The sequence below is a fragment of the Thermocoleostomius sinensis A174 genome (assembly GCF_026802175.1).
Taxonomy (GTDB): domain Bacteria; phylum Cyanobacteriota; class Cyanobacteriia; order Elainellales; family Elainellaceae; genus Thermocoleostomius; species Thermocoleostomius sinensis.
Genome location: NZ_CP113797.1, coordinates 5,705,395 through 5,763,065 on the forward strand (window position 1 = coordinate 5,705,395; position 57,671 = coordinate 5,763,065).

The following is a 57,671-nucleotide window of genomic DNA, read 5'->3' on the forward strand; positions in this document are numbered from 1 at the left end:
GATCGCAGTGATTGGAGTGATTGGAATGATGAGTCGCGAATGAAAAGGTTGCTGAGGCCGATCGCTTGGCTATTGATTGCAAGCGTTTCTTTCTGGATAGGGGGGGGTGCCGTGACGATAGAAAATTTTGCTGACTATCCACAGCAGGTACAGGTTGGAACCGCGCCGATCTATACCTATGTGCAGCAACCGGGCTATTATGCAGTACACTACGCGGCGATGCCAGAGTTATTGCCGGAAAGGGTGACGTCAGATGCCGTAGCGGTGATGGAGGAAGAGGCGATCGCGGTATTTGCAGGTAGTCCCACTGCACGCAAGGCTGCCACAAATGGGATAGTGACTCCGGTGTATGCGCTAAAATCAGGTGGCTCGATCGCAGTTCCCACTGGACAAGTCTTCATCCGGTTTGCAGAGGCGATCCCGGCCGCATCCCGCCAAGATGCCATTCAAACGGCTGGCTATGAGATTGTTGAGATTCCTGAGTATGCTCCTCACACCGCGTGGGTACGATCACGATCGGGGAAGGTTGCCGAGGCGCTGGAGGGTTTGTCGCGATTGAGTGCCATCGCGGATGTAGAACACATAGAACCGCAGATGTTGACGCAACGACAGTTTAAGTAAGGGGCGTTTGCATTAGCTTTCTAACATTTGTAGGCGATACAAGCTGGCATAGAGACCATTTTGCTCTAGTAGTTCTTCGTGGCTTCCAGATTCTACTAATGTTCCCTGTCGCAAGACCAAAATGCGATCGACGCTGCGAATGGTAGATAAACGGTGCGCAATAATAATCGCGGTGCGATCCTCTAACAGGGTTTCCAAAGCTTCCTGAATCAATGACTCAGTACGCACATCTAAATTAGCAGTCGCTTCATCCAGCACCAAAATCCCCGGATTGCGAATGGCCGCCCGAGCAAAGGCCAATAATTGCTTTTCGCCGCCCGATAGATTCGTGCCCCGCTGTCGCAGTTCGGTGTCGTATCCCTGCGGCAATCGTTCAATAAATTGCGCAACGTTGGTGCGTTCCGCCGCCGATCGAATCTCGTCGATCGAATACGGTTCACCAAGGGCAATGTTGCTCTTGACATCCCCAGCAAACAAAAACCCATCCTGCAAAATCACCGCCATCCGTTGCCGTAACTCCGCTTGCGGCAAATTGCGAATATCTTCCCCATCTAGCAGAATTCGTCCTCTGGTGACTTCATACAAGCGGCACAGCAGGCGAATGATCGAGCTTTTCCCAGCCCCAGTCGGACCCACCAACGCCACCTTTTCACCCGGTCGAATCGTGAAATCCAAATCACGCAGCACAAACTCATCCGACTTATAGCCAAACCAGACATGTTCAAAGCGGATTTCGCTAGGGATTGGGGGGCGCAGATTGCGGGTTGGGGAATGTGAGGTGAGGACTGCGAACTTATTCTCCCGGATTCCCGATTCCTGATTTCCTCCTTCCCGCAATTCTGGATCGCGAATTTCGATCGGTTCATTCAAAATATCGCTGACCCGTTCCAGGGCAGTCAGTCCGGCTTGAATAGCGGTAAACCGTTCGGCAAATTGCCGCAGGGGATCAAATAAGCGCTGGGCAAACAGAATGAAGGAGGTCAAAATTCCAAAATCCAACACTCTTCCCATGACGAGTAAGCTGCCCAACCAGAGCACTCCGCCGATCGCCGCCAGTGCCACCCATTCCAAGGTTGCCGAAACGGCCGAGTCATAAAAAATTGTGCGATCGACTTCTTTGACATAGCGCTGATTAATTTTGCGAAACAGTTCAGCATTGAACGATTCACGCCGGAATAACTGCACCACGTTAATGCCAACAATGTTCTCCTGCAACGTGGAATTAAGGGCAGATAGTTCTTCCCGCGCCCGATAATTGGACTGGCGATACTGTTGTTGAAAGTAGACAATCACACCAGTTACGGGCAGCAGCAAGGCCAACAGCAACAGGGCCAACTGCCACTGAATTGAGAACATCACCACAATCAGCACCAGCATGGTCAGCAGATCGCTGAATACGCCGATTGCCCCTGTGGAAAACACATCACCCAAGGCATCCACATCGCTGGTGAGACGAGTGATTAAGCGGCCAACGGGCGTGCGATCGAAAAACCGGGTGGCCAACGATGTCACATGCACAAACAAGTCATCGCGAATGTTAGCCGTAATGCGTTGTCCTACCTTTTGAATCAAATAGCCCTGAACACCACTTAAGGCTAATTGCACAGCCAGGGTTAACATCAGCAGCAAAATCAACAGCCTGGCTCCACTGGTTAGCGTTTGTCCTTCTAGGAAGAACATGACAGGTTCGTTCTTCGCTAGGGCAACGGCCTGACCAATAATGATCGGTTGGGCAGAATTCGCTAATGCGAGAGGAACTAATAAGATTAGGGCAAGAGCCAAAAGCTGCCAGTTGCGTCGGGCGTAGGGAAATAGAATCGTAAACAGTCGCCAATCGGTGGAGCGGGGTTGTCGAGGGCTAGGGTTGGAGGGAGAGGCAGGAGTCATGAAGAGGACAGGTGATCGAATGCACGTTATCCACTTTAACGCAGCCTGCCTACTTCACTTGCCGCAAAGCTTGAAATGATCGATCGCGCCAGTCCGTGGGTAACAGCGATAAACTCATGCCCGCCCATGCTTTGAGAGGAGCCGCCATTTGCCCATTCCATACCAGCTTACGACCTGCCTGTATTTCACCTACGTTGATTAAACGTAATCCTAACAGTAGCTTTGTTTCAGCCAAACGTTGTTGCCGAATTTGTTCCAATCGAGGTGATGTAAATTGATAGTTTTCCAAGTAAGCAATCTTGTCTTTGAGATAGGAAATGGCGCGATGAATGCCCTGCTGTTCGGCATGACAGCGATATTCCATCAAGCGATCGTTCAAATAGTAAGCTTGCTTGCCTTGTAAAGCTAAGCGAACAAATAAATCATTGTCTTCACAATTTTGCAGATTAGGACGCATAAATCCGACCGCTTGTAGGGCACTACGACGAAACAAAGTTGCTCCAATTTGTAAGCTTTGTTGTACAAACACAGTTTCTAATAGATTTTTGATCGGTCCTTCGGGTAATTGAGTGCGTCCCCATCGCCAAGAATTTAATTCAGTAGCTTGGTAGTTTGGCCGGTTCTGGCTATCAATAATCCAGTGATCGGTTCCGACAAAATCAATATAGGAATGCGTGTCTAAAATGGCGCTAGTACGAGCTAAAAACTCTGGCCTGAGCCGATCGTCATCATCAAACTTAACAAAATACTCGCCCGTTGCCGCGGCAAACCCCGATCGCATATTGTTACTTTTGCCAATGTTTTGCGCGTGGCGAATGTAATACACTCTTGGATCAGTCAAGGTAGCCATGATGGTAGGTGTATTATCTGTAGAGCCATCGTCACAAACAATCACTTCAATATCTGGCTCGGTTTGATTTAACGCACTTTCGATCGCAAAGGGCAGCAAGTTGGCTCGATTATAAGTAGGAATACAAACGCTAATTTTAGGCATAGAAATGGGCGAAAAATACTGTTAGTAAAAATCAATTTTGGTGCAACCTAAATCAGAATTCGATCGATATTTGTACTGAATCATTCCTCCTTAAACTGCCCAATTTTTTGGTGCTGCTATCACTCTTGTTGTTTTTACCTAATCCCTGAGCCGTGATGAACATTTTGATGATTTCGGCGACATTTCCCTATCCGCCTACGCGCGGCGGCACACAAGTTAGAACCTTTCACTTGCTGCAATACCTGCAACAGCGCCACTCTGTGACGCTGCTAACGCTGCGATCGCCCGATGTTACAGACGCCGAAATTGCTGCTCTGCGCTCAAAAGTCGATCAACTGGTGGTATTTTCGCGTCCGCAACCAGTTAATCAAACATGGTCTAAACTGCAACGGTTTGGGGAGTTTGTATTGACAGGCACACCACCTAACGTGCGATCGAGCCATTCCGCCAAAGCACAACACTGGCTCGATCGGGCGGTGACAGATGGCAAGTTTGATGTGATTACCTGCGAACATTGTGTCAACGAACAATACATTCGTCCTCAGTGGCGGCACCAACTCCGCACGATTGTCAACATTCACAGTTCGGTCTATGGCACGTGCAAAAACCAGCTACAAACTGGTGTATCCGAGCATGTATGGCGCGATCGGCTTAATCTACCGTTACTAAAGCGCTACGAGCAAACCTACTGTACGAAGTTTTCCGGCATCGTTGTCACCACTTCCGAAGACGAACAGCAAATTCGCGCCTTTTGCCCGCACACTGCGATCGCTGTCATCCCCAACGGCGTTGATTTCTCACACTTTCCCTATCGATCGACTGATCCGGGGGGGCAGCGCTTGATTTTCATTGGAGCGATGGATAATCTTGCCAACATTGACGCTGTGCGCTTCTTCAGCCTAGAGATATTCCCCACGCTCAAACAACAGTATCCTGCCATCACGCTAGATCTGGTCGGAGCACGTCCGGGGTCTGAGGTGATGGAATTGGCTCAACTTCCGGGCATTAGCGTCACAGGACAGGTTCCCTCAATGGCAGAGTACTTGCATCGATCGACCATTTGTGTGGTGCCCATGCGCACCGGATTTGGCATCAAAAATAAAACCCTAGAAGCGATGGCCGCGGGTGTACCTGTGGTAGGCAGCGATCGAGGTTTAGAAGGCTTAGCCGTTGATCATCCAGATTTGCCACTGCGGGCCCTACGAGCTAATCATCCAGCAGAATACATCAGCGCCATCGATCGGTTGTTTCAAAACCCTGCCCTGCGGGTTGAACTTTCCCAAGCAGCCCGTCACTTCGTTGAACAAACCTACACCTGGCAGCGAGCCGGCAAGCAGTACGAAGCCCTATTGGAAGGCTAAAAAGGAAGGCTAAAAAGAAAGACTAAGACTCTGCCCGACTCCCGACTTTAGCTTTCGGTAGCCTTTCACTGTCTCTAAGAGAGATACTAGAAGATCGATAGACTTATTTCAGTTTGACCTCCATGTTCATCATTGACGTAACGTTGAAAAATACCCCTGTGGCGTTGTCAGTACAGCGCAAAAGTGCAGACGACGCTAAGGCGCTATATCGGCAAATTTTAGATGCAATGCAGGCAGGCTCTCCCAAAATTCTAGAACTCACCTGCGAGCAGCAAGTAGGCAAGACTGTAGGAATTTTGGTCGGCGAAATTTCCGCTGTTCAAATGTCGGAGAAGTCGAGCACGGCGGCTGCATCGGGTCGTCCACCTGGATTCTTTGCATTAGCAGAATAATAACCAGGTGGATGGATAGATGGGTGGATGAGTATCCGCCCTCTACTAGCTCTGTATGTTTTGACTCGTATCGGTTCATTTCTTTATCAACTTTGCTGAATGACCAAACCTGCGATCGTCGTTGATGAGGTGTGTTTTCAGTGGTCGCCAACTGCCCCGGTTTTGCAATCCTGCTCGCTGGAAGTGCCCAAAGGCGAGTTTTGGATGCTACTAGGAACGAATGGCAGTGGTAAATCAACACTCCTGCGGGTGTTGGCAGGCTTGCTGACGCCCCAGTCTGGGCAAGTAGATGTGATGCCCCCTGTGGGGTTTGTGTTTCAAAACCCTGATCATCAACTGGTGATGCCAACAGTGGGAGCCGATGTTGCATTTGGCTTAGTAGAAGAAAAGCTTTCAATTCCGCAAATTCGCCAACGTGTGGATGAGGCGCTTACAGCCGTTAACCTCTCCCATTTACAGCGCCGTCCGATCTATGCCCTCAGCGGGGGACAAAAACAGCGAATTGCCATTGCGGGGGCGATCGCTCGTCATTGTGAGGTCTTGCTGCTCGATGAGCCAACGGCGCTGTTAGATCCAGACAGCCAGCTTGATCTGGTTTCGCAAGTACAAAAGCTGATCAAGCATCGCGGTATGACGGCCTTGTGGGTGACGCATCGGCTAGATGAATTGGAGTATTGCGATGGTGCATTTTTGCTAGAGCAAGGGCAGGTAATCGATCGGGGTGATCCACAGCGGCTACGGCGGCGATTGATGCAGATGGAAGGACGGCAAGAAGAATAAAGGATTAGAGGTTAGGAATTGTCGAGCAGAAAAGATAATTCAACCCATCCATTTTCTTCTTTCTCAACAAATGGTTTACACATCTCAACAACTAGCGGCATCATAGAAGCAGATAAGTTTAAGCTTTTCTCTACATTGTTTTGATTTCTGCGATGTCATTTAGCGGATGATTTGAACCATGCTCTCCTCCACTCCTCAGGCGATCCTTTTGGTTGATGGCTACAACATGATTGGGGCTTGGCACAGCTTGCAGCAGGTTCGCGATCGCTACGGGTTAGAGGAAGCACGGCGAGAGTTAGTCACATTTTTAGTTGACTACAGCGCCTATCAAAACTTTGATACCCATATCGTATTTGACTCGCAGTACCAGGATGCGCCAGGTAGCCGTGAGGTAGTGACCGGCAACCTCACGGTGTGTTACACCGATTACAAGCAAACCGCAGATACCTATATTGAAAAACTGTGTGCGCAATTTCGGAAAGACATTCGCAAATTTGACCAACGCTTGATTGTGGCTACGTCCGATCGCGCACAACAGCTAACGGTAGTGGGCTATGGAGCAGAGTGTATGTCTGCACAACAGCTTCGAGCGGAAGTCGAGTTGGCAATGATGCGGGTACGACGCAAACAACAAGCGGTTCGCAAGCAGCGATCGCCGCGTCGGTTTTTGGCCAGTTCTCTTGATCCGATCGCTCGTCAGCAACTCGCTCAACTCCGTTTGGGAAATGAGCTAAGCACCGAAGAATAGATTGATGCTGGAAAGTACAAGGTTTTGAAGCAATCCTAGAGAAAAATCTAGAAAAACGTATTTCCCCCTTGTCAAATGGTTTCCTATCTCGCTAAGATTAATAATCGCAATCCTCAGTAGCTCAGTGGTAGAGCGGTCGGCTGTTAACCGATTGGTCGCTGGTTCGAATCCAGCCTGGGGAGTTTTCCCAAGAGGGACTAGGAACAAGGGAGTCAGGCTTAGAGATTTTAGAAAGCTCTAAGCGTACCTACCTCTCAAACGCAGTAGACTGCATTCGATGACTAGCCATCCTTTTCCTATCCCTCAACCCCCAACTCCCAATTTCTACCGATCGCTCTGGTCTCTCGATCCAAGCGTGGTTTTTCTGAATCACGGGTCGTTTGGAGCCTGCCCAATTGCGGTGTTGGAGAAACAAAGCCAACTGCGATCGCAAATGGAAGCTGAACCCTTGCGGTTTTTTGAAGATCAGTTAGAGCCTTTATGGGATGTGGCTCGGCAAACCTTAGCAAACTTGATTGGGGCAGAGTCCGCCCAACTAGCATTTGTACCCAATGCCACCACCGGCGTCAATACTGTTCTACAATCCTTGCTGTTTCGTCCGGGAGACGAACTGCTGACCACTAATCATGAATACAACGCTTCCCGTAATGCCCTCAATGTAGCGGCACAGCGCCACGGCGCGACAGTCGTAGTTGCAGAAATACCTTTTCCGATCAAGTCTGCTGATGTGGTGCTCGACGCGGTTCTCCGCCGTGTTACTCCACAGACGCGATTAGTGCTGATTGATCATGTCACTAGCCAAACGGGTCTAGTCTTGCCGATCGAGCCACTCATTGCAGAATTGAACGCTCGCAACATCGATAGTCTCATTGATGGTGCCCATGCTCCGGGAATGGTGTCATTGAACTTGAAGAAGGTGGGTGTAACATATTACACTGGCAACTGTCATAAATGGTTATGTTCGCCAAAGGGTGCAGCGTTTCTTTATGTTCGAGAGGATCGACAGGCGCTCGTTCGACCACTGGTGATCAGTCATGGGGCGAATTCCTCGCGCCGCGATCGCTCTCGATTTCATCTAGAGTTTGATTGGACAGGCACTGCTGATCCAACACCTTATCTGTGTGTTCCAACGGCTATCCAATTCATGGGTTCGCTGTTGCCGCAGGGCTGGACTGGGTTGATGACCCACAATCGAGCCATGGTCTTGGCGGCACGGCAGCGGTTGTGTCAGGGGCTGGGTGTATTACCAGCTTGTCCAGAGGACATGGTGGGTTCTATGGCAGTGATTCCGCTGCCAGACTACTGGTTAAATCAACCGATGGAGTTGCAAGCTACTTTATTTCATCGTTTTCGGATTGAGGTTCCCGTGATACCCTGGCAATCTGCCTGCGAGCAGCTAGCTGATCAATCTGCTCATGCAGTCCAACCTACTAGCCCTCGTCAATTGCTGCGAATTTCAGCGCAACTCTACAATGCTCCAGCAGAGTATGAGGCGTTGATGACAGCGCTTAAAACACTGGACTCAGCCTATTCCTCTTAATTCCCCGGCTTTAGTTAATAAGGATGCAGTAGCTCTAGTTCAGTGCCTCTAGTCTCTCTCCTCTAGTCTCTCTAATGTATTTTTCCCCCATTTGCTCTGACTAGTGCAGGCTTAACTTGCGTCGCAAAATGATGATTAGTCTGTTTCAGAAAATCCTTTTAATTTGCTTGGATCTCAAAGTCGGTGATTTGCTCCATTTCACCCGTTGCCGCAATGGGTAACGATTGTTTTGGAGGCAGGAAACGATGAGAAGTCCATTCGCCCATCCTTGGCTGCATCTGTGGCTCTTATTACTATGGACGCTGCTAGGATTGGGGTTGCGTTTAGTTAATTTAACCGGGAAGCCACTGTGGACAGATGAATTTTCTACGATCGTCTTCAGCTTGGGTAATAGCTTCCTCACGATTCCATTAGATCAACTCTTGACCACAGAGCAACTATTGCAGCCGCTGCAACCTAGTTCTAGTGCCAGCATGAGGGATGTACTACGGCATTTGCTGAGCGAAAGTAACCATCCGCCACTCTATTTTTTGCTCACTCATGTATGGTTGAAACTATTTCCGGCTCCGAACGGTTGGGTGTCAGTGTGGGGAGCACGATCGCTAGCTGCCGTCTTGGGCGCACTTGCTGTTCCAGCGTCCTTTGGTTTGGGATGGTTTGCGTTTCGATCGCGTCTGGTAGGACATTTGGCGGCAGTGCTAATGGCAGTTTCTCCGTTTGGGATTTATCTATCGCAAGAAGCTCGTCACTATACGCTACCGCTATTGTGGATTATCGTTTCTCTGGGGTGTTTAGTTACCGCCACTCGGACCATTCGCCACCGCGATCCGTTACCGATGTCGATAGGCTTGTTGTGGGTTGTAGTGAACACGTTAGCCCTTGCCACCCACTATCTGACCCTATTAACTCTGCTGGCAGAACTGATGGTGATGATGGTGATGGGGCTGATTCAAAGCTGGCGAGAACAAGGGCAATGGTATCCGTCTGCTCATTGGTGGCGCATCGTAGCAGTTGTAGCTGGAACCATGGCAGGTGGACTGGTTTGGCTACCTTTTTTGCAGGATGTTCCTGATAGCCAACTCACCGCATGGATTCAGCAAGATGTGCGCACAGGGTTGCAATGGCTTGACCCGATCGCCCAACTGTTGGCCGCTGCTATCTCCATGCTGTATCTATTACCGATTCAAGCACCTAGCTCGCCGATCGTTCTGGTGTCGGTTGTGCTGCTGGTGTGGGTGGTGCTATGGACGCTACCCAAGCTTTATTGCGGTCTCATCCTACAAGCGACCAATCCCAATTCTCGGTTGCCCTTGATGACGTTGGGTGGCTTTGTTAGCAGTGCGATACTGCTGTTTTTTGCCATCACGTATATCTTTGAGCGCGATCTAACCAGTGCCCTTCGTTATAACTTTGTCTATTTTCCAGGGGCGATCGTTCTAATGGCTGCTAGTTTGGCAACCATCTGGGCAGGAACAAAACTCCCCTCAGAACCTAAATCAGTTTGGTTAAAACATATCTATCAAGGTAATCGGCGCACGGTAATTTTCATAATTCTGCTGGGGTTGGTTGGCAGCCTCACTGTTGCTTGGAATTGGGGCTATCAAAAAATTCATCGCCCAGATGTGGTAGCTGAAGCCATTCGATCGTACTCTCAAGGGGATGTGCTGATTGCAATTCCGCATCAAACCCACGGGCAAACAGGTAGGCTTATGGGCATTGCTTGGGCATTGCAACATCCTAGTCCTACTAGTCCTAGTTCATTGGCTCCTACTCTATCAGCAAATCCACCCTTGGCTGGAGCGGCTTCAAAGTCGCTCATCCCCCACTTTTTGCTGGCGCGTCGCAGTTACGACTCTGGCAGTATGGTGCGATCGCTGAGGCAAGCCTTTGGCCAGTTACCCCGTCCTCTTGATGTCTGGTTGATCAATTTTCGCAATACTCCCGAAAGACCAGTAAGCCAGTTTTTAGAGCGACGGCAGTGTGAAGCACAGACGGATTCATTTTCAACGGACGGCTATCAGTACCGGCTGTATCGATGTCCACGGTAGAGCGAACTAAGAACCGTGAGAAGTACAGGAGTTACGACTTGAAAAATTATTCTATACAAGCCTGTTTAGATTGAGTGAAATGGACTGATAGCTACAGCACAAACGAAACGCGACAATGATGTACGAAATTTGGTTAATTGGCGGTATGTCCCTGGTGACGTTTCTAGTTCGCTATCCTGTCATTGCTATGAGTGGTCGCCTTAACTTGTCACCACAATTTTTACAACTATTGCGCTATGTACCACCAACGGTCTTAACGGCGATCGTCTTTCCATCCGTTTTGATGCCAGACGCAACGCTGGCAATCACTCCAACCAATGCTCGGCTCATGGGTGCTATAGCTGCCTTGCTTGTGGGACTGTGGCAGAAGAATTTACTGGTAACGATCGTAGTTGGAATGGCAGTATTTTTTGCGTGGCAAGGGCTATTGACAACAATAGGGATTGCTTAAGGCAAAAAATCCTCCCCCGGTCAACAAGACCAAAGGAGGAAAGGATAGAGAACTCGTCCGTTTTAAGTTTCAGCGACTCAAGGTTGCCGCAACTGACTCATTCGTCGCCATGCGCTCTACTCTTCATCATCCATATCGGGTTCATCATCAAAATCATCATCGATGATGGCTGAAGAATAGGTATCCTCCTCTTCGTCCTCCCGCATCATGCCATAGCTACGACCATAGTCGCCCGTTTCAGGGGCACGCATTCCAGGAGTGGGGAAGACATCAAAGCCACCCTCGCGCTCATAATTGCGGGCTGTGCGATCGTCCAGCACAACATCACTGAGATCGAGATCGTCCTCAAAGACCGTACCTTCATAGATAGGATCGATTTCGACACTCGCTGTATTGTCCTCATAGGCATTGAAGCCCGTTCCGGCGGGAATCAAACGACCGATAATCACGTTCTCCTTCAGACCCCGTAGCCAGTCAGACTTACCTTCGATCGCCGCTTCGGTGAGTACACGAGTTGTCTCTTGGAAACTGGCGGCTGAAATAAAGCTGTCGGTATTCAGCGAGGCCTTGGTAATCCCCAGCAACACAGGTACATATTGGGCTGGCGCGCCGCCCGTAATTGACATGGCTTCGTTAACCTGCTCAATCTGCCGCAGTTCCACAAGTTCACCCGGTAGCATTGTGGTATCACCACCATCTTCAATCCGTCCCTTCGAGGTCATCTGCCGCACAATCACTTCAATATGTTTGTCTGAGATATCGATGCCCTGAGATTGATACACAGACTGCACCTCGTTCACCAAGAAGGTTTGTACGGCTTCTAGGCTCTTAAGGGAAGCTTCATGAATGCCCTCCGATTCCCGGTGGTACTCAAAGAACACCTCTAGAATTTCATGGGGGTTGGCCGGTCCATCGGTGAGGGCTTCCCCTACCCGCACTTCTTGACCATCGATCACCATGACGTTTTGTCCTGGCAGAATTTGATACTCCGTTGTGACGCCATCAGCTTCGACAACCTTCACTTCCACAGTTTCATCATCGCCATAGACTACTTGGGCGATGCCTGGACGCTTAGCCAGCACACAGGCTTCTTTGGGTTTGCGAGCTTCCAACAGTTCTTCAATGCGAGGAAGCCCCTGGATGATATCACCCGTTTTTGCCCGTTCAAACACCAACAGCACCAAATTGTCGCCTCGCTGCACCAAATCGCCATCGTCAATGTGCAACACTGCACCCGCCGACACGCGATAAGGGCGAGCAATGCGTAAAACCACCTCATTGCTGCTGACTTCTACCACCTGGCCAGAATCCGTACAAGCAACACCGGGCGCAACATCCATACCCGCTACCAAGAGATCGCCATCTTTCACGTTTGGAGTTTTACCTTGGGTGTCAATGCGGACCACGTCAGCATCTCGCATGACCAGTACCCGACGAATTGCTTCAACCCCCTCGCGAATGCCGCGTACCACGCCTGCTTCCTTACACTGAATTTCAGTGCGAGCTACTACGGCTCCTGGTGCAATTTGATCGCCATCTTGCACCAGCAAGCGGGTTTGGGTGCTGCCTTGGGTTTGATCTGCCGTGACATCCCGACGAATCACCAACGATTCCAAGATCACTAACTGAAGCCGCAAGACTTCTGGATCGGTTTCATCGGGAATCAACTCAATATCGGCAGCCAGTTGAGGGGCATCCTTATCAATGTCTAAAACAAGCTGAGTGCGAAGTAACTCTAAGCCTTCTACCGACTTGACTCGCTCTCCATCTTTATAAGGGATGCGCTGCACGGCCCGTAGTCGGATCGATCGCCCCGCTTCTTCGCTAGTGGATTCTTGACTAGGGACAGATGGCTCGTCTGGCACATGGAATTCTGTCACCGGACGCAGTAACAGGGCTGGACCTTCTGGTGTTTCCACATACTCCACATAGCGCAATTCCTCGGAGACTAGGCCTGGCATGACTTCTTGTCCAGGGCTGACGATCGTTTCATGCTTCGACATGACAGCTTCAGGATTGTCCGCCAAATGTAGCTCACCTGGCTTGATCACAATTTCCCGCAAAATGTCATTCTTCTGCGTCACCTCTACCACCCCGTTGCTTTGGCAGAAAATATCTTTCACCACTTCTGTGCCAGCTTCCACGAACTGACCATCCTCCACTAGCAGTAGTGAAATGTCTTTATTGACTTCATGCGCTTCTTCAGGAATCCAGAGGAGGGTGCCGCCTTGCACCACTTCATAGCCCAGTTTTGCCTTCCCTTTCTTGGAAACTTCAACACCAGAGTAACGGAGAATACCGCCAGTTTGGGTGTGATACCGATTGTCAATTAGCTCAGCCACTACTTGACCGTTGGTGACTTTGGTTCCAGGGGTAGCAATCAGCGAGAACCGTTGATTATTCTGAGTTTCAATCAAATAATGTTCTCGCCCCTGCTGGCTTTCGGCAATCACACGGGCTTGATGCAGCAGCACCGAAGCGGTGATGATTTCAATTTCCCGACCGCTTTTGGTTTCACTTTCTTGTGGAATCCGCACAACGCCGCCATTTTCAGTTACCAGCTTCGTTTCAGCCAGAATGCTATTCGATTCAACGCGATCGCCATTCTTAACTACGGGTTCTGCTCCGGGTGGCAAGTTATAAACCTCACCAGACAGTACCCAGATCAGACCGCCCCGCTGAGCAATGCGAGTTGTGTTGCCCTGACGGTCTTTCTTTTCTTCTGGGATGACATCGGCAAATTTGACTTCACCTGCCAGGTCGGAGGCTACATCTTTGGTGGCTTTTTCGGTAACTTTGCGTACTCGTCCTGTTGTGGGTAGCTCCACTAGGATTTTTCCCAATTTCACGGATTGTCCGTCTCGGGTAAATACCACAGAACCCGGCGGAATCATGGAGGTTTCTTTGCGATCGCCGGACTCCACCGTTAGTTCCACATTGACCTCGGTAATTAAGGCATCTTCCCCGTGGCGAGTACGGAACACACGAGAGCGGAACTGCTTGGGTTTGGTATGAACCACGCCATCAAAGGTAGCTCGAATTTGTGGGGCCACATCTCCGGTAAAGGTGCCTCCAGTGTGGAACGTCCGCATCGTCAACTGCGTTCCCGGTTCTCCGATTGACTGCGCGGCAATAATGCCAACTGCTTCGCCTAGATCCACCATAGAGGCATGGGCAAGGCTCCAGCCATAGCACAATTGACAAACCGATCGCGTGGCTTCACAGGTCAATGCCGATCGCACCATTACCTCTTCTACGCCAGCTTTCGCAATCCGTTTAGCCATATCATCGGAGATTGGCTCATTGCGGGACACCATTACCTCTCCTGTTTCAGGATGAATGACATCCTGTGCCGCTACTCGTCCTAGCAGTTTATCGCTGAGGGGAATCAACACGCGATCGCCATCGGTCATGCTGCGCAGCGTGACACCACGCTCGGTGTTACAGTCCAACTCGCGGATGATGACATCTTGCGAGACATCTACTAGCCGCCGTGTCAGATAGCCAGAGTCGGCGGTTCGCAGCGCTGTATCTACCAACCCTTTGCGAGCACCATAAGACGAAATAATATATTCCGTCACGGTTAATCCTTCCCGGAAGTTGGTTTTAATGGGCAGGTCAATAATTTCCCCTTGAGGATTGGCCATTAGCCCCCGCATTCCGACCAACTGGCGCACCTGGGAAATGTTTCCCCGTGCCCCGGAGTTCATCATCATGTAGACCGAGTTGAGGGGATTGTAGGTGCGGAAGTGACGCACCATTTCATTCTTCAATTCCTCGTTCGTGCCGTGCCATGTGTCAATTACCTTCTGGAACCGCTCAACTTCGGTGATTTCACCGCGCGTGTAGCGATCTTCCGTTTCTCGAATTTGTTCTTCGGCCGCTTGCAACAGTTCCCGTTTACTGGGGGGTACTTGCAAGTCATCGACACTGATGGAAACCCCTGCTTTAGTGGCAAATCGGAACCCCATGTCCTTGAGTTCGTCTGCCATCTGTGCCGTTCTGGCAGTGCCATAGTGCGTGAATGCCCAAGCAATTAGCCGCTGCAATCCCTTTTTTCCAACGACCTGGTTGCGGAAAAGCATGGTCTGCTCGGACTTCTGATTTGACTTTTGCTCTGCTGTCATGTCCTATGCCCTTCAATAATTCGCTATGTTCGATTTGCCTGGTTTCCACATCAGATTTCTAAGGGAGAGGCGACTGATGGTTCGCTGCTTCTGCACGCAATCACATCCAAGCAGGAAGCCACCAGCCCTCACTCGTTGGTGTGTCTAAGTCATCAAGGCATCGTAAACGGTCCGGTTGTAAATGATGCGACCGGGTGTTGTTTTGATGTATTGGGAGATAAGGTTGCCGTTGGCATCTTCCCGCACTCGACGATATTTGTAGAGCTTTGTCACCATACCATCGTCGAAGGTTTGCACTTCGATCGGCTCGTTATCTGGTTCATCGCTTTCCACCTCGCCGTCAAATCGCACCCAAATAAAGGAATGAATATCTACTTGCCCTTGGTCATAGGCAATGATGGCGTCTTCTAGGTTGGCAAAATAGCGCCCGGCTCCCTTCGTCGCATCAGGATTTTCGGCTGTAAGATAATAACAGCCCAACACCATGTCTTGACTCGGAGTGATGATGGGGCGTCCAGTAGCGGGAGACAGGACATTGTTTGATGCCAGCATCAGCAAGCGGGCCTCGGCTTGGGCTTCCAACGACAGCGGCACATGCACCGCCATCTGATCACCGTCAAAATCGGCGTTGAATGCGGTACACACCAATGGGTGAATTTGGATGGCGCGACCTTCTACTAGAATCGGTTCAAAGGCCTGAATGCCCAAGCGGTGTAGGGTTGGTGCTCGGTTCAACATCACCGGGTGTCCGTCAATCACCTCCTCTAATACATCCCAAATTTGGGCATCGTTGCGTTGAATCATTTTTTTAGCGGCCTTGATGTTATTCACCAAGCCCTGCTTGATCAAACGATGGATGACGAAGGGTTGAAACAGTTCGATCGCCATTTCCTTGGGCAGACCGCACTGGTGGATCTTTAAGGGAGGTCCCACCACAATCACCGAACGACCGGAATAGTCTACCCGCTTACCCAGTAGGTTTTGCCGGAATCGACCTTGCTTGCCTTCAATAATGTCCGACAAGGATTTCAGCGGGCGATTGTTAGCTCCAACCACAGTCCGACCCCGACGACCGTTATCAATCAAGGCATCTACCGCTTCTTGCAGCATCCGCTTCTCATTCCGGACAATGATTTCTGGGGCCAGAATTTCTTGCAGTCGTGCCAAGCGATTGTTACGGTTGATCACGCGCCGATAGAGATCGTTGAGATCCGAGGTAGCAAAGCGACCCCCATCTAGCTGCACCATTGGGCGCAAATCTGGTGGAATCACGGGGATCACTTCCAGAATCATCCAATCTGGCTTTGACTGTGTGGCAATGAAGTTATCAATCACCCGCAGTCGCTTAATCAACTTCGCTCGCTTCTGTCCTTTAGAGTTAGCAATGTCTTCCCGCAGAACTTCGGCTTCTTTTTCTAAATCGAGATCTTGCAAAAGTTGTTGCAGCGCTTCAGCACCGATGCCAACTTCAACCCCAATGAGTTGCGAATCCTCGCTGTATAGCTGATCTTCAATCTCAATCCACTGATCTTCGGTCAGCAGTTGTTTATAGCTAAGATTCTCGGCATTACCCGGATTAAGCACTACATAGGAGTTGAAATAGACAATCTGTTCCACATCCCTTAATGGCATGTCCAATAGAATGGACATATAACTGGGAATGCCTTTTAGATACCAAACATGGGCAACGGGAGCCGCTAGCTTGATATAACCCATGCGATGGCGGCGCACGCGAGACTCAGTGACTTCCACGCCACAGCGTTCGCAAACAATGCCCCGATGGCGTACCCGCTTATACTTACCACAGTGACATTCCCAATCCTTGGCTGGGCCAAAAATACGCTCACAAAATAACCCATCCATTTCCGGCTTCAATGTCCGGTAGTTAATGGTTTCAGGTTTGGTGACTTCACCCACCACCATGCCATTTGGCAACGTCCGCTCTCCCCACTGACGAATGCGATCGGGAGAGGCCAGACCAATCTTGACATAGTCAAATCGCTGTTCTAGCTTTGGCATCGCTATTATTTCCTTTTCCTGGCAGTTTTTAAATGGGGATCAGGGATCAGGGGTTAGGGGTCAGGGATTCATTAACCCCTTAATTTGCCAAAATCCCCAATTCCCAATCCCCAACACCTAATCCCTGTTACTCCTCAATCTCTTCCATCTCTTCACGAGAGATAGATTCGTAGGTGGGGCGAGATGGCGTGCGTCGCGTTCCAACATCGGCCATCAGATCTACTTCCACATCGCGGCTAGTGCCGTCTTCTTGGGTTTGCAACTTGTGGGCAGCAATATCCAAACAGAGAGACTGCAATTCACGCATCAGCACCTTAAAGGATTCAGGCGTTCCTGGACGGGGAATAGCCTTACCCTTAACGATCGCATTGAGAGCCTCATTGCGCCCTTGCATATCGTCAGACTTCACCGTTAAGAGTTCTTGCAGAATATAGGCAGCCCCAAAGGCCTCCAAAGCCCACACCTCCATTTCACCGAAGCGCTGACCGCCTTGCTGGGCCTTACCCCCCAAGGGCTGTTGCGTTACCAGCGAGTACGGGCCAGTCGAACGAGCATGAATCTTGTCATCCACGAGATGCACCAGCTTCAGCATATATGCCTTGCCAATCGTCACTGGACGATCGAACGGTTCCCCCGTGCGACCATCATAAACCTGGATTTTGCCTGGGTTCTCTGGATTGAACAGCCAAGGTTGAGCCGTTTTCTCACTGGCTTCTTGCAGCTTAGCGTGGGTTGTGAGGCGGGAAGCTTCCTCGCCGTACATTTCATCAAACGGTATCATTTTGAAGCGGCTGCCCAGATTGTGACCCGCCCAACCCAGCAAACACTCGAATACCTGACCCACGTTCATCCGAGAGGGAACTCCCAACGGATTCAGCACGATGTCTACCGGGGTTCCATCCGGCAGGTAGGGCATATCTTCACGCGGCAAAATTCGGGAGATAATCCCCTTATTGCCGTGGCGACCTGCCATCTTGTCACCCACCTGAATCTTGCGCTTTTGGGCTACATACACCCGCACCACCATGTTGGCTCCTGGCGGCAGTTCATCGCCCTGCTCCCGCGTGAAGACTCGCACATCGACCACACGTCCTTTCTCACCGTTGGGCACGCGCAGCGAATTATCTCGCACATCCCTAGCTTTTTCGCCAAAAATAGCCCGCAGCAGCTTCTCTTCTGGTGGTTGATCAGACTCTCCTTTCGGGGTTACTTTGCCCACCAAGATATCGCCCGCTTCTACCCAAGCGCCAATGCGGATAATGCCAGTTTCATCCAACTGACGCAGGGCATCTTCCCCGACGTTAGGAATTTCCCGAGTAATTTCTTCAGGCCCTAACTTGGTTTGCCGTGCCTCAATTTCGTATTTTTCAATGTGAATGGAGGTGTAGACATCGTCATACACCAAGCGCTCGCAAATGAGGATGGCATCTTCATAGTTGTAGCCTTCCCAGGGCATATAGGCTACCAAGATGTTTTGCCCCAAGGCTAACTCACCTCCTTCGGTTGCAGACCCATCAGCCAGAATTTGTCCGGCCATGACTCGATCGCCTGCGAAAACAATCGGGCGCTGATTGAGACAAGTATCTTGGTTCGAGCGCTGATATTTCTGGAGGATGTACTCCAACTCAACATCCCGACTACCCGGCACATCGGGATCAGCCACCGATCGAACCCGAATGCGATTGGCATCCACATGGGTGACTTCCCCATCCAACCGATTAACAATCACCATACCTGAGTCGCGGGCCGCCTGTGCTTCTAGCCCCGTTCCCACCAAAGGACGTTCTGGACGCAGCAAGGGGACAGCTTGCCGCTGCATGTTCGATCCCATCAAGGCGCGGTTGGCGTCATCGTGTTCAATAAACGGAATTAGCGAGGTCGCCACCGAGATGATTTGTACCGGAGAAATCGCCACATAGTCTACTTCTTCCGGCGATGTGGTGGTGAAGTCCTGACGATAGCGAACGGGAACTTGCTCACCCAAGATGTAATCATTTTCATCAATGGGAATGTCGCCTGGAGCCACGCGCAGATCGTCCTCTTCGTCGGCAGTCATATAAATTGGCGCAATGTCCTTGCGAACCCGACGATTTTCCACCCGGTGATAGGGAGTTTCGATAAACCCATACGTATTCACACGAGCATGGGTGGCGAGGGAGCCAATCAGTCCGGCATTTGGCCCTTCCGGCGTTTCGATCGGGCAAATGCGACCGTAGTGTGACGGGTGAATATCTCGAACTGCAAAGCCTGCCCGCTCCCGCGTTAAACCACCAGGTCCCAATGCGCTGAGACGGCGTTTATGGGTCAACTCCGCCAATGGATTCGTTTGATCCATAAACTGCGACAACTGTGAGGACCCAAAGAATTCCTTAATCGCAGCCACCAGCGGCTTGGGGTTGACCAACGAAGCGGGTGTGAGCGAATCGGCGTCGGAAACCGTCATCCGTTCACGAATAATGCGCTCCAAGCGGTTCAAACCAACTCTGACCTGATTTTGCAGCAACTCACCCACCGATCGGACTCGGCGATTACCTAGGTGATCGATGTCATCGATGCTACCAATGTCAAACTCTAGATTGATTAAGTAGTCGATCGCCGCTAGGATATCCTGCGCCGTAAGAATGCGAGTTGCTTCCGGAACATTCAGCCGCAGCTTCTTGTTGAGTTTGTATCGTCCGACCCGACCCAAATCGTAACGCTTGGGATCAAAGAAACGTGAATCAAGGAGTTGTTGACCGCCTGATACTGTTGGGGGTTCACCCGGGCGCAGTTTGCGATATAGCTCCATCAGGGCTTCTTCTTCGCTGAACTGGCCTTCTTTTTCGATCGTTTTTTGGAAATATTCCGGATGGCGCAAGGCATCAAAAATCTCACCATCACTGAGACCGAGAGCTTTGAGCAACACTTGGGCTGATAGTTTGCGGGTTTTATCGATGCGCACCCACACCAAATCATTTTTGTCGGTTTCAAACTTCAACCAAGCACCTCGGTTAGGGATTAAGCTCGCGTTGAAGGTGCTGCGTCCATTCTTGTCAATTTCCTTTTTGTAGTAAACACCGGGACTACGAACAATTTGATTGACGATGACTCGTTCCGCCCCGTTGATAATAAACGTGCCGCGATCGGTCATGAGGGGGAGATCCCCAATGAACACTTCTTGCTCCTTGATCTCACCTGTTTCTTTATTAATCAAGCGAGTAGGCACATACATCTGCACCGCATAGGTCGCGTCTCGACGTTTGGCTTCATCTACGTCATACTTAGGACGCCTAAGCTTATAGTCTTTTCCTAAGAAATGCAGTTCCAACTTGCCTGTATAGTCAGTGATAGGCGAGAAACTGTCTAGCTCTTCAATCAGCCCTTCTTCAAGGAACCAGCGGAAGCTAGCTCGCTGAATTTCCACAAGGTCTGGTAGGGTAAAAATAGGTGCAGCTTGGGTTAAGTTACTCATGCGTCTCCTCAAGTAGGTCACGCTTAGGGAATAGTCCCCTTCACACGATTCGATTCTGAACAAACAATTAACAACTTAAAGCCGTATAGACGAAAAAACGTCAGCCTTCAGCTATTGAAGACTGAGCAAATCTATAATGGCTTACCTGGTTCGCAGGACAACTGAGTTTGATAAGTCGCTGACGGAAATTTTCAATAGAGCGAGGGCTGGACGATGGGCAGGCAAAGTATAGCTTGATCAACGGCTTCTGTCAACTAATTTAGCTTAACAAACACAAGGGGCGAAAGACGAGCACCGCAGCTTACTAGATTTCGCTAGAGACAGTACACAAGACTAACAGAAATTAATGTGATAGCACATAATTTTTATTATGGCTTAAACTAGCAAGTTCGTGTAATCAACTTTAACTAGCAAGTTCGTGTAATCAACTTTGAGCGCCCAACTAACAGGGTGAAGCCACTAAATACGGCTTCTCTGTTTCAGGCAATGACAACCCAAACAAATGGCAGGCATTGGCTGTGGTTTCGAAAGCAAGCTGCTCTGGGGAAACCTGACGCAATTGGGCCACATAGTCGGCAACAAATCGAACATATGCGGGTTGATTGCGCCGTTCGTTGCGCTTGGGAACGGGAGACAGAAATGGGCAATCGGTTTCTATTAGCAGTCGATCGCTGGGTACCATACGAGCGGAAGCCTGAACCGAAGTAGCGTTCTTAAAGGTGACGATACCACTGAAGCTGATATAGAACCCCAAATCTAGAAACCATTGAGTTTCTTCGGGAGTCCCGCTCCAGCAATGCATGACACCTCGAACGGGTCCATGCTCTGCCCAAAAGGCTTGCAATCGATCGCGCATCTCGGTTGCTGCATCGCGACAGTGAATAATCACAGGCAGATCCAAACGCCGAGCAATCAATAACTGCTGCCAAAAAGCTGTGTACTGCTGGTCTCGATCATCTGCTTTATAGAAATCCAAGCCAATTTCGCCAATAGCTACGACTCTAGAATCAGACTGAGCCAATGTTGAAATTTGCTCGGTCATCGACGTGTCCCACTTTGCTACATCCAACGGATGTAATCCCACCGCAAAGGCAACCTCTGGAAAGCGATCGGCAATAGCACGAATCCCATCAAATTCGTCCGGTTCAACACAGGAATGAACAAGTCGCACAACTCCGGCAGCGCGCCAGTTTTGCGCAACCGTTTCTAGATCTGGTTGAAAGCTATCAAAGTTTAGATGAACGTGCGTATCAATCAGTTGCATTATGAAAATTTAGTAGCTCAGCTTTCTCTTTCCGTGTTAGCCGATGTGTCAGATCTTAGACAAGCTGCCTTTGAATAAGCCGAGCGGCAATCAACGCTGATTTATCCACCGCTCATGCCTGCTAACCGCTGATCCTTCTCGGCTCACTCCTCAAGAAGCCGCACTGATTTTTGACTCAACTGCTTTTAGGACTCGGGCCAATTGAGATTTCTTGCGAGCACCAGTGTTGGGATGAAGCACCCCGCGCTTCACGGCCTTGTCAATTTTGCTGTATGCCACAGCCATACGCTGTTGAACATTCTGCAATGCTTCGGGGGAAGGGTTGGCAGAATAGGCATTCACAGCAGTTAGATATCGCTTCGTCAGGGTTTTAACAGCCGACTTATAGGATTTGTTGTGCAGGCGGTTACGCTCTGCGATCTCAATGCGCTTGATTGCAGACTTGATGTTTGCCACAGCTACTTCCAGGAATCGTTTCAGTAATTTTAATCATCTTAGCGATCCACTATTCTATCGAAACAGTTCCTAAATTGCCAGATAAATCTGCTGGCAACAACACGAATCCTCCTAGAAATACAGGTTAAGCTAGAGAAAGAATAGGGCCAAGCGGTGCTGCAACGATTCTATCGAAGCCATTGCGATTTGTGCCCTTGCAGGTTAACCCAGATTATCGTTTCTATCCCACAAGTGGCGATGCTGCGAATTATTACTCAGCGGGCTGAGGCACTCACCGAACTTCGGCGGATTTGTGATCGCACTCATGATGATCAAGTTGTTCATAAAGAAGCAACGGTTCGCGAAGTGCTGCAAGCGATCAAGCGGCAAGGCGATCGGGCAATACTGCACTATACCGAAGAATATGATCAAATTGTGCTTGCGCCAGAGGAACTCCGCATTAGTGGTTCGGAACTAGAAGCGGCCTATCACCAGGTTTCCTCTGATTTATTAGAAGCCATTCGCTTGGCTTGTCGCCAGGTAGAAGCGTTTCATCGCCAGCGAGTCCCCAAAAGCTGGGTGCAGTTTGGGGATGATGAGGTGGTGTTAGGAAAGCGCTATACGCCAGTCGATCGGGCTGGATTATACGTGCCGGGAGGACGAGCGGCCTACCCCAGTACGGTGATCATGAACGCCATTCCGGCCAAAGTGGCAAAAGTACCTCGAATTGTGGTTACTACACCGCCGGGGCCTGACAAAGCCGTGAATCCGGCTGTTTTGGTGGCGGCTCAGGAAGCAGGGGTGCAGGAAATTTATCGGATTGGAGGAGCGCAGGCGATCGGAGCACTGGCCTACGGCACTGAAACGGTTCCGAAGGTAGATGTGATTACGGGTCCGGGTAATATCTACGTCACGCTAGCCAAAAAGCTGGTGTATGGCACGGTGGGGATCGATTCTCTGGCAGGCCCCTCTGAAGTGCTGATTATTGCCGATGGACGCGCTAACCCAGTGCATGTAGCGGCTGATATGTTGGCCCAAGCTGAGCACGATCCGCTAGCAGCAGCGATTTTGTTGACCACCGATTCGGGGCTAGCGATGAAAGTGGTTTCGGAAGTGAAGCAACAACTGCTCAATCATCCGCGCAAAGTCCTAACCGAGAAGTCGATCGCGCACTATGGGCTAGTTGTGGTAGTAGACTCGTTAGAAGCAGCAGCAGAATTGAGCAACGAATTTGCTCCTGAACATCTGGAGCTAGAAGTGGCAGACCCGTGGAGCCTGCTGGCAAACATTCGCCACGCTGGGGCGATTTTTCTCGGTAACTCCACTCCTGAAGCGGTAGGCGATTACTTGGCTGGCCCCAACCATACCTTGCCTACCTCTGGATCTGCCCGTTATGCCTCGGCGTTGGGAGTTGAAACCTTTATGAAGCATTCCAGCTTAATTCAATATTCCCCGCAGGCGCTGCATCGAGTGGCCCAAGCTGTAGATACGTTAGCAACGGCTGAAGGATTGCCTTCTCATGCCGACTCTGTGCGCCTACGAGTTCGAGGTCAACTAGAATCTGATGATTGAAATCCAGTCACTGCGTAAAACGATTTAGGTAGCCCTTTTTAGAGTAATATCGCTAAATCCCAGAGATTGAAACCTAGATCATCTTAGACCTAAACATCGAACGTTCTACGGGTGTCAGGAGAAGCAGGGCTGTGTTTAAACAAATTCTGGTTGCGCTTGATGGATCGGAGTTATCTCAACAGGTTGTTCAAGCCCTAGAGCAAATTCGGGTTGAGCCAGACACGCAGGTGGTATTAGCGCACGTACTAGTGACCGTAGGAGCCAATCCAGACGTGGCAGCCGATCGGCCTCAAACCGATCTAGAACTAATTCCTCGCCAGCAACTCGAAACACTGCAACGATATCAAGATAGGTTGCCCTGTAAAAGTCGATTAGAAATTGTGACGGGCGATCCAGCCGAAGAAATTGTTCGCCTTGCTAATATCTATCACACTGATTTGATTGTGATTGGCAGCCGGGGGTTAACTGGACTCAATCGCATTTTGAAAGGCTCGGTGAGCAGTCAAGTGGTGGAAGATGCGGCCTGCTCTGTGATGGTAGTTAAACCTTTCTCTGTGACAAGTTCCGGCTCTGTAAGTTAGCGTCTTGGAAAGTGTAGTGACTGCACCCATAGAGCTTAGGAGACGTGTGCTTGCTCATGAGTTTGCCGTTCTGGTTAGCGATGGCAATTGACCTGATACCGCCATTGCCCCTAGTTGAATTGCTTTCACAAGTGTTGCAGTATGGGTTCTTACTGCGAGTTCCCCTATCAGCAGCGGTCTTGATGATGGTGCTGCCGTTTCTCTCTACTTTTGTTGCTCCGGCAATGTTGCGTAATTTATTTGTGCTGCGTCAACGTTGGGAACTAGCCTTGATTACTGGAACGGCAATCTTCACAGGCATGGGGATTACGACAGTACTAAATATTTTGTTAGGTAGTATTCCCGATCGCTTTCAATTAGTGCGGTTATTTGAACTGCCCCAAGTTTGGCAGTATGGTATTGCGCTCGGGTTAGGGTTAGGGATGGCGATTCCGGCCGCTAAACTTTCTCATAAAGAAAACGTCATTCGTAAACCTGTTTCTGGCTTGCTGGTTGGGGTTCTTGCCGCCGTTGCATTGCTTATGTTGGGCGATCGAATCAGTGACACCATTGCTGCCTCTGGGGTTCTCAAGCAGTGGATGGCTACTCTAATGCAATCGATGCCAGAAGACCTGCGAAAGGGCTATAGTGCTGCCGAAAATCACTTAGTGGCGATCGGGTTTTTAATACTGGTTCTGATAGTTTATTTCAGTATTTATTTCTATGGCTGGCGCGTCTATCAACCCAATCAATCATTACAAAACCAGATCACCATTGATCAACATGCTTACGAAATTCCTGCGCTTTTCTACCTGCTTGTCATTTTGCTGTTGCTGGTTTTGCTGTTTAGCGGTGTTACCTTTCTTTTAGATTATTTTCGGGTTCCTCTGTTAGCTTTCTTGCTGCTTGTTTCCATAGCAAATTATGCAATCTTTCGCGTTCAGCATTTTTATCAATTACTGCCGAAGGCGACTTTCCCAAACACAACTTTTCAGGAGGTATTAAATACTCGGTTGAGCTATCAAGATCGAGTTACTGATTCTGGTGAGAAACTTGACAAAAATCGATCGCTGGTGGTTGTTTGTGCGGCAGGAGGTGGCATTCAAGCCGCAGGTTGGACGGCTCGCGTGCTCACAGGTTTACACGAAGAATTGGGGCCGTCCTTTACTCAGGCAATCGGCTTAATTAGTTCCGTTTCGGGTGGCTCTGTCGGCACGATGTATTACTTGGATGCCTTAGCAGAAGATGCAATCGGCTTCGAGAAAGCAAATCCGTTGGTGATGCAGCAGATTTTCGATCGAGCGACTCAAGAAGGGCTGGATGCAGTAGGGTGGGGACTGGCTTATCCTGACCTGTGGCGCATTATTGGGCTACCCTTTTTGGCTCCCCTACTGGGGGCAAAACGCATCGATCGAGGGACGGCGATTGAAACCGAATGGAAAGTGGCTTTAAGCAACCCGTCTGCCTCCTTAGCAAGCTGGTCCAAAAAAATTAAAGCCGGCAAACTGCCGATTCCAGTGTTCAATGCGACGGTAGTTGAAAATGGCAGCCGGTTACTAATCAGCCCCTTGTCCTTTAAAGAGAGTCCAGCTAACGAAAACTTACCGACAGAATCAGTTTCTTCATGGCGATCGTCTCCCTACACAGATACTCGCTTTAGGGACTTTCGCCAAGATTATCAAGACTTTGATTTGAACGTGGCCACAGCGGCTCGGCTATCTGCAACCTTTCCCTATGTCTCTCCAGTTTGTCGCAATCATCCAGACGTTCCAGCAACTAATTATCATGTGGCAGATGGCGGATATTTTGACAATAACGGGATTTTTACAGCCGTTGAATGGCTAGACAATTGTGTCTTACCTCATGCGAAAGAGGTAGGAATTCAGCGAGTTTTCTTTCTAGAAATTCTGCCATTTCCTAAAGCTGAACCTGCGACTTCAATTGTCGCGTCCCCTGGTTGGCTAATGACCACATTAGGTCCCTTACTAGCTGCCTTTAAAGTTAGAAATTACACAGTAACTGCCCGCAACACGGTTGATGTTGGAGACTTAAAAAAGTTTTGGGAAATGAAGCTGAATGCTCAAGCAAATTCTTCCCAAGACTCTAATTATTCCTTCGAGCTAGAACACTTCATTTTACAATTCCCAATTGATTTCAAGGCATCTCCCAAGCATCATTCGTCTCGTTTTCCCTATAGAATTAACGATGCTTTTCTCAACAATCGCGGTGATTACACACCTCCCCTATCTTGGAAATTAACGGATGTAGAAAAGGCGAATATTCTTCGCGCGTGGAAGTGGGTTGTTGCCAACGATCAAGAAATGAAAAAGCTCAAGAGAGCATGGTTGTCTCGGTTAAATGCTTGATATTTGTGTGATTCCCTTAACCTAATAACTCCGATTGAGTGACAATTCTTTTCCCTTATTCTTTAATCGCTGTTCTCATATGGGGCGAAGGGACTTCAACCCCAACCTCTAGATCGAATGCCCCCTGCCTGCTCTGGCAAAGGGATTGGGGAGCAGGCAGTGCCAGTTTTGTCAGTCAATCAGCCCATAAACCTAACTCTTCTGTCAGCGTTATCTTGCTGCATGGCTAAAAACTGTCGCAGTCGTAACAGGCTCAGCGTTTGACCAAGGTTTAAGGGCAGTAGCGAAACGCCCTCCAGTGAGGATTGCAGCCATCCGTCGCCCCAGTACCATTCATGGAAACCGTCGATTCCCTTACTCATGAGAAACCGCAAACTGTTAGAGTTCACATGATCAACCTGATGTTGGATTGGTACGGGGCCAATCCAGCTTGTGAAAACCAGTCCTTGGTGCAGGCGATCGGGCAAGCCAGTTGAAAAGGTTTGAGGAAAAAGCCATTGCTGAAATTGGGCTGGACAAAGCAAACTATCGCGAATTTGCTGTTCGGAAGCATTTAATTCAATGCGAAGATTACTCTGTTGAAACGTGCCAAACATAGACATTGAGGTTCATGTAAAAGAGCGAGAATAGACGATCGACAATCAACCCAGCTTTCAGTCCATTCTTTATCAGCCTAGCGTAGGCAGTCGGTGAATGAGGACAGCAACGTTTAGGAATCTGCTGTTAGCTTTTAGAATCTAGATACTGTCTCAATGCAACAGCCTGCAATCGCCACCGAACCCAATGCTATGACCTACGCAAAATCCGATGAACTTGACACCGTAACAGTGACGGTTAAACTGTTTGCCGCCTATCAAGAAGCCTATGGAGTACCAGAACTCAGGCTTGATCTGCCAATGGGAGCAACCGCCGAAACCGTGCGCGATCGGCTTTTGAGTGAACACCCCGAACTAGAACAATGGCGTGACCTAACTCGTTTTGGTGTGAATTTGCAATTTGTTGAACCGCATACCCCTTTACAAAACGGCGATGAAGTGGTGCTAATTCCTCCGGTCAGTGGTGGTTAATTCCTTATTTATTTAAGGCAGTGAGGTGAGGTCCAGCCGAGACGCATATCGCAGCAGAGTCAATCCCATCGTGGTTAACGATCGATCATCAACCATTGCATCACCGTAGTTAGACAACAGCACGACGCCTACTTGGTTCGCCCGATTTAAACCCAAAAAGCTGACAAAGCCGCCTGTGCCGCCATTCTGCCAATGGAATATCCAGCCTTCGCAGGTTTGTTGAATGTTCCAACCTAATCCAACATCGTCAAGCCAGTAACTTGTGTGCTTTTGACAGACTCGATCAATCGCTTTGGCTACGGTTGTGTCTGCTGTATCTGTTGTATCTATAGCTATATTTGTGTCTATAGCTATATTCATATCTGTATTGCCTACAGCAGCCGCTACAAATTTCAGCAGATCGCCAGCGGTTGATTGCAATCCATGACAACCTACCAGTACCCCTGCCTGCCAGTGAGGAGTCGGAACCCAATCGATAAACGCACCATCTTGGCTATACTCCGGGCGATAGCCAGCCATTTGTCGCAGTTGCTGCTGGGGCGAAACAGTCACTACCGTATCCGTCAGGTTCAACGGCTGACAAACCAGTTGTTTAACCAACGCTTCGTAGGATTTCTCGGTCTTTAGCTCTAGCACATGCCCCAGCAAGCCCATACCCAAATTGGAGTACTCGTAATATTGTCCGGGGGGGTGTACCAATTGCATCTGCTCTAAGGCAGCATACAGATGCAACGCTTTGTAGCTAACGTAAGGGTTATAAGGATCTTCAGTGACTTCAAAAAAGTTGGCAGGCAGACGCGGCAGTCCAGCCGTATGGGTCGCTAGCTGACGCAAAGTAATCGCTTGCACTGGCTCTGGCACGATCGTGCTCGACGGTAAGTAGGACGCGATCGAATCATCTAATTTCACTATTCCGTCTAGTTCCAACCTGGATAGCAAAATGCCAGTGAAAACTTTTGTGACCGAGCCAATTTCAAATAGCATGGATGCACTCGGCGGAACCGATGCAGAACCGCTCGTCTGACCAAAGCCCTGAATGTAGGTTTGCTCGGCTTGCCACACAGCAACCATTACACCAACCTTGGAACGCGAAGCAAGGTAATCTTCTACGAGTTGTTCAATTTTACAATTGAGCGAGGCAGGGTCATTCATCAACGTCTACTCCCACAAGCGGCGACGGGGTGGACCGCTGAGTCGATCGTGCGTATCTTTTAATAATTGAGGAATATCTAGGTTTTCGGGGCAGCGGGGCAGGCAGTCACCACAGTTAGTACAGCGATCGGCTTTGTTTCCGGGAAACCAGTGTCCGGCGTTCTCGAACATACCATAGCGATATTGCCCAAAGGAGGTCATCTCGTAGGCAACGGCTAAATTTCGCAGGCGCAGCACTTCGGGGATGTTGATTCCTTCAGGGCAAGGTAAACATTGATAACATTGGCGACAAGCATCCGTACCCAGGGCTGTTCGCTGTTGACTCTGCAAGCGCGCTAGGGCGGCTGCTTCGTCACTGGTGAGTGGCTCAGTACGATCGAGGACCGGCAACAGAGCATCCAATTCGCCAGGATTAGCGGCTCCAACGCTGAGGGTCGTAACTCGCGGATCGCTGAGCAAAAATCGGTAGGTAAGTTCTAGGGGCGTAAACGGCTGACACAGGTGGCGGAGGACAGGGGAGGGGGTATGCAACATACCACCTTTGTCGGCCGGGGAAATGATGAAAACGCCTAGGTCTTTCGATTCTGCCAACTCAATCGCCGCCCGATTGCGCTGATTGAAGAAGTAGTAGTGAAGGTTAACGAACTCGAATTGATCGGTCGCGATCGCTCGTAAGATTACCCCCAACGGTGCATGAGTGGAAAACCCGACGTGGCGAATTCGGCCTTCATCAACTGCTTGCCATACGGCCTTCATGCAACCATTGGCAGCCTCCACCCACGCCAAATGCTCCTCCGTGTTGAGTCCATGAATCGCCAAACAGTCCAGGTAATTCACTCCCAGCATATTCAACGATTGATCGATACAGCGGGCCATCGCGTCGCGATCGGGTGTTGGCGCAATCTTACTAGTGAGATACAGTTGGTGCCGAGGCAAGGAGAGGAGAGTCAGTGCCTTGCCCAAAAATTGTTCGCTATTGCCGTAGCCTCGTGCGGTTTCAAGATGATTGATGCCAAGTTCGATCGCCCTTGCCACCGTCTGTACTGCATTTTCCTCAGAAGCCAAGTAACGCATGGTTCCTAAAGAAAAAACAGAAAATGGTAGATTCGTTTTGCCAAAGCGACGAAACCGCATACAAGCAGACAAGATGACAGAGAAAAGCTAAAGAATAAAAAATTGATCCCCTCTTTATACTTTAGCCTTCAGGCTCTAGCCTTTGGTCTCGCTGTCAGCTTTCGTCTCGCTTGCTGAAACGGCCATCTTGCTTAAAGTCATCGGGGCGCAAGTTAGAGAGAAAATCACGAAAGGCTTGGCGTTCTGCTTCGTCCGCATCACGATCGACCGGAATGGACGCATCGGCAATGACTTCTTCCATGACCCAAATAGGGCTTTTGGTTCGCAGTGCGATCGCAATCGCATCGCTGGGACGAGAATCGATTTCTTTACGAGCCTCACCTTGGCGAACTTGCAGAATGGCATAAAAGGTATTGTCTTGCAGCGAGTGAATAATGATCCGCTCGAGCACCATATTCCATTCTTCTAGCAAATTGACCAACAGGTCGTGAGTGAGCGGGCGAGGCGGAACCTGATTCTCTAGGGCGCTGATAATAGCTCTGGCTTGTTCTTGACCAATGAAAATTGGTAGCTGGCGGCGCTCGGCAGCATCTCTCAATAGCACGATCGGGCTACGAGAGACTGCATCTAGAGCAATTCCAGCGACTTTCATTTCAATCATGGCTTAGCCTCTAGAATCCGTTAGGGGGGTAGAAAAATCGAATTGAAGAGCAGTAAAGTAAGTTGGAACTCAATGAACTCAGGCAATCAGACTGTAGAAGGACAGCCTTACGATCAAATCACTTAAATTCAGATAAACAGATCTTATAATCTATTTTCACCTCTAACTTAGTGAGATTGCTACGGTGTAAGTACAAATGTTGCTAACTTTATGTTGCCAGCAAAATTTAACTATGAGATCCAACCAACCCACTGATGATAACTTCAGGGGAGTTCGATTGACTTCCAGTATGCCCTGATCTCGGCTGGAATCTGTAGGGAGAATTCTGAAAGTTTGTCTAAGAAATAGACGGTGCTTCGATCGAAGAGGTGCCTCTCCATTTTGCCAATTTGCCCACGTTCTGATAGAAGTCTGTTTAAGGTAGGACTATTTAAGTACAGCCTTACGATCGTAACGATCGTTGGATCTCATCTACTCTCTTGGGAACAGCGGCTGTCAAGATCTCGTGACCTGTTGATGTCACCAGCACATCGTCCTCAATGCGAACTCCAATGCCGTGCCAGCGTGGATCAATTTCTGGTTGTCCTTCAGCGGGTTTAATGTAGGGCGAAATGTAAATTCCTGGCTCCACGGTCAAGACCTGCCCTGGCTCTAGCGTGTGGGGTGTTTCGCCGTGTTGATAGACTCCAACATCGTGCACGTCTAACCCCAACCAATGTCCTGTCCGATGCATGTAGAAGGGCTTGTATTTCTCGTCTTTGATAATTTCGTCCATGTCTCCACACAGCAAGCCCAGATCGAGCAAGCCTTGGACAATCACGCGCACGGCGGTGTCATGCACCTGATTATAAGGATTGCCGGGATGGACGTGTGCGATCGCCTGCAATTGCGCCTCTAGAACAATTTCATAGATCGCCTGTTGCTCTGACGTGAAGGCTCCACCCACCGGGAAGGTACGGGTGATGTCTGAGTTGTAATAGTCGTAGGCACAACCTGCATCAATTAGCAATAGCTCGCCGTCTTGCATCTGGCGCGTGTTTTCCGTGTAGTGCAGCACGCAAGCGTTGGCTCCCGACGCTACGATCGACGGATAGGCTGGACCCATGGCTCCCCGGAGGCGAAAGGTATGTTCAATTTCCGCTTGTACTTCGTATTCAAATCGTCCGGGTTGGGCGAACGCACGAGCGCGATTGTGGGCTTCGGCGGCAATGTCGGCGGCTTTACGCATTCGTTCTAGCTCAATAGTGCTTTTGATTTGCCGCATAGGGTGCAACAGCGGAGCCGGATCTTCGATCGCTGTGGGTCCAATGCCTTTCTTAGGATAAATTGCTAGCAATCGTTGCCAATGTTTCAAGATCGTTTCGTTGAATGCTTTGTCGCGCCCTAGGTGATAGTAAATGCGATCGGCTTTTTCTAGATATTGTGGTAGTTTTTCACTCAGTTCGTCGATGGAATATACCGCATCTGCCGCAAACTGCTCCTTGGCAGCGTCTACACCCACGCGATAGCCCGTCCAGGTTTCTTTCTCTAAATCCTTTGGCTGCACAAATAAGATGAAGCGATGGTCTTGATGATGAGGAGCCAGCACCGCCACTGCGCTTGGTTCATTAAAGCCCGTCAGATAAAAAAAGTCGCTATCTTGGCGAAAGTTATATTCCACATCATTGTGCATCACTGCCATGGGGGCACTGCGAAAAACAGCCGTGCCTTTGCCAATCTTTGCCATAAACTGTTCGCGACGCTGGGCATATTCCGATTGCATAGGTAACCGCGAGGATAGGGAGGATGAAGAGGGAATGTTATCTGTTGTATCCAGAAAAACTGAAGTTAGCAACCTGCCTTTTAGACTGGGCTGATTAGGCTGAGTTAACCGAAAACGAGTTGCCACAGCCACAATTGCTGACAGCATTGGGGTTGTCGAAGCGGAAACCACCACCCATCAAATCTTCGGTATAGTCAATTTTTAGTCCATCGACATAGGGCAAACTGTCAGCATCAACGACGATTTGCAAACCATCACAGGTCTGAATGTAATCGGCCGTTGCGATCGCATCATCTAGCTCTAGCGCATAATAAAAGTCAGCACATCCCCCCGACTTCACACTCAACCGAACCGCTATGTTGGGATGAGTTGCTTTAGACTGAATGCGGTGAACTTCGGCAATAGCAGCAGGACTGAGATGAATCATAGTGTTTGGGGTGTTTGAATTACCCGAAGACCAAAAGATCTATGCTGATTGTACTGAACTCTAGGTGCTTAAAATGGCGCTTAAAATTAAGTTTTAGATTCAGGGGACATTGTCTAGTCTACAAGCAGGGTCTACTGTTGAACTGTGTAGGTTTCTCCCATCACAACTACCCGATCGCCCTTCACCAGCTTGCGCCCGCGCCGTGTTTCGATCGTGCCGTTGACTTGGACTTCGCCAGCTTGAATGAGCAGCTTGGCTTCGCCACCCGTTTGAACCACGCCCAACCACTTCAAAAATTGATCGAGTTTAATTTTTGATTCAGTGCTGAATTCAGACGATGTCATGAACGTTGCAAACCCTTAAAGATAAGATCTGGGAAAGATCTTCATTATTTCATTTTCTTCTATTATATTTGGTTGCCGCATGACCTATTGTCTTGGCATTATTACTCGCTATGGACTGGTATTTGGTGCAGACTCTCGTACCAATGCTGGCGTTGATTATATTTCTACCTATCAAAAGCTGTTTGATTTTTCTGATCCAGGGCAGCGGGTGGTGCTGTTAGCGGCCTCTGGTAACTTGTCGATGACACAAGCGATCGTCAATGCCATTCAGCAAGATTTGAAGCTGATGGAAAGTGAGAACATTCATACCCTGCCAACCCTTTATGACATTACTCGCTACATCGGCAATAAGGTGCGTGTGGTCCAAGAGCAAGACCGCCCCTGGCTAGAAAGAGACGGGATTGATTCTAGTTGTACGCTGTTGCTGGGGGGACAAGTCCGGGGAGAACCACCGGGGCTATATATGATCTATCGTCAGGGAAATTTTATTCAAGCAACGCCAGAGACCCCATTTTTGCAAATCGGTGAGACGAAATATGGCAAACCCATTCTCGATCGCACCCTCAGTTTTGATACCCCACTGGAAGCGGCGGCTAAGTGTGCTCTGCTGTCGATCGATTCTACAATGCGATCTAATATCTCGGTGGGACCGCCAGTCGATTTGGTGATGTATGAAGCAAACAGTCTATTTGTTAAACACCAGGTTCGATTGCGCGTGGGTGATCCTTATTTAATGCAAGTGCGAAAGCAGTGGGAAATCTCGTTGCGGCAAGCGTTCGAGCAAATGCCAAATATTGAATGGGGCTATGGTGAGGAGAATGTTTTGATGGAATCGGGAGTGGGGAATGGGGAGTCGGGAATCGGGAGTCGGGAGTAGGAAAAGGAAACAAGGTTGTGGCACGGATTTATTTGGATGCAATTGAGCGTCGGTATGGGTCGGTAGTGGCGATCGAGGACATCACGTTTGAGGTTCCTGATGGGGAATTTTGGGTGTTGGTGGGGCCGTCTGGTTGCGGGAAGTCTACGATTTTGCGAACGATCGCAGGTCTTGAAACGGCTACGTCGGGCAATTTGTACATTGGCGATCGGTTGGTAAATCAAGTACCGGCCCGCGAACGCGATGTGGCAATGGTGTTCCAGAACTATGCTCTGTATCCCCATATGACGGTGGCTGAAAATTTGGCGTTTGGGCTACGGATGCGCAAAACCGATGCCAAAACGATCAAAGCGCGGATTGAGACGGTGGCGCAATCGCTGAATATTGCCCATTTGCTCGATCGCAAGCCGAAGCAACTTTCGGGAGGGCAGCAGCAGCGGGTAGCGTTGGGTCGTGCTATTGCTCGCCAACCACAGGTATTTTTGCTGGATGAGCCACTGTCTAATCTAGATGCCCAGCTACGGGACGACACGCGCGCCGAACTGAAACAACTGCACCAGCGCTTAGGTGTGACAACGGTTTATGTAACGCACGACCAGGTGGAAGCGATGACGCTGGCCGATCAAATTGTGGTGCTAGATCAGGGCAGAATCCAGCAAATTGGCTCGCCGCAAACAATTTATGCTCGACCTGCCAATCAGATGGTGGCAACGTTTCTGGGTAGCCCACCGATGAATGTCTTGTCAGCGGTCTATCAAGACGGACAGTTTCAGGTTGAAGGACAAGCAATTCCCTGCCCCGATCGGCTGCGGAAGCAATTGTCATCAACAGTTAGCCAATCTTCAACGGCGCAGCGGTTCAACTTGGGCATTCGTCCTGAACATGTACATTTGGCAGAATCGAGCGAGCGACCGCTCATGGCAACAGTGATGGTGGTGGAACCGTTAGGACGAGAGATTTTGGTGCGCACCGTGCTGCCGATGGAAACTAGCGGCGCGGCTCCTACTATTAGCTTGCAAGTTGCTCCAGAAACCCAAATTCAACCCGGCGATCGATTGCCACTGGTATTTGATCTGGAGCATTTGGCGGTGTTTGATCCAACCACAGGCAATAACCTCAGCTTGGCTTAACCCGCCTTCTAGAATGAAGTTCCTAACTTCTCTAAGAGAAATCTACCGTGAGCTTGGATTCAGCAGCAGACTATCGATGTTTAGAGCAATGGACTAGCGATAAGATTGGAGACGAATGATCACATAGATAATGATCACATAGATTCGGAGTAGAATCCGCGCAAGACCGTTGATGCTCTAGGATGATCGGACTCCGATCAGTATTGCAAACCCTCCTGCTGCAACATGGCTCCATCGTCACCATCTCCTCGCAAACGGAAGCAGCAGTTCAGTTCCTCTTCAGCTTGGGCAGCGGAGACTGAACTGGTTGGTATCACCCTAGACCTAGAGCCACTACAAACCTGCTCTCTTTATGCCCAATACACGATCGGGCTTCATGCTTGGTTGCTCGATCAAGTGCGGCAGTCCGATCCAGATTTGTCTACTCAACTGCATGATGAGCAAACGGAGAAAGCATTTACCATTTCTGGACTGGAAGGAGCCTTAGAAACCAACGGCAGAATGTTTCAACTGAAGGCGGGGCAAACCTACCAATGGACAATCACCGCTTTATCCAATCCGATTGCACAATGGTTGGCAAAATGGATACAACAGCCGCCTCAAGTGGTTGCATTGCGGAATGCCCCGTTGCAAGTGCGTCACATCAAAATCACTCACTTGCCAATGACCTACGAGCAACTCTGGGAGACAGACTATCCCGATCGCTTTCGAGTCGCACTTAGCTTCACGTCACCTACAAGCTTTCGCCGTCGGGGATTACATTTACCATTGCCGATGCCATTCAATGTATTTCATAGTTACTTGCGCCGCTGGAATACTTTTTCAGGAATTGAGTTTGAGCCAGATGAGTTTTTGGAATGGGTGGATGAATCGATCGTGATTGTGCGACATCGGCTGGAATCAACGCGGGTTTTGGCCGGGAAAAAGGGGACAGTAACGGCGTTTACAGGGGCGATCGAACTGGAACTGTCAGTGAAGGCACCACGAGATGATGAGTATGAGCAATTATTGTTTGCGCTGGTGCAGTTGGCTCCTTATTGCGGCACAGGACATAAAACCACCTTTGGTTTGGGGCAAACCCGATTAGGATGGGCAGTACCTGAATTGCAATCTCCTCCTGCTCTACAAACGATTCTGCTTGATCGCATTGCGGAGTTAACCGAATTGTTTATTGCTCAACGGCATCGTACAGGGGGCGATCGAGCCAGTCAGATTGCAGAAACCTTAGCGACGATTCAAGCCCGGCGAGAACTTGGAGAATCTTTGAAGACGATCGCAGAAGATTTGCAGATGCCGTATGAAACAGTGAAAGCCTATGCAAAACGAGCAAAGCGAGGAATGATTCAGGAATAATTGGAAGGAGTCTTTTGCAAGGAATTGAGAATACGAAGGGTGCAAAAAAATAATTATTCCTACTTCAAAATTGTGAAATATTTGAAACACCACTATTATCCATCAAACTACCTCTGCTGGGAATCTAGGCACTCGCACAATTTGCTCCTGGCTGCTAAATAACTGTTCAAGAATAACTATTCAGAATTATCAACAATTGAACATTTGAGAGTCTCAGGATAAGTTGCGGAATCCTGCTCCATCGCTCATGCTAGTTGCGGTATTGAAAGTGAAGCTCATGTCGCTGGCTAAAACGCAGTCCTTGCCTAAATGATAATTATTTGCAATAATCTACCACGACGACACTCAATCAGGAACCTGCCGCCATGCAACTGCGAGAATCGACCGATCAGCTTACAGGTGTCACTGAAACCCTCATGATTACGCTGTATGCGCGTGCGATCGAAGCCCAGCGTTCAGAGTCAATTCTGAGCGATTGCAAAGCGGTTGAGATTATCGAACACCTGGATTACGACTTCAGTAAATACGAGCAAGGCTGGGGATCGCAGTTGGGTTGCGTAATTCGGGTGAAAATCCTCGATCGCATCGTCCAGAACTTTCTAGAAACCCATCCTAGTGCTGTGATTGTTAACTTGGGTGCTGGATTATGTACCCGATTTTCTCGGTTAGACAATGGCGAAGTGCGCTGGTACGAGGTTGATTTTCCAGAGGTGATCGACCTGCGGCGTAAGTTATTTCAGGAAACTGACCGTCATCGGTTTGTTGACAAATCTATTCTCGACTTTAGCTGGATGGATGACATACAGCGATCGCCCAACCAGCCGATGATGATTCTCTACGAAGGGGTGTCTATGTATTTATCAGAAGCGGATAACAGGGCTTTATTGCTGCAAATTGGCGATCGCTTTGCTCCTGTTGAGGTGCTGTTTGATGTTATCAGTCGCAAGCTTGCTCGAGGCACGAAACAGCATGATACCGTCTCGAAGACCAGCGCTGAATTTCAGTGGGGAATCGATGATTCTAAAGCCTTGGAAACCTGGAGTCCAAACATTATCCGCAAACAGGAAGAATTTTATCTCACTCAGTTTCTGGATTATCCGCAACGATTACCAATCGTTTGGCGCATGGTAGCGCAATTGTTTCCGTTTATTCCATTAGCCTTATTCAAAAACTCTAGTCGAATTGTGCGATTGCAGACAGGAACCCACATACTATAACGCGACCAAAATCATCACGCTGACTTTGACTTATGGGTAAAAAAGTAATTCGCCATTCAGTATTTTATCTGCATCGCTGGTTGGGACTGGGAGTCGGTCTGTTGCTCTGCATTGCAGGACTGACGGGCAGTGTGTTGGTCTTCTGGCATGAAATCGATGCCTGGATTTTGGCACAGCGGTTTGGATCAGTCGATTTAGCTGGAGAACGCATCCCCATTGCAACAGTCATTGAAACGGTGAACGCAGCCTACATCCCTGACGAGTTCACGCTCAGCAGCCTTACTCTTCCAACCCTTTCCCATCAGCCCTACGTTGTGTGGCTAGAGGATGCAGCCGCACACCACTGGCAGGTATTGGTCAATCCCTACATGGGTCAGGTGATGGGCGATCGCCAATGGGAAACCAGTTGGATTGGTCGCATTTATGCTCTCCACTATTCACTGCTAGCCGGGGAAGTAGGCAGCTTGATTATGGGTATGGTTGCCCTTTTTGCCTTCATCCTCAGTCTCACAGGCATCATTCTCTGGCCGGGTTGGCGCAAGCTGATCGCTGGGTTCAAAATCAAATGGCGGGCACATCCAAAGCGTATAAACTTTGACCTTCATAAAGTCATCGGCATCATCGCCGCATTATTTCTTGCAGCGATCGGCTTCACAGGCTTTAGTTGGAATGTTCCCCAGGCGCGAGTGACCGATGCTATCCATGCGGTGACGCTCACCCCCAAACCTGCCGATCTCTCCTCTCGCTCCATTCCCGGTCAATCACCGTTGCCGCTTGGCAATCTGGTGCAACGAGCAGAAGCAGCCATGCCTGAAGCCGCGATGACTTATGTGGTGTTTCCCAGTGAACCAGAGGACCCCTTTCGAGTTGGCAAGAAGCAGGCCCAGGAGAAAGACAGGTATGGGCAAACGCAGGTGTATCTGGACCAATTTAGCGGCGAGGTACTTCAGATCAATGACGGGCTGAATCCATCTCGGGCAGATGCAATTCTGAATCAATTTGGACCGCTGCACTATGGCACTTTTGGTGGGTTGCCGACCCGAATTCTATACGTGTTTGTGGGACTGTCCCCAACGGCGCTGTTTATCACAGGTTTAGTCATGTGGAGGTATCGAAAAACATGACAGCTACAACAGGGGAATTGTATCGAGCCACAGACGCAACAGGGACAGAAATTCGATTAAACCAACCCGCAGAACGAATTGTCTGTTTCACTGCAACTGGCATTGATATTCTTGCAGAACTCGGTTTAGCATCTGTGGGCTATCTCTCCCAAGGCATTGCCGATTATCCCGAATCTTATGGCGATCGCGCCCAGCAGTTTACCGCTATCGGTTTCTGGATGTTGCCCAATTTAAAGACCATTCGCCAGCTTCAACCGGATTTGATCTTGGGATGGCGATTTCCCTATCGGTTTTACCAGCACTGGCTGCGGCAAATGGCCCCAACCTATCTGATGAGCGGCAGTGGATATAATCCTGCGTTAGCCCGATTACGTGATGTGGCTCAACTAACCGGACGTATTACCGAAGCAGAAACCGCGATTCAGCAACTCGAATCACAGCTTCAGACCTACCGCACAATCATTTACAGCCCATCCCAAAAAGACCGTGTTAATGATGGGCGGCTCTATGCTGAATTCGCTTTCCCGTCGATTCATTGTTGAGACAAATGTTGGAACGATGGGTAGTTGGCTGCAAGAACTAGCTCATTATCTCTGGACTGAACCTACGGGAAACAGAATAGAACCTGGTTTGATGAATGTTTCCCTCGATCGCATCCTTCAGGGTAATCGGGATATCATCTTTGTGCAAACCTATCCGCCTTCTGGTGCTCCTCTCTCCCAGCAGCTTGCTAAGCATCCGCTGTGGAAGCAATTAAAAGCCATGCAAACTCATCAAGTCTACGAGGTCGAGCAATTCTGGCACTCTGGCAACGGTACACGAATGATTCGTCTCATGCTTAATCAATTGCTGTCCGTCATTTATCCTCAACTGTTTCCTCAACCATCTTCTAAACTCAATGAACACTAAAGGACTACGACAACGAGAACTGTGCGATCGTCTAGGACTGAACTATAAGAGCGTGGCTCAGTTCGCTCGACAATTGGGACTCAGCACCCATGCCTATTTGCAACAACAAACTGGCTGGATTTTGCGAGATGAGCGTTACTATCCACCTGAAACTCAGTTCAAGGACTAGTCGAGTGACTCTATGAAACCAACGCTGATCAAAATTGCTGAACTGAGCTTGATTGGTTTGTTGATGGTTCTCACCTTCTGGCTGGTCAATCAAGTAGGCATTGACCAAGTGCGAGCCAATGTGGATCAACTCGGCTTCTGGGCACCGCTAATTGTGTTGCTGCTGCGGTTAACCAGCATCGTAATTCCCGCTTTGCCCGGAACTGCCTATTCGATTCTGGCAGGCACCCTTTTTGGATTTGTGGAAGGATTAGTAATAATTGCAATCGCTGATTTCATTGCTTGCACGACGAACTTCCTGATTGCCAAACGCTATGGCAGAGGCATTGTCCAACGTTTGGTCGGTCAACGCTTCATGGGCAAAGTCGATCGCCTCAGCTATCGGTATCTCGAAGGCAATTTTTTCCTGCTGGCTGGCGTCTTGATGACAGGCGTATTCGACTTCGTTTGCTATGCGGTAGGTTTAACACGGATGTCGTGGCGGAGCTTTGTGGGGGCATTGAGTCTGAGTATCGTGATTGCCAAACCACCGATTGTGGCGATCGGTGCTGGGATCTTTGAGGGGGGCAGAATCCTGTTGGGGATCGCGCTCTTGGGCACGTTTGCGTTGGCCATTTTGACGGGATGGCTAAGACGCAATCAGAATTTGGAGGAACAGAGCAATGGTGAATAGCCTGGAAGGATTTAGCCGAGCAATCCTCAAAAACTGGTTGACACTTTCCCCTCACTTTGCTGATAATTAGAGTTTGTGTGAACTTTAGCACCCGGAACGATCTTGGCTAACGTTGTTGTGATTGGTGCCCAGTGGGGCGATGAAGGGAAAGGAAAAATCACCGATCTGCTTAGCAAATCGGCTGATGTTGTGGTTCGCTACCAAGGGGGGGTTAACGCTGGGCATACAGTTGTAGTCCAGGATCAGACGTTCAAACTTCATTTGATACCATCGGGCATTCTTTATCCCAAAACTGAATGCATTATTGGGTCGGGGACGGTCATCGATCCGAAGGTGCTATTAGAGGAGTTAGATCAGCTAGAAGCACTCAACGTCTCCACAAGCAATTTGTTGATTTCAGAAACGGCTCATGTAACGATGCCGTATCACCGTCTGATTGATCAAGCCTCGGAAGAACGGCGCGGCAGTCACAAGATTGGCACGACTAAGCGAGGAATTGGCCCGACTTATGCCGATAAGTCTGAGCGAATTGGCATCCGAGTTGTCGATTTGATGGACTCGGAAGAGTTAAAAGACCAGTTGCGCTGGACGGTGGAGTATAAAAACGTCATTCTTGAGAAGCTCTACAATCTGCCGCCGCTCGATCCAAAAGCTGTAGTCGATGAGTATTTGGGCTATGCTGATCGGTTGCGTCCGCATGTGGTAGATAGCTCAGTACGCATTGCTGAAGCTGTACGCAAGCGTCGCAATATCTTGTTTGAAGGAGCACAGGGAACCCTGCTGGACTTAGACCACGGCACGTATCCCTATGTCACCTCGTCAAACCCAGTTGCAGGCGGGGCCTGTGTTGGCGCTGGAGTCGGGCCTACTATTATTGATCGGGTGATCGGAGTTGCCAAAGCCTATACAACTCGTGTGGGCGAAGGGCCATTCCCCACGGAATTGAATGGGGAGTTAGGACAACTGCTGTGCGATCGAGGGGCAGAGTTCGGTACCACCACGGGTCGAAAGCGACGCTGTGGCTGGTTTGATGCAGTTATTGGTCGCTATGCCGTGCGCATTAATGGCTTAGATTGTTTGGCAATCACCAAGCTAGATGTGCTAGACGAACTGGACGAGATTAACGTCTGTGTGGCCTACGAACTTGATGGAGAGCGCTGTGTGGATTTTCCTAGTAGCGCCCGTCGATTTGCTCGTTGTCGTCCTATCTACAAAACGCTGCCCGGTTGGCAACAGTCCACAGCCGATTGTCGATCGCTGGAAGATTTACCATCCCAAGCTCTGGATTACCTCAAGTTTTTGGCAGAATTGATGGATGTGCCCATTGCGATCGTGTCCTTGGGAGCCAGCCGCGATCAAACCATTATTGTAGAAGATCCCATTCATGGTCCTAAACGCGCATTGCTCTATAGCCAAGATACTCCGGAGCTAGGGCTACGCCACCAAGAGATTGAAGTTTGAAGTTTTTAGTTTTTACCCACTTAGTTAAGTCACTATGGAACTTACGCTCGATTGCAAAAAACGGCCCGAAGGTAGCAAGCCCAATGCCCTACGTCGCGAAGGACGGTTGCCGGCTGTCCTGTATGGACACAAGGGAAATGAATCGGTAGCGATTACTGTCGATGCTAAAGCGGCTCAGATGCTGCTGAAAAAAGCTTCGGTGAACAACACCCTAGTAAATCTGAACGTTGCTGATTTACCGTGGCGGGGCAAAACGCTGATTCGAGAAGTGCAAACCCATCCTTGGCGCGATGATATTTATCATCTCAGCTTCTTCTCGGTGGGTGCTCAAGAATCTCTGCAAGTAACCGTGCCGCTGCACTATGTTGGCACTCCCGTTGGGGTGAAAAATGAGGGTGGTGCTTTGGATACGGTTCTGACAGAACTAGAAGTGTCCTGTTCGCCAGATAATATTCCCGATACGATCGAGGTGGATGTCTCGAATCTGCATGCAGGAGACTCGTTGCACATTAATCAACTGAAATTGCCTGCCAATGTAGAAGTTGTGGCAGATGGCGAACTGGTGGTTGCAACGGTGTTGGGCAAGGGTGGTCAGGTAACCGCTGAAGCTGAAGCCCTGGAAGCTGAAGAAGCGGCTGAGGCAAATACAGAAACAGCCGAGTAGGTTGCCAATCTAGTTGGTGAGTTTTAGATGAAATTTTGGCCAGGGGCACACCCTGGCTTTTTAATTGATATAGCGATGGATGAGTCAGCCCCTATTTAGATAAGCCCATGACCGACAGTATGCTTCCTCCGGTAATTCAGCAGATGATGCGCCCGGAATTTTATCCCCACCCAGTTCCCCCGATCGAGTATCATGCTCCCCCCTCTACCAATCTGGAACCAGAGGAGTTTTATCCGTCCCCCGATGCTCCGGTGCAGTTGATTCAAACGCATGTGTCCTATGTGTTGCTGACTGGAAACTATGCCTACAAACTGAAAAAGCCCGTTGATTTTGGTTTTTTAGACTATTCCACCATAGAAAAACGCAAACACTTTTGTGAAGAAGAACTGCGTCTAAACCAGCGAGCCGCCGCAGAACTTTATCTAGAAGTGCTGCCCATTACCAAAACAAAGGCAGGCTCGACGCTCGATTATCAACTAGGTGGTGACGGCGAAGTGGTAGATTATGCCGTCAAGATGCAGCAATTTCCGCAAGAAACCTTGTTGACCGAACTGTTCGATCGCGGCGAATTAACTGAAGACTTGCTGCAAAAACTGGCAAGGGTAATTGCTGAGTTTCATCTTCACACGTATACCGACGATCGCATCCGCAGCTTTGGCGAAGTAGCGCAAGTACGAGAAGCGTTTGATCAAAACTTTGAGCAGACGGAATATTACATTGGCGGGCCACAAACTCAGCAACAATTTGACGACACCCAAGCTTACTGCGATCGGTTTTTTGCCGAAAAGCAAAAGTTATTTGTCGATCGGATGCAGAACAACTGGATTCGCGAATGTCACGGCGATTTGCACCTGCGCAACATCTGCTATTGGAACGGCAAGCTGCTGCTGTTTGACTGCATTGAATTCAACGAACCGTTCCGCTTTGTTGATGTAATGTTCGACATTGCTTACATTGTCATGGATTTAGATGCACGGCATCGTCCTGATCTTAGTACAGTCTTTTTGAATGCTTACATCGAGCAAACAGGAGATTGGGAGGGGCTACAAGTTTTGCCAATCTACGTCAGTCGTCAAACCTATGTGCGGGCCAAAGTCACGTCCTTTTTGCTCGACGATCCCGGAGTCCCCGCTGCCGAAAAGCAAAAAGCGTTTGACACCGCCGCAAGCTACTATCGGATGGCTTGGGACTATGCCCAACCACGTCAGGGACGGTTGTTTTTGATGTGCGGGCTGTCTGGCTCCGGTAAATCCACCACGGCACGGCAGTTGGCCAAGCAAACCGGCGCCATTCACATTCGATCGGACGCCGTGCGTAAGCATCTAGCAGGAATTCCGCTGCATCAACGCGGTGGCGACGAATGGTATACACCGGAATGGAACCAGAAAACCTACGATCGCCTGTTAAATCTGGGCCTTCAGTTGGCGAGTCAAGGCTATACTGTGGTGCTGGATGCCAAGTACGATCGACAGTTGTGGCGCACAGCGGTGATAGAGGCTGCCAAAACTCATTCACTGCCGCTGCAAATTCTACACTGTGATGCACCGCTGGAAGTCTTGCGCGATCGATTGCAACAGCGTACAGGAGATATTGCCGACGCCACCGTGGATCTGCTAGCTAAACAGTCGTTGGAGCCGTTTAGCCCAGCCGAGCAGCTCTATGTGCGCCCAATTGACACAACCCAAGACATCCACAGCCAACTTGAAAAATTAGCGGTTTAATTAAGGCAGAGGATCATTCACGCTGGTGCAAGGCATGTACAAACTTGAATCGGAAGAGGGCTTTTTTGGTGGCATCATCATCTGGGGTATTTTTGTGCTGTTGCTTTGGTTGGTTGGAATTCCCGCCGTTTTATGCATTTTGCTGGGCGGTTTCGCGGGAGCCGCTGTCTGGCTAATCATTGCCTTCTGGCGGGCCCAAAAATCGGACGATCCCCCCAAAAAGCGAGAAGAAGACAGCGCGATTCGCCCAGTGCGGCGCTTGATTCAACGATTTCCTGGCGTTGGGTTTGGCGATGGTTCCGTGCAAGGTTCCAGAGCACCCCAGCGCATTACTAGAGATCCCAGATCTGGAGAGGTTCAGTTAGCTAGGCGAGGTCCGATCGCTCGGAAACGTCCGGCTAGTTCGTCGTTGCGCGAGGCGATCCGTCGCCGTAAGGAGAATTCATCAAACCAACTTTAATCTGAATGCATTGAGATAGCTGATTGAAACTGATTGAGTTCGTTCAAGGATAAAAAGCCCAGAAACAAGAGCCGGAGGGTTTGTGAATGACAACTGCTTCCGTTCACAGTGATGTTGATACAATTTGGCCCCAGTTATCCTATGCAGATTGGGCAGAGACCTATGCTACGTTGCATCGGTGGACACAGATTGTTGGAAAAGTTCGATTGGCTTTGTCTCCGCCGCTCAATCATTGGTGGCAATCGACCCTTTATATTACGCCTCGTGGGTTAACAACTTCGGCAATTCCCTATCAAACGCGAAATTTTCACATCAATTTTGATTTTTTAGCACACCAACTTCAGATAGAAACAAGTGACGGCATGATGCAGAGGATCGCCCTTGAGCCACAGTCCGTTGCAGAGTTTTACCGGCAAGTGATGTGTTGCTTGCGAGACATGGGGATAGAGATGCGCATTTGGACAATGCCCCAGGAAATTGCTGATCCGATTCCGTTTGAGCAGGATCATCACCATGCAGCCTACGATGCGGATGCGGCGCAGCGGTTCTGGCGCATTTTAGTGCAAGCCGATCGCATAATGACTAGCTTTCGATCGCGGTTCATTGGTAAGTCTAGCCCGGTGCATTGCTTCTGGGGTAGCTTTGACTTAGCCGTAACTCGGTTCTCTGGACGACCTGCACCCGAACACCCCGGAGGCGTCCCCAACCTGGCCGACTGGGTGACTCGCGAAGCCTATTCGCACGAAGTCAGCAGTTGCGGGTTTTGGCCGGGCAGCGCCTCAACAGAACCGTTATTCTATGCCTACGCTTACCCTGCCCCAGATGGATTTGCCGACTATTTCGTGCAACCAGACGCCGCCTACTATAGCACTCAAATACAAGAATTTGTTTTGCCTTACGATGCCGTCAGACTTGCCAACAACCCGGATGCCGCCCTGCTGGACTTCTTCCAAAGCACCTACGAAGCCGCCGCCAACCTGGGACAGTGGGCGCGATCGGGCTTAGAACGAGCTTGAAGCAGTGGGAACAGAGCGCTGAGGATTAGAAAGATTGGGAGCTTGCAGAGTTAAGCAAAAGTTAAGAAAACTGTTGTCTTTCATCCTTCATCCCTACCGTTCGTCCCATTCCACCGCTGCATCGGTCACGGCTTGCTCAACGGTCTTTTCACCCAGCATCGCTGCTTGCAGATTGTCGTACACAATCTTCTGCAATTCTTTAATGTCTTTGATGGTGGGCAATAACACTTCGGCGTCCTGCATTTGCTTAGCGCTGATCAATCGCGCTTGTTCTGCGGCTGGGGCATCGGCTGCCACATTGGTGAAGTAGCTATCGTTTAGGGCCGCCACAGTAGAGGGTAAGACATTGGCGGCTTTGGCAAAGGCAAGTTGGTTGTCATCGTTGGTGAGGAACAGGGCAAACTTCAGCGCCGCATCGGGTTGATCGGTGTTACGCGGAATCACAATATTCATCACGGCCACATTTTTCTTGTTAGTGGGACCGCTGATTTGGGGAGCGATCGCTGAAACATCAGCAATTGCTGGAGCATTGGTCTCGATGGTTTTGAGAAACTGTGGCCCTGTGGAGAGAAACGCCGTTTCGCCAGCTTGATACAGTTCGATCGCCCGTCGATGCCCCTGCGTCAGTACTTCTCTGGGCAGCAATCCCTGTTGATACAAATCAGTCCAATACTGAAACACAGCTTTACCTTCTGGTGTATTAAAAGCCGCTTTGCCCTCATCGTCAATTAACTGTGCGCCCATTTTTACAAACGATTGCAGCACACCGGCCGAGTCTTCTGGCACAAAGGTGGCAAAGTAGGCATATTTTCCAGTTTTTTCTCTAATTTCCCTAGCCGCTTGGGCTAATTCTTCATAGGTCGTGGGCGGTTGCGACAGTCCCGCCTGCTGCAACAACTCTTGGTTGTAAATGGTGACGTGCGTATCTAAATACCAGGGAAACCCAAAGCTTTGCCCATCGATCGTATTGGCTTGCCAAATTTTGGGCAAATATTTCTCGCGATCGGCGGCGGATACCCGTTCGTCTAGGTTTAGCCAAGCGTTGCGTCCTGCCAATTGCGCCGCAAAATCGGGGTTTAGGTTCACTACATCTGGGGCGGTTCCTGCTGACACGGCAGTAAGAATCTTGCTTTGCATGTCTGCCCACGGCACATCGACCCAGCGCACGGTGGTACCCGGATTTTCGCGCTCAAATTGGGCAATCAACTCATTAAAGTAATCTGTGAATTCCGGTTGCAGTTGCATGGTCCAGAATTCCACTTCAGCAGTGTCGGAGGCTGATTGTCCCGCCTCAGAAGAGGGTTGGGGACTGCAACTGGCGATCGCCCAACTCAAAAACAACCCCAAGAGGGCGAGCACGCTAAACGTTTTAATTCGGCTTCGTTTCATGGATAGTTTCTTGATACCTCAAGTCATTCAATGTCCATTCAATCAATTTAGTCGAGTCTGGAAGCAAGGTAGTTTCATTTTCCTAAAAATAATTTGAACCAATGTTCTCATCCCAGCGCTCAGTGGATGGATAATGGTCGCATTTCCTAATCGATCGGTAACACTGATTACCTAGGCATCACGGGTTTGGGAACGAGTGCTTCAGGTTAACAACTTGGCAGAAAACAGCAAAGACACACTTCGCTAAAGTTGATACGCTTGAAAGCGAAATGCAGATACACTGTGATTAACTAGATTTGCCACCGCTGCCCCAGGCTTGCCCAAGTGTATGCAGATTCCAACGGAAGGACAATTATTAGGCGGCCGCTATCGAGTCATTAGCACCCTTGCTAGTGGTGGATTCGGGCAAACTTATGTAGCGGTCGATACCCATCGACCTGGCAGCCCCCGTTGCGTGGTCAAGCAACTGAAACCGTTGAATACCCAGGAAGAGGTTTTGAAACAGGCGCGACGCTTGTTTGCGATCGAAGCTGAAACCCTGGAACGTCTAGGTCATCATCCACAAATTCCTCGGCTATTGGCTTACTTTGAAGAAGGCGAGGAATTTTACCTGGTGATGGAGTATATTGACGGGCATCCCCTGTCCCAGGAAATGAGTCCAGGTCAATGCTGGCATGAGGCTCAGGTTTGCCAGATGCTGAAGGAAGTATTGGGGATTTTGGAGTTTGTGCATGGCAATGGCGTCATTCACCGCGACATTAAGCCCGAAAATTTGATTCGTCGTGCTTCCGACCACAAGCTGGTGCTAGTCGATTTTGGAGCCGTCAAGCAAGTACGGGTGCAAGTACCAGGACAAACCGCCACTATCTTTACGATTCCAGTTGGTACGTTGGGCTATCTTCCCAGTGAACAGCGAGATGGGCATCCCCGCTTCAATAGTGATATTTATGCACTGGGTATGACCGCAATTCAAGCGCTAACCGGGTTTAATCCAGGGCAAATTCGCAGCGATCCGGAAACTTTGGAGCGAGTTTGGGAACCCTACGCCGATGCCAGTCCTGCCTTAAAGGCGATCGTCAGTCGCATGGTGCGGTTTTTGTTTCGCGAACGTTACCAAACCGTGGGCGACATTCTGGCAGATTTAGAACCGCTGATAGAGCGGCAAGCCCGAACGGAAGTTGCTACCCAACCGCCTTCCATTGAAACCGTGCGGTTGCCCAGTGAACCGTTGCCGTTGCCAGATCCCCCGCCTGTTCAGCCTCCGGCAAGCAATACGTCCAACGCCTCCAACAGCGTCTTACCCGTTGTGCCAGCGCCACTAGTTGCCGCAGAAGGCAGCAATGGCTCGGCATCCGTCACCTATCCCCACTACGGACCATCACCCAACTCCGGATCGCCTGCGATCACGGCCTCGATGGCTCCGGTTTATTCGAATGCCAACGCTCAACCCAGCTATCCTCCTACTCAGGTGGCTATCCCACTGTCACCTGACCCCCAGCCTGACCAACGCTCATTCAGATTCCCTCGCCGGAAACTATGGCTGTGGACAGGAATTTTACTAGTAGGAGCCGCTGCAATCGGCAGTTTTAATCTGGTGCAGCAGCGAATGCAACAACAAGCGTATGCCGATGCTCAGAGCGCTCTCGATCAAGCTAATGCACTGCAAGCCGAGTCTGAATTTGAGGCCTGTGTGCAGCAAGCTAATCAGGTTCCGTCCAATTATTCTGAGTTGTATGAATTGGCTCAAGGATTGGTAAACGAGTGCCAGCTAGCCCTGGCTCAGCAGTTGGCCACCGCAGGACGGTATAAAGACGCCATCACCGCCGCCAGCCAAGTTTCGGCGTCTAGTTCTGTTTACAATGCCGCCCAAACCAATATCACACAGTGGTCAGAGCGCATCTTATCCTTAGCCATCGATCGATTAAATCAACAGGGAAATCTAGACGAAGCCATTGCCCTTGCCGAAGCGATTCCCCGCTCGAGTTCGGTCTATCAAACGGCACAAGATCAAATTAGTCAGTGGCGCACGGATTGGGCTAAGTATCAAAGGCAGTTGGATATCGCCAAGCAAGCTCAAAATGAAGGACGTTGGCAGGCCGCGATCGATGCAGCTAACCAATTGCCCAATACTCCTTATTGGCAACGGCAAGCAAAACCTATCCTCGATCAGGCGCGAAGTGAACTGAATCAGCGCAGTGCACCACCGCCCGCCCCATCAGTTTCGGAAGCCCCTGCACCCGTCTACTCGCAACCGATTAACCCGGAACCAACCTATCAAGACCCTGTGTATTCCGAACCTGTTCAGGAACCTGTTTACTCTGCTCCGCCTGTCTATGAGCCACCAGTCCCTACCCCTGCTCCGCCCCCTGTGGAGGTTAATGAATGTCCGCCTGGCGTGCAACCTCCTTGTGTTTAAATCTGTGCTTAACATTTTTACCATTATCGGGTTTGTCCTGAGCTTGACTATAGCCGCGATCGCCCTCAGTCCTCAGCCTGGACGAACGCAAACCGCCGATGGGTTTCTGTGTGATCAAGACGGCAACGAGCGTAGCGGTGGCTTTCCAGTGGTGATGGCAATCAGCAGAGGGCAGCGTATTCACTTATTGACCGTTACCGACAATACCCAATTGCCGCCATTTGACGACCCGATCGCTCGGTGTAATCAAATTGTGGCCCGGTTTCAAAATGCCTTTATTGAAGGCGGGGCTGACGTTTTCAGCTACCTCACCTTTGGCTATGTCAACAATCAGCCCGTGCTCTGCGTGCCCATGAGTGCCCAAGATCGACAAAATGGGATTTGTCAAGCTAATGATGTGTTGATCACGTTCCGCAGCGAACAACGTGGGTGTTTGTTTATTCCTGCGTTTTTGGAAAATTTGGCCATGCAAAACGTGGGCGGAATTGCCAGCAATACTAACTTTGAAGCGATGCGCGATTTGTGCCGTCAACAGTTTTCGGATCTGGCTGGTCAAAGCGATGCTCAAATTCAAGCTGCGTTTCGGGCACTGACATTTGTGCGTTGATCTGTTCGTTTATACGTTTATTCATGCATTCGTTGAGCCAATCGCTTGTGCTTTCTTTTTTCTGTTTCAGTCAGTGTCTCCCTGAATCGCCCCTATGAATCGTATGAATCGATCGATCGTGCTAGTTCGGTTTCTATCTCGTTTGTCGCTTGGCCTATCCCTCAGCGTATCTCTGAGCCTATCGTTCAGCCTACCTCTGAGCCTGACTCTGTTTCCTGAGGTTGTGTTAGCCCAATCGGTAGATGATTTATTTAGGCAGGGGTTAGATGCAGATGCCGCCGGACGAGACGGTGAAGCCGAAGCAATTTGGCGCAGAGTCATCATGTTGGAGCCAAACAATGCTATTGCCTATTACAACTTGGGCTTAGCGCTACACCGCCAAGACAAACTAGAGGAAGCGGTTTCTGCCTACCGTCAAGCGATTCAACGTGATCCCAACTATGACGAGGCTTACTATTCCTTGGGAAACGCCCTTTACGATCTACGAAGCTACGAAGCAGCGCTGAATGCCTATCGTCGATCGATCGAAATTAATCCTAGCTATGCCTATGCTCACAACAACCTTGGCAATACGCTCTATGTGTTGGGCAGTCTGGAAGAGTCGGCGGCCGCTTTTCGCACGACGCTGAATCTTCGAGATGTGAAGGGGAGTCCTGCTAGTGCCCATGCCCTAGCCTATGCCAATCTGGGTGATTTGTTTCTAGAACAGCGGCAGTTTAGCGAAGCGATCGATCAATACCGTCAAGCAATTGATTTAGCCCCAGACTATGCGGGAGCATACAGCGGACTAGGGGCGGCGTTGAAACAACAGGGACAGAATGAAGAGGCAATCGACATTTTTGAGCGAGTCTTACAGTTGCCGGATGTAGACCTGCTGCCAACCTCTGCTCACACCTTGGCCTATACCAATCTAGGCGATATTTTCCTAGAGCAAGGACAAACCGAAGCCGCCGTAGCTGCCTATCGCAGTGCTTTGACCATTGATCCAGACTACGACATTGCTCAGCAGAGTTTATTCAGGGTAGAACAGCCTTCTACTGTCCCATCCTCACCTCCATCAGACCCAATCCTTCCTTCTACTGTGGCTACCACCACCGACTTGCCACAACTAGGAGCGGCATTGCGATCGGCAGTCGTCAACCTTTTCAGTCCGTAACGTGGGTACTGGTACAACGGCTAAATACTCGTCAACCCAATGCTTAGGCATTCGTAACGCTCACGATGAAGGGTGTGGTGGCATCGCTATAGGGGCGCACGCGCACATAGTAGGTATCGCCTGCGCTCAAACCATCTGTGGTACTGAGAAACACCCGCTCCGAGTTTGTGCCAGCGTTGACGCCTTCCAAATTGGCGATCGGTTCAAAGGCATTATTGAAAATTTGAATATCGGCATCCGCGCTGAGTCCATACAAATTGATAAAAATTCCGTTCCCCGTGAACGAGCCGACTCGGAAGCGATAGAACTCATTTTCACCTACGTAGTCGATCGAACCGCCGCGAGTGAGTGGATCACCTTCAAACACGCCTAAATACTCTGCACTGGCAAATCCGTCTTCATTGCCCCGACTGGCGATGAGCGATAACTTATAGCCCGTTTGCGCATTGGAGTACGGCAGCACCCGAGCGTAATAGGTTCCAGTAGGAGCATTGGTATACCAAATCCATTCTTCTTGTGTGCCCGACAAGATCGATTCAGCCAAGATATTGCCGCTGCTGTCATAAAGCACTAGATCAGCATCTGCCGTCAGATTAGACAGAGAGACAATGAAACTACCAGGGGTCGTGTGATTGAATACAAAGAAGTCATTGGCATCTCGCCCATACGTTTCATTGAACCCAATTCTGCCTGCCTGAGTTAGCGGAGCGGTTGGAACATCGCTGCCAAAAATGCTAGATGTAGAATCAAAAATTGGCAGCGTCCCTAAATTCATGGCATCTGTAAAGGTACCGTTGAAATCTTGGGGAGTTGGATCTGGCTGGGGATTGTTGTCTACGGGCGGTGCAGGCGTGGGCGCAGGTGGAGCGGCAACGGTGCTGATCACCAGACGGTATTTGGTTCGCGCATTTCTAGACCCCGGCAAAACTTGGATATAGTAAAGGCCAGCCTCTAGAGAATTCAGCGTGATGCTGTCTGGTTGACGGCCATTAGTGTCCGATCGCCCAATTTCCACTCCCGCCTGATTAAATATTCGCAAATCAGCGTCGGCTTTCAACCTATTCAACGCAACAGTAAGGCCACCTCTGGCGGCTAGGTTTACGCTGAAATAATCATTGCGATCGCGGTCTCCTTCTTCAATGCCACCAATCGAGTCTCGACGCTGACGAGTGGTGCTTAGCACCCCCAAATCCGTTGCAGTCTGTCGCCGGCGATTGATATCACCCCCATCTCCATCGCGAACATTTTTAACCCGAATCACGAATGACTGCTCATAGGTGTTGCCGCTGCTATCGGTGGTTGCCACTCGAATGACATAGGCATTTTGCCGCTCAAAGTCAAAGCTTCGTCGCGCTTTCAGAACATTTCCATCGATCGTAAAGGCAGAGCGACCCGAAATTAGGCGATAGGTATGCCGGCTAGAATCAGAGTCTTCGGTAGATAGCTCACCAATGCGCGATCCTCTGCGTCGATTCTCTTTAATGGTTTGAGCGGACAGAGTGATAGCGGTTGGGCGACGATTGCCTCGTAGAGGACTGAAGAAATCGTTGTCACTTCCGCCTCGATCGTTACTGGAACCATCATTCTGACTACCATTATCCTGAGCGCCACCATTGGGGCCTTGATTCCCTGGCATAACGTTCTCCTGCAATCATTCAGTAGCGTGATAAGAGGGATATAGAGGTCTGTGACTCAATGCCTTCACCCTACTAGAGCGCAAGCAGGGAATCTAGCGCATTAAACGCAACGTTGATTGCATTTAAGTGCAATTTAATTGGCAGAATGTATCGATCGCTAAATGAATACTTAGAACCTTTCCTTGAAAATGCTGAGAATTAAGATATCGGAAAGCCTTGCTTGAGTCAATTCAGCCAAACAAAACCTAACCTTTTCTTTGGATTTCTTAATCGGCTAATCACGGTATAAATTTTTAGGCATTACTATTGAAATAAAGGGAAGCTGCCATGGTTGCAAGTTGCTGAATTTGCTTTGCTCCCCCAACTCCTGCTCCTAATACCAATCCTTTATAAGGTTGTACATGTTGCCAATCCCTCCCAACCGCTCCTGTTCAATAGAATGGAACGATTGCCCCAGCAACCCGATTGCTTCATTTCGCTGGCTTATTCCAACTGTTCTATCTGCACTGGCAAAGCACGCTGCGAAATAGTTTGATTCAACAACACCATGGTGGTGGATTCGTTGACCTTAAAACCAATGCGCTGATAAAACTCTTTTTGCTTAGTGGTCATTAAATATACTCGCTCTACCCGATTCACATGCGGGTGCATCAGGACGGTTTCGACAAGTTTGCGCCCTAGACCGGCTCCTTGATAGTTTGGATGAATTACCACATCCCAAATTGTGGCGCGATAAATGCCATCAGACATGGCACGAGCAAAGCCAATCAATCGATCGCCATCCCAAACTGTGACGATCGGTTTGCTATTGGCAAGGGCAACGGCCCACGCTTCAGGAGTGCGACCTTGGGCCCAAAATGCAGTCATCTCAAACAAGTCTTGTAGCTGACGAAGATCTAGCTTACGGGAACAAATTCCCTCTGGCGACTCATCTTGTACCCAAAACTGAATGTGGCTGCAATCCGTCATTGACAAATCTCCGCAATGGTTTCTAAGGTGTAAATTCAAGTGGTCAGTGTCAACGGCTAGCTTCAAAAAGCGTAATAATTATCTGCTGACTAGGGTAAATTGACTGTGACCCGGCTTACCTCCCCTGTCTGGATGACTGTTTTATACCAGTAGGCTGAAACTTGGTCGGTTCGTCAGGGTGGGTTAAATAGTCAGAAGTTGACTCACGACCCAGGGGTCATTTCCTTGGCGTCGCTTTATCTCTACGGATTTCAACGCTCCTTATTGTTGCTACAGTGCCACTATGCCTTTTCAGATTAAGCCCTTCCAAATTCACCCATCTCAGTTAAACCGTCGATTGGGTAAAAACTTGGGTAGAAAGTCAGGTCGGCAAATTCGTAGAGATGCCCATGCGACCCACCGGGCGAGTGCAATGGCAACACCACCCGATGCTTTGCCGCCACCCAACAAACCGATCCGAGTGGGACGGCGATCGCCGTTAGGATTATTGCTATTTCTGCTGTTGTGGAGCATCATTTTGGGGCTTGGCCTAGCACAAGCTGTCACTCCCCCATCTTCTCTATCCTCCCTAGCTGGAGGTAAAAATACTCCAGCGATCGCACAAGCCTTCGAGCCAGATCCAGACGGACTCACCGATCCAGTGCCGCCAGAACTTCAACTTGGACAAGAACTGTATCTGGAAAACTGCGCCACCTGTCATGTAGCCTTGCCACCAGCAGTGATGCCTACCGAATCATGGCGAGTAATTCTGACCCAGCCCACCCACTACGGTGCGCAAATTACACCACCCGTACAGCCCGGTTTACAGATAATTTGGAACTATATTTCCCTCTACTCGCGTCCGCTCAAACCAGACGAACCCGTGCCCTATCGCCTCCGCAGTTCCCGCTATTTCAGAGCGTTGCATCCCGACGTTGCATTCGACGATCGCGTCTCTGTACGCAGTTGTATTAGTTGTCATCCTGCCGCCGAGCAGTTTAACTATCGCCGCCTCGCTGCCGACTGGCAAACCACTCCTTGATCGGCCATTTTCATCGTGGCGACCTGCCAACAGGCGGGATGGGATGATGCTGATTTGGCTCAGGGGAAGTAGCGCTCTAGGATTTAGCTTCTAGGTAGTTTGCATTGTATGTGAAGCTAGCCTGTGAGAAAGCAAAGACAATCTTAGCCTCTGAAGCTATCATTTTGCTACGGAATAATCAAGTGATTTATGAACGATCCGTCTCCTTCCTCCCCAGCCTCAAATGATAGGATGAGGATACACTAGACATAATGTTCAGAACATCCTGTTCAGAGTGAAATGTTTAAAGTGAATGGCGTTGTGGGCATCTATGATTCGATCGAGTCAGCCTGCACCCAATCAACCAATCGGTTAAGTGACATCTGAACAGTCCCATCAGGTGACCAACTCTCATATTCCTAACTAGAGCCTTTCGTTTGCCATGTTAAAAAATCTGCTGGGCGATCCCAATGCAAGGAAGCTTAGAAAATATAAGAACGACATCGTCGAAATCAATTTGCTTGAAGAAGAAATTCAAGCCCTATCGGATGAACAGCTAGTCGGGAAAACGGCAGAATTCAGGCAGCGAATCGAAAACGGAGAGAGTCTGGACGATCTCTTGCCCGAAGCGTTTGCAGTTGTGCGAGAAGCTGGCAAGCGTGTGCTGGGAATGCGCCACTTCGATGTGCAGTTAATTGGCGGCATGGTGCTGCATGATGGACAGATTGCCGAAATGAAGACGGGGGAAGGCAAAACCCTGGTGGCAACGCTGCCCGCTTACCTGAATGCGCTGTCTGGGAAGGGCGTGCATGTGGTAACGGTGAATGACTACTTGGCCCGACGCGATGCCGAATGGATGGGGCAGGTACATCGATTCTTGGGCTTAACCGTAGGACTGATTCAGCAAGGCATGACCCCCACCGAGCGCAAAAAGAACTATGGCTGTGATATCACCTATGGCACCAACAGCGAACTGGGGTTTGACTACCTGCGCGACAATATGGCCACCTCTATGCCAGATGTGGTACAGCGCCCGTTTAACTACTGCATTATTGATGAAGTAGACTCGGTTTTGATTGATGAAGCCCGCACCCCTCTGATCATTTCAGGTCAAGTAGAGCGCCCCAGCGAGAAATATATGCGGGCGGCTCAGGTGGCGGCAGCCTTAATCAAGAAAAAAGACGAAGATGACCCAGACGGGCATTATGAGGTAGACGAAAAGCAGCGAAACGTCTTGCTGTCGGACGAAGGATTTATTCGGGCTGAGCAACTGTTGGGCGTTAAGGATTTATTTGACCCGAAAGATCCGTGGGCGCACTATATCTTTAATGCCATCAAAGCCAAAGAGTTGTTCATCAAGGACGTAAACTATATTGTTCGCCACGACGAAGTGGTGATTGTAGACGAATTCACAGGACGGGTAATGCCGGGTCGTCGCTGGAGTGATGGGCTGCATCAGGCGATTGAAGCCAAGGAAAATGTGGAAATTCAACCAGAGACACAAACTCTGGCAACCATTACCTACCAAAACTTCTTCTTGCTCTATCCCAAACTGGCGGGTATGACGGGAACTGCCAAAACGGAGGAAGCAGAATTTGAGAAGATTTATAACCTGGAAGTGACGGTCATTCCCACGAACCGCCCCACTGGACGGAAAGACTTGCCCGATGTGGTATACAAAACGGAAGAAGCGAAGTGGCGAGCGATCGCCCAGGAATGCTCTGAAATGCACGAAATGGGACGTCCGGTGCTGGTGGGTACAACAAGCGTCGAAAAGTCGGAGCTTCTGTCCCGGATGTTGAGCGAGTTGAATGTAAACCACAACTTGCTGAACGCCAAGCCGGAGAACGTGGAGCGGGAATCGGAAATTATTGCGCAGGCCGGCCGCAAAGGCGCGGTGACGATCGCCACGAACATGGCAGGACGTGGAACTGACATTATTCTGGGCGGGAATGCCGATTACATGGCGCGCTTGAAGCTGCGGGAATATTTTATGCCCCGTATTGTCCAACCTGAAGATGAGGAAGGCTTTGCGGTGGCTAAGGTGATGAGCGGCAGTGGTCGATCGGGTGGTAAAGGCTTTATGCCCAATGCTAACCAGAAGGTGAAGACCTGGCGAGCCTCACCACAAATTTTCCCCACCGAGTTATCGAAAGAAACCGAGAAAGCCCTCAAAGAAGCAGTGGACTTCGCTGTGCAGCAGTATGGCGAGCGATCGTTGCCGGAACTGAAAGCGGAAGATATTGTCGCCACTGCGTCTGAAAAGGCCCCCACTGATGATGCCGTGATTCTGAAGCTGCGCAAGGTCTACAACGCTATTCGCCAAGAGTACGAGCAATTTACCCATGCTGAGCATGATGAAGTGGTGCAGGTGGGTGGGCTGCACGTAATTGGAACAGAGCGCCATGAGTCTCGCCGCATTGATAACCAGTTGCGGGGCCGAGCCGGACGCCAAGGCGACCCCGGTTCGACGCGGTTCTTCCTGAGCTTGCAAGACAACTTGCTGCGCATCTTTGGGGGCGATCGGGTCGCTGGCTTGATGAATGCCTTTCGCGTAGAAGAAGACATGCCAATCGAATCAGGAATGTTGACGCGATCGTTGGAAGGAGCACAAAAGAAAG

General features: G+C 49.8%; 48 protein-coding genes and 1 tRNA gene (1 of these 49 running past the window's edge). 32 read left to right on the forward strand and 17 right to left on the reverse strand.

The window, feature by feature from the left end; translation table 11 throughout:
• Nucleotides 1-39: 39 nt before the first annotated feature.
• Nucleotides 40-621: a hypothetical protein gene (locus tag OXH18_RS24715; RefSeq protein WP_268610209.1), complete on the forward strand. Its 582-nt coding sequence runs from the start codon at nt 40-42 to the stop codon at nt 619-621.
• A gap of 12 nt (nt 622-633) precedes the next feature.
• Here the strand turns inward: OXH18_RS24715 and OXH18_RS24720 are convergent, their stop codons facing one another.
• Entirely contained in the window at nt 634-2,508 is a 1,875-nt protein-coding gene (locus OXH18_RS24720; RefSeq protein ID WP_268610210.1) for an ABC transporter ATP-binding protein, read from the reverse strand.
• A gap of 49 nt (nt 2,509-2,557) precedes the next feature.
• Nucleotides 2,558-3,502 carry a glycosyltransferase family 2 protein gene (locus OXH18_RS24725; protein WP_268610211.1) on the reverse strand — a complete coding sequence of 315 codons (945 nt, stop codon included), beginning with the start codon at nt 3,500-3,502 and terminating at the stop codon, nt 2,558-2,560.
• Nucleotides 3,503-3,657: 155 nt separating this feature from the next.
• On the opposite strand from OXH18_RS24725, the gene OXH18_RS24730 reads away from it, so the two are divergent.
• The 8 genes from OXH18_RS24730 to OXH18_RS24765 all read left to right on the forward strand — a co-directional run bounded on the left by OXH18_RS24730 (nt 3,658) and on the right by OXH18_RS24765 (nt 10,822).
• On the forward strand, nt 3,658-4,863 hold the full coding sequence (locus OXH18_RS24730; protein ID WP_268610213.1) for a glycosyltransferase family 4 protein: 1,206 nt from the start codon (nt 3,658-3,660) through the stop codon (nt 4,861-4,863).
• 122 nt (nt 4,864-4,985) lie between these two features.
• Nucleotides 4,986-5,255 carry a hypothetical protein gene (locus OXH18_RS24735; RefSeq protein WP_268610214.1) on the forward strand — a complete coding sequence of 90 codons (270 nt, stop codon included), beginning with the start codon at nt 4,986-4,988 and terminating at the stop codon, nt 5,253-5,255.
• Nucleotides 5,256-5,354: 99 nt separating this feature from the next.
• Nucleotides 5,355-6,035: an energy-coupling factor ABC transporter ATP-binding protein gene (locus tag OXH18_RS24740; protein ID WP_268610215.1), complete on the forward strand. Its 681-nt coding sequence runs from the start codon at nt 5,355-5,357 to the stop codon at nt 6,033-6,035.
• A 178-nt stretch (nt 6,036-6,213) separates the two neighbouring features.
• Nucleotides 6,214-6,783, forward strand: coding sequence for an NYN domain-containing protein (locus OXH18_RS24745; protein ID WP_268610216.1), 570 nt, complete (start codon nt 6,214-6,216; stop codon nt 6,781-6,783).
• Between the two features lie 110 nt (nt 6,784-6,893).
• A tRNA-Asn gene (locus tag OXH18_RS24750) sits at nt 6,894-6,965 on the forward strand.
• A gap of 95 nt (nt 6,966-7,060) precedes the next feature.
• Nucleotides 7,061-8,323, forward strand: a complete 1,263-nt coding sequence (locus OXH18_RS24755; RefSeq protein WP_268610217.1) for an aminotransferase class V-fold PLP-dependent enzyme — start codon at nt 7,061-7,063, stop codon at nt 8,321-8,323.
• A 245-nt stretch (nt 8,324-8,568) separates the two neighbouring features.
• Complete coding sequence (locus OXH18_RS24760) at nt 8,569-10,371, forward strand: glycosyltransferase family 39 protein (protein ID WP_268610219.1); 1,803 nt, start codon at nt 8,569-8,571, stop codon at nt 10,369-10,371.
• A 115-nt stretch (nt 10,372-10,486) separates the two neighbouring features.
• Entirely contained in the window at nt 10,487-10,822 is a 336-nt protein-coding gene (locus OXH18_RS24765; RefSeq protein WP_268610220.1) for an AzlD domain-containing protein, read from the forward strand.
• Nucleotides 10,823-10,938: 116 nt separating this feature from the next.
• Here the strand turns inward: OXH18_RS24765 and OXH18_RS24770 are convergent, their stop codons facing one another.
• The 5 genes from OXH18_RS24770 to rpsT form a co-directional block, all read right to left on the reverse strand.
• Nucleotides 10,939-14,949, reverse strand: a complete 4,011-nt coding sequence (locus tag OXH18_RS24770; protein ID WP_268610221.1) for a DNA-directed RNA polymerase subunit beta' — start codon at nt 14,947-14,949, stop codon at nt 10,939-10,941.
• Nucleotides 14,950-15,093: 144 nt separating this feature from the next.
• The gene (locus OXH18_RS24775) at nt 15,094-16,968 is read right to left on the reverse strand and encodes a DNA-directed RNA polymerase subunit gamma (RefSeq protein WP_268610222.1); all 1,875 of its coding nucleotides are present in this window, start codon (nt 16,966-16,968) and stop codon (nt 15,094-15,096) included.
• 127 nt (nt 16,969-17,095) lie between these two features.
• Nucleotides 17,096-20,419: a DNA-directed RNA polymerase subunit beta gene (rpoB, locus tag OXH18_RS24780; protein ID WP_268610223.1), complete on the reverse strand. Its 3,324-nt coding sequence runs from the start codon at nt 20,417-20,419 to the stop codon at nt 17,096-17,098.
• A gap of 442 nt (nt 20,420-20,861) precedes the next feature.
• Complete coding sequence (locus OXH18_RS24785) at nt 20,862-21,683, reverse strand: TatD family hydrolase (RefSeq protein ID WP_268610224.1); 822 nt, start codon at nt 21,681-21,683, stop codon at nt 20,862-20,864.
• Nucleotides 21,684-21,833: 150 nt separating this feature from the next.
• On the reverse strand, nt 21,834-22,139 hold the full coding sequence (rpsT, locus tag OXH18_RS24790) for a 30S ribosomal protein S20 (protein WP_268610226.1): 306 nt from the start codon (nt 22,137-22,139) through the stop codon (nt 21,834-21,836).
• Between the two features lie 237 nt (nt 22,140-22,376).
• On the opposite strand from rpsT, the gene hisD reads away from it, so the two are divergent.
• The 3 genes from hisD (at nt 22,377) to OXH18_RS24805 (ending at nt 26,616) form a co-directional block, all read left to right on the forward strand.
• Nucleotides 22,377-23,690, forward strand: coding sequence for a histidinol dehydrogenase (gene hisD / locus OXH18_RS24795; protein ID WP_268610227.1), 1,314 nt, complete (start codon nt 22,377-22,379; stop codon nt 23,688-23,690).
• A 131-nt stretch (nt 23,691-23,821) separates the two neighbouring features.
• Entirely contained in the window at nt 23,822-24,271 is a 450-nt protein-coding gene (locus tag OXH18_RS24800; protein ID WP_268610228.1) for a universal stress protein, read from the forward strand.
• Between the two features lie 56 nt (nt 24,272-24,327).
• The gene (locus OXH18_RS24805) at nt 24,328-26,616 is read left to right on the forward strand and encodes a patatin-like phospholipase domain-containing protein (RefSeq protein WP_268610229.1); all 2,289 of its coding nucleotides are present in this window, start codon (nt 24,328-24,330) and stop codon (nt 26,614-26,616) included.
• 179 nt (nt 26,617-26,795) lie between these two features.
• Here OXH18_RS24805 and OXH18_RS24810 read toward each other — a convergent pair whose 3' ends face one another.
• Entirely contained in the window at nt 26,796-27,212 is a 417-nt protein-coding gene (locus tag OXH18_RS24810) for a hypothetical protein (RefSeq protein WP_268613253.1), read from the reverse strand.
• A gap of 192 nt (nt 27,213-27,404) precedes the next feature.
• Between OXH18_RS24810 and moaD the strand changes: the two genes are divergently transcribed.
• The gene (gene moaD, locus OXH18_RS24815) at nt 27,405-27,683 is read left to right on the forward strand and encodes a molybdopterin converting factor subunit 1 (protein WP_268613254.1); all 279 of its coding nucleotides are present in this window, start codon (nt 27,405-27,407) and stop codon (nt 27,681-27,683) included.
• A gap of 12 nt (nt 27,684-27,695) precedes the next feature.
• Here moaD and OXH18_RS24820 read toward each other — a convergent pair whose 3' ends face one another.
• The 6 genes from OXH18_RS24820 to OXH18_RS24845 form a co-directional block, all read right to left on the reverse strand.
• Complete coding sequence (locus tag OXH18_RS24820) at nt 27,696-28,835, reverse strand: serine hydrolase domain-containing protein (protein WP_268610231.1); 1,140 nt, start codon at nt 28,833-28,835, stop codon at nt 27,696-27,698.
• A gap of 6 nt (nt 28,836-28,841) precedes the next feature.
• Nucleotides 28,842-29,969, reverse strand: a complete 1,128-nt coding sequence (locus OXH18_RS24825; RefSeq protein WP_268610233.1) for an aldo/keto reductase — start codon at nt 29,967-29,969, stop codon at nt 28,842-28,844.
• 94 nt (nt 29,970-30,063) lie between these two features.
• Nucleotides 30,064-30,570 carry a bifunctional nuclease family protein gene (locus OXH18_RS24830; protein WP_268610234.1) on the reverse strand — a complete coding sequence of 169 codons (507 nt, stop codon included), beginning with the start codon at nt 30,568-30,570 and terminating at the stop codon, nt 30,064-30,066.
• Between the two features lie 442 nt (nt 30,571-31,012).
• Nucleotides 31,013-32,332 carry an aminopeptidase P N-terminal domain-containing protein gene (locus OXH18_RS24835; protein WP_268610235.1) on the reverse strand — a complete coding sequence of 440 codons (1,320 nt, stop codon included), beginning with the start codon at nt 32,330-32,332 and terminating at the stop codon, nt 31,013-31,015.
• A 94-nt stretch (nt 32,333-32,426) separates the two neighbouring features.
• Nucleotides 32,427-32,759 carry a HesB/IscA family protein gene (locus tag OXH18_RS24840; RefSeq protein ID WP_268610236.1) on the reverse strand — a complete coding sequence of 111 codons (333 nt, stop codon included), beginning with the start codon at nt 32,757-32,759 and terminating at the stop codon, nt 32,427-32,429.
• A 131-nt stretch (nt 32,760-32,890) separates the two neighbouring features.
• A complete protein-coding gene (locus OXH18_RS24845; RefSeq protein ID WP_268610237.1) occupies nt 32,891-33,103 on the reverse strand; it encodes an RNA-binding S4 domain-containing protein in 213 nt (70 codons plus the stop codon).
• A gap of 79 nt (nt 33,104-33,182) precedes the next feature.
• On the opposite strand from OXH18_RS24845, the gene OXH18_RS24850 reads away from it, so the two are divergent.
• From OXH18_RS24850 to OXH18_RS24915, 14 genes are all read left to right on the forward strand, one after another.
• Complete coding sequence (locus OXH18_RS24850) at nt 33,183-33,980, forward strand: proteasome-type protease (RefSeq protein ID WP_268610238.1); 798 nt, start codon at nt 33,183-33,185, stop codon at nt 33,978-33,980.
• A 17-nt stretch (nt 33,981-33,997) separates the two neighbouring features.
• Complete coding sequence (locus OXH18_RS24855) at nt 33,998-35,110, forward strand: ABC transporter ATP-binding protein (protein ID WP_268610239.1); 1,113 nt, start codon at nt 33,998-34,000, stop codon at nt 35,108-35,110.
• A 225-nt stretch (nt 35,111-35,335) separates the two neighbouring features.
• Complete coding sequence (cas6, locus tag OXH18_RS24860; protein ID WP_268610240.1) at nt 35,336-36,463, forward strand: CRISPR-associated endoribonuclease Cas6; 1,128 nt, start codon at nt 35,336-35,338, stop codon at nt 36,461-36,463.
• Between the two features lie 365 nt (nt 36,464-36,828).
• Nucleotides 36,829-37,680: a class I SAM-dependent methyltransferase gene (locus tag OXH18_RS24865; RefSeq protein ID WP_268610241.1), complete on the forward strand. Its 852-nt coding sequence runs from the start codon at nt 36,829-36,831 to the stop codon at nt 37,678-37,680.
• A gap of 32 nt (nt 37,681-37,712) precedes the next feature.
• Complete coding sequence (locus OXH18_RS24870) at nt 37,713-38,804, forward strand: PepSY-associated TM helix domain-containing protein (protein WP_268610242.1); 1,092 nt, start codon at nt 37,713-37,715, stop codon at nt 38,802-38,804.
• Complete coding sequence (locus tag OXH18_RS24875) at nt 38,801-39,346, forward strand: ABC transporter substrate-binding protein (RefSeq protein WP_268610243.1); 546 nt, start codon at nt 38,801-38,803, stop codon at nt 39,344-39,346. The genes OXH18_RS24870 and OXH18_RS24875 overlap by 4 nt, the downstream gene beginning before the upstream one ends.
• A gap of 16 nt (nt 39,347-39,362) precedes the next feature.
• Nucleotides 39,363-39,713, forward strand: coding sequence for an ABC transporter substrate-binding protein (locus tag OXH18_RS24880; RefSeq protein ID WP_268610244.1), 351 nt, complete (start codon nt 39,363-39,365; stop codon nt 39,711-39,713).
• Nucleotides 39,703-39,882: a hypothetical protein gene (locus tag OXH18_RS24885; protein WP_268610246.1), complete on the forward strand. Its 180-nt coding sequence runs from the start codon at nt 39,703-39,705 to the stop codon at nt 39,880-39,882. Before OXH18_RS24880 ends, OXH18_RS24885 begins: the two co-directional genes overlap by 11 nt.
• A 12-nt stretch (nt 39,883-39,894) precedes the next feature.
• Nucleotides 39,895-40,554, forward strand: a complete 660-nt coding sequence (locus tag OXH18_RS24890; RefSeq protein WP_268610248.1) for a TVP38/TMEM64 family protein — start codon at nt 39,895-39,897, stop codon at nt 40,552-40,554.
• Nucleotides 40,555-40,656: 102 nt separating this feature from the next.
• Complete coding sequence (locus OXH18_RS24895; RefSeq protein WP_268610249.1) at nt 40,657-42,015, forward strand: adenylosuccinate synthase; 1,359 nt, start codon at nt 40,657-40,659, stop codon at nt 42,013-42,015.
• Nucleotides 42,016-42,049: 34 nt separating this feature from the next.
• Nucleotides 42,050-42,679 (forward strand): 50S ribosomal protein L25/general stress protein Ctc, encoded by a 630-nt coding sequence (locus OXH18_RS24900; RefSeq protein WP_268610250.1) that lies wholly within the window; start codon nt 42,050-42,052, stop codon nt 42,677-42,679.
• Nucleotides 42,680-42,786: 107 nt separating this feature from the next.
• A complete protein-coding gene (locus OXH18_RS24905) occupies nt 42,787-44,400 on the forward strand; it encodes a bifunctional aminoglycoside phosphotransferase/ATP-binding protein (RefSeq protein ID WP_268610251.1) in 1,614 nt (537 codons plus the stop codon).
• A 34-nt stretch (nt 44,401-44,434) separates the two neighbouring features.
• On the forward strand, nt 44,435-44,860 hold the full coding sequence (locus OXH18_RS24910; RefSeq protein WP_268610252.1) for a hypothetical protein: 426 nt from the start codon (nt 44,435-44,437) through the stop codon (nt 44,858-44,860).
• Nucleotides 44,861-44,946: 86 nt separating this feature from the next.
• Nucleotides 44,947-45,876, forward strand: coding sequence for a DUF5996 family protein (locus OXH18_RS24915; protein ID WP_268610253.1), 930 nt, complete (start codon nt 44,947-44,949; stop codon nt 45,874-45,876).
• Between the two features lie 93 nt (nt 45,877-45,969).
• On the opposite strand, the gene OXH18_RS24920 is transcribed toward OXH18_RS24915, so the two are convergent.
• A complete protein-coding gene (locus OXH18_RS24920; protein WP_268610254.1) occupies nt 45,970-47,265 on the reverse strand; it encodes an ABC transporter substrate-binding protein in 1,296 nt (431 codons plus the stop codon).
• 328 nt (nt 47,266-47,593) lie between these two features.
• On the opposite strand from OXH18_RS24920, the gene OXH18_RS24925 reads away from it, so the two are divergent.
• From OXH18_RS24925 to OXH18_RS24935, 3 genes are all read left to right on the forward strand, one after another.
• On the forward strand, nt 47,594-49,681 hold the full coding sequence (locus OXH18_RS24925) for a serine/threonine-protein kinase (RefSeq protein ID WP_268610255.1): 2,088 nt from the start codon (nt 47,594-47,596) through the stop codon (nt 49,679-49,681).
• Nucleotides 49,674-50,288 (forward strand): COP23 domain-containing protein, encoded by a 615-nt coding sequence (locus OXH18_RS24930; protein ID WP_268610256.1) that lies wholly within the window; start codon nt 49,674-49,676, stop codon nt 50,286-50,288. The genes OXH18_RS24925 and OXH18_RS24930 overlap by 8 nt, the downstream gene beginning before the upstream one ends.
• Before the next feature lie 94 nt (nt 50,289-50,382).
• Nucleotides 50,383-51,444, forward strand: a complete 1,062-nt coding sequence (locus OXH18_RS24935; protein ID WP_268610257.1) for a tetratricopeptide repeat protein — start codon at nt 50,383-50,385, stop codon at nt 51,442-51,444.
• 43 nt (nt 51,445-51,487) lie between these two features.
• Here OXH18_RS24935 and OXH18_RS24940 read toward each other — a convergent pair whose 3' ends face one another.
• Both OXH18_RS24940 and OXH18_RS24945 read right to left on the reverse strand, forming a co-directional pair.
• Complete coding sequence (locus tag OXH18_RS24940; protein ID WP_268610258.1) at nt 51,488-53,080, reverse strand: pre-peptidase C-terminal domain-containing protein; 1,593 nt, start codon at nt 53,078-53,080, stop codon at nt 51,488-51,490.
• Between the two features lie 484 nt (nt 53,081-53,564).
• The gene (locus OXH18_RS24945; protein WP_268610259.1) at nt 53,565-54,050 is read right to left on the reverse strand and encodes a GNAT family N-acetyltransferase; all 486 of its coding nucleotides are present in this window, start codon (nt 54,048-54,050) and stop codon (nt 53,565-53,567) included.
• Between the two features lie 283 nt (nt 54,051-54,333).
• Between OXH18_RS24945 and OXH18_RS24950 the strand changes: the two genes are divergently transcribed.
• Both OXH18_RS24950 and secA read left to right on the forward strand, forming a co-directional pair.
• On the forward strand, nt 54,334-55,071 hold the full coding sequence (locus OXH18_RS24950) for a hypothetical protein (protein ID WP_268610260.1): 738 nt from the start codon (nt 54,334-54,336) through the stop codon (nt 55,069-55,071).
• A gap of 421 nt (nt 55,072-55,492) precedes the next feature.
• Nucleotides 55,493-57,671 carry the 5' portion of a preprotein translocase subunit SecA gene (gene secA, locus OXH18_RS24955; protein WP_268610261.1) on the forward strand. 638 nt of this gene lie beyond the right edge of the window, so the window shows 2,179 of its 2,817 coding nt (coding positions 1-2,179); the start codon lies at nt 55,493-55,495; the stop codon falls past the right edge of the window.

Bases quoted from the DNA above. Each gene is read 5' to 3' on its own strand.
- OXH18_RS24715 (WP_268610209.1), top strand. From the start codon at position 40: ATGAAAAGGTTGCTGAGGCCGATCGCTTGGCTATTGATTGCAAGCGTT.
- OXH18_RS24720 (WP_268610210.1), bottom strand. From the start codon at position 2,508: ATGACTCCTGCCTCTCCCTCCAACCCTAGCCCTCGACAACCCCGCTCC.
- OXH18_RS24725 (WP_268610211.1), bottom strand. From the start codon at position 3,502: ATGCCTAAAATTAGCGTTTGTATTCCTACTTATAATCGAGCCAACTTG.
- OXH18_RS24730 (WP_268610213.1), top strand. From the start codon at position 3,658: ATGAACATTTTGATGATTTCGGCGACATTTCCCTATCCGCCTACGCGC.
- OXH18_RS24735 (WP_268610214.1), top strand. From the start codon at position 4,986: ATGTTCATCATTGACGTAACGTTGAAAAATACCCCTGTGGCGTTGTCA.
- OXH18_RS24740 (WP_268610215.1), top strand. From the start codon at position 5,355: ATGACCAAACCTGCGATCGTCGTTGATGAGGTGTGTTTTCAGTGGTCG.
- OXH18_RS24745 (WP_268610216.1), top strand. From the start codon at position 6,214: ATGCTCTCCTCCACTCCTCAGGCGATCCTTTTGGTTGATGGCTACAAC.
- OXH18_RS24755 (WP_268610217.1), top strand. From the start codon at position 7,061: ATGACTAGCCATCCTTTTCCTATCCCTCAACCCCCAACTCCCAATTTC.
- OXH18_RS24760 (WP_268610219.1), top strand. From the start codon at position 8,569: ATGAGAAGTCCATTCGCCCATCCTTGGCTGCATCTGTGGCTCTTATTA.
- OXH18_RS24765 (WP_268610220.1), top strand. From the start codon at position 10,487: ATGATGTACGAAATTTGGTTAATTGGCGGTATGTCCCTGGTGACGTTT.
- OXH18_RS24770 (WP_268610221.1), bottom strand. From the start codon at position 14,949: ATGACAGCAGAGCAAAAGTCAAATCAGAAGTCCGAGCAGACCATGCTT.
- OXH18_RS24775 (WP_268610222.1), bottom strand. From the start codon at position 16,968: ATGCCAAAGCTAGAACAGCGATTTGACTATGTCAAGATTGGTCTGGCC.
- rpoB (WP_268610223.1), bottom strand. From the start codon at position 20,419: ATGAGTAACTTAACCCAAGCTGCACCTATTTTTACCCTACCAGACCTT.
- OXH18_RS24785 (WP_268610224.1), bottom strand. From the start codon at position 21,683: ATGCAACTGATTGATACGCACGTTCATCTAAACTTTGATAGCTTTCAA.
- hisD (WP_268610227.1), top strand. From the start codon at position 22,377: ATGCTGCGAATTATTACTCAGCGGGCTGAGGCACTCACCGAACTTCGG.
- OXH18_RS24805 (WP_268610229.1), top strand. From the start codon at position 24,328: ATGAGTTTGCCGTTCTGGTTAGCGATGGCAATTGACCTGATACCGCCA.
- OXH18_RS24810 (WP_268613253.1), bottom strand. From the start codon at position 27,212: ATGTTTGGCACGTTTCAACAGAGTAATCTTCGCATTGAATTAAATGCT.
- moaD (WP_268613254.1), top strand. From the start codon at position 27,405: ATGACCTACGCAAAATCCGATGAACTTGACACCGTAACAGTGACGGTT.
- OXH18_RS24820 (WP_268610231.1), bottom strand. From the start codon at position 28,835: ATGAATGACCCTGCCTCGCTCAATTGTAAAATTGAACAACTCGTAGAA.
- OXH18_RS24825 (WP_268610233.1), bottom strand. From the start codon at position 29,969: ATGCGGTTTCGTCGCTTTGGCAAAACGAATCTACCATTTTCTGTTTTT.
- OXH18_RS24830 (WP_268610234.1), bottom strand. From the start codon at position 30,570: ATGATTGAAATGAAAGTCGCTGGAATTGCTCTAGATGCAGTCTCTCGT.
- OXH18_RS24835 (WP_268610235.1), bottom strand. From the start codon at position 32,332: ATGCAATCGGAATATGCCCAGCGTCGCGAACAGTTTATGGCAAAGATT.
- OXH18_RS24840 (WP_268610236.1), bottom strand. From the start codon at position 32,759: ATGATTCATCTCAGTCCTGCTGCTATTGCCGAAGTTCACCGCATTCAG.
- OXH18_RS24845 (WP_268610237.1), bottom strand. From the start codon at position 33,103: ATGACATCGTCTGAATTCAGCACTGAATCAAAAATTAAACTCGATCAA.
- OXH18_RS24850 (WP_268610238.1), top strand. From the start codon at position 33,183: ATGACCTATTGTCTTGGCATTATTACTCGCTATGGACTGGTATTTGGT.
- cas6 (WP_268610240.1), top strand. From the start codon at position 35,336: ATGGCTCCATCGTCACCATCTCCTCGCAAACGGAAGCAGCAGTTCAGT.
- OXH18_RS24865 (WP_268610241.1), top strand. From the start codon at position 36,829: ATGCAACTGCGAGAATCGACCGATCAGCTTACAGGTGTCACTGAAACC.
- OXH18_RS24870 (WP_268610242.1), top strand. From the start codon at position 37,713: ATGGGTAAAAAAGTAATTCGCCATTCAGTATTTTATCTGCATCGCTGG.
- OXH18_RS24875 (WP_268610243.1), top strand. From the start codon at position 38,801: ATGACAGCTACAACAGGGGAATTGTATCGAGCCACAGACGCAACAGGG.
- OXH18_RS24880 (WP_268610244.1), top strand. From the start codon at position 39,363: ATGGGTAGTTGGCTGCAAGAACTAGCTCATTATCTCTGGACTGAACCT.
- OXH18_RS24885 (WP_268610246.1), top strand. From the start codon at position 39,703: ATGAACACTAAAGGACTACGACAACGAGAACTGTGCGATCGTCTAGGA.
- OXH18_RS24890 (WP_268610248.1), top strand. From the start codon at position 39,895: ATGAAACCAACGCTGATCAAAATTGCTGAACTGAGCTTGATTGGTTTG.
- OXH18_RS24900 (WP_268610250.1), top strand. From the start codon at position 42,050: ATGGAACTTACGCTCGATTGCAAAAAACGGCCCGAAGGTAGCAAGCCC.
- OXH18_RS24905 (WP_268610251.1), top strand. From the start codon at position 42,787: ATGACCGACAGTATGCTTCCTCCGGTAATTCAGCAGATGATGCGCCCG.
- OXH18_RS24910 (WP_268610252.1), top strand. From the start codon at position 44,435: ATGTACAAACTTGAATCGGAAGAGGGCTTTTTTGGTGGCATCATCATC.
- OXH18_RS24915 (WP_268610253.1), top strand. From the start codon at position 44,947: ATGACAACTGCTTCCGTTCACAGTGATGTTGATACAATTTGGCCCCAG.
- OXH18_RS24920 (WP_268610254.1), bottom strand. From the start codon at position 47,265: ATGAAACGAAGCCGAATTAAAACGTTTAGCGTGCTCGCCCTCTTGGGG.
- OXH18_RS24925 (WP_268610255.1), top strand. From the start codon at position 47,594: ATGCAGATTCCAACGGAAGGACAATTATTAGGCGGCCGCTATCGAGTC.
- OXH18_RS24935 (WP_268610257.1), top strand. From the start codon at position 50,383: ATGAATCGTATGAATCGATCGATCGTGCTAGTTCGGTTTCTATCTCGT.
- OXH18_RS24940 (WP_268610258.1), bottom strand. From the start codon at position 53,080: ATGCCAGGGAATCAAGGCCCCAATGGTGGCGCTCAGGATAATGGTAGT.
- OXH18_RS24945 (WP_268610259.1), bottom strand. From the start codon at position 54,050: ATGACGGATTGCAGCCACATTCAGTTTTGGGTACAAGATGAGTCGCCA.
- OXH18_RS24950 (WP_268610260.1), top strand. From the start codon at position 54,334: ATGCCTTTTCAGATTAAGCCCTTCCAAATTCACCCATCTCAGTTAAAC.